This is a genomic window from Clostridium sp. D46t1_190503_E9, assembly GCF_015555225.1.
In the GTDB taxonomy this organism is placed as follows: domain Bacteria; phylum Bacillota; class Clostridia; order Clostridiales; family Clostridiaceae; genus Clostridium.
In genome coordinates, this window is the sequence record NZ_JADNKB010000018.1 from 1 (window position 1) to 53,100 (window position 53,100).

Below are 53,100 nucleotides of genomic sequence, written 5' to 3' on the forward strand. Positions count from 1 at the left end.
TGATAGGTCAGAGGTGTAAGTGTGGTAACATATTTAGCTGACTGATACTAATAGGTCGAGGGCTTGACCAATAAAAATAAGAAGGAAACTCAGCAATGCTGAGTGAATTCGAGAAACAAAATCAAAGATTTTGGCTCTCATTCATGTGCAATTTTCAGAGAACACTCTGAATTATTCCGTGGTAGCTCAATGGTGGAGCACTCGGCTGTTAACCGATAGGTTGGAGGTTCGAATCCTCTCCACGGAGCCATTTAAACTCTAAGAGTTTTATAAGAGTAGATTTAAATCTATTGTTATAAGACTCTTTTTTTATTTCTATTAATAGAAATAAATGTAACTTTTTCGTAACTTTTGGTTAACAAATTGTAATGATTTGTAGAAAAAACTTCTATATAATTGAATTATAGGACAAGCAATTTTTTATAAAAATAGAAAGTGTGGTTTAATAATGAGTAGAAGTGCGATAAAAAATAAAAAAAGATTAATAACATTTATATTTGTCTTAATGGTATCAACATTTTTGATTTCATTTACAGTTAATGATTTTAGAAAAAATAATGTTATACAAGCAGAAACTGTAACTAGTAATACTACTACTAACGATAGCAATTCTAATCAAGAAAAATTAGACACTTCTAGTTCTAACCAAGATAATATAGGTAATGAGAGTGAATCTACTAAAGAAAATCAAAATAATGTAGATATCAATGTATTTGATAACTCTGAATATCTTTCATTAGAGAAAGATCCTAATGCTGATGATGCATCAAAGGTGCTTCCAGAAACTATGTATAAATGGAATTTTTATAGAGAAGATAATAAAAAAATCGCATATCTTACATTTGATGATGGACCATCTCAGCATTCTACTGAAAAGATTTTGGATATATTAAAGGTAAATGATATAAAGGCAACATTTTTTACATTAGGTAGCTCTATTGAGAAGAATAGTGAATCAGAAAAGTTATTGAAGAGAATGGCAAAAGAAGGACATTCTATAGGGAGTCATGGATACTCACATGATTATCATTTACTTTATCCAAATAGAACAGTAGATATTAATGCATTTATGAAGGATTTTGAGAAAAATGATAAAATATTAAAAGAAATATTGGGAAAAGATTTTTCGACTAGATTAATACGAATGCCTGGGGGACATGCTAGTTGGAATGGAACAAAACATCTAGATGAAGTATTAGAAAGTAAGGGAATTTTCCAAATGGATTGGAATGCGTTAAATGGGGATGCAGAAGGCAAAGATTTCTCTAAGGAATATTTATTAGAGAAGTTAAAAGAAACAGTTGGAAGCCAGGATGTTGTGATTGTGTTGATGCATGATACAGATGCTAAAAAAGGTACAGTAGAATATTTACAAAGTGCAATAGATTATTTAAAGTTAGAAGGATTTGAGTTTAGAACATTGAAATAGTAAAGGGACGGTAAAACGTCTCTTATTTCTATTTATAAGATTATAAGAGATTAAAAGAGTTAATAATATTATTATGTTTAGAGGTGATAAAATGAACAAAATATTACTAGTAGAAGATGAAGAAAGTATAAGAGCTTTTCTAAAGATAAATTTACAAAGAAATAATTTACAGGTTATCGAAGCAGCAACAGGAGAAGAAGGGTTAAGACTTGCAAGTATAGAAAATCCTAAAATAGCGGTATTAGATGTTATGTTACCAGGGTTAGATGGTTTTAAAGTTTGTAACAAACTGAGAAGTCAATTTCCAGATATGGGGATAATAATGCTTACAGCCAAAGGGCAAGATATGGATAAGATTATGGGGCTAGAGTATGGGGCAGATGACTATATAGTAAAGCCATTTAATCCATTAGAGGTTGTATTAAGGATAAAAGCATTACTTAGGAGGCTTGGAGATGAAGATAAAGATAAATTAGAATTAGGACCATTTCTCATAGATTTATATTCACAGAAGGTTTTAAAAGATAATATTGAAATAGATGTAACTCCAAAAGAGTATTTACTTATGAAAATATTTCTAGAGAATCCTAATAAAGCTTTTACAAGAGATGAATTGTTGGACTTAGTTTGGGGAGAAAATTATTTTGGAGATGCAAAAATAATAGATGTTAATATAAGAAGATTAAGAGCAAAAATTGAAGACAATGCATCAGAGCCTAAGTATATAGAAACAATATGGGGGATAGGATATAGGTGGAAATCGAAAGAATGAGAAGTATAAAGAATCAATTACTTAAGGGAATATTTATTATTATTTTCTCAACAGTAATGTTTTTAAATATTTTACTTATGATATTTGTTAGAAAATATTATTATGATAATACGGAGGATTTATTAGAAAATAGAATACAAGTTTCAATAAATTTTTATACAAAGTATTTTTCTTCAAAATCATTAGTTGAAACTATTTATGATAATATTGATACATTCTGGAATGAAAATAATGCACAAGTTGAAATTTTTGATGCTAATGGAAATTTGTTAATGGATTCTATTGGAGTTAAAGATGTAAAATTGATAAATGCACCAGATGTATCAAAAGCACTTAAAGGAGAATCAGCAAGATGGATAGGAAAGGTTGATTATTATGAAAATAAGGTCATGGCTGTTTCTTATCCGTTGATCATAGATGGAGATATAATAGGTGTTATTAGATTCATAACGTCTTTAGAGGCAATAGATGGGGTAATAACTAATATAATGATAATTTTTTCAGGAATATCAATAGCTGTTTTAATAGTAGGAGTAGTTTTAAGTATAATACTAGCCAATAGTATAATAAATCCAATAAAGTACCTGAATGAAGTTGCAGAAAAAATGGGAAGTGGAAATTTAAGTGTTAGAAGTAATATTGATAGTAAAAATGAAATAGGGCAACTATCAAACACTTTGAATTTTATGGCAAATGAAATATCAAAAAGGGAGCAGTTAAAAAATGAATTTATATCATCTGTCTCTCATGAATTAAGAACTCCTCTAACAGCTATAAAAGGATGGACTATAACTTTAAATAATGATGAGACTGATAAAGAAACATTAAAACTTGGATTTCAAATAATAGAAAAAGAAGCAGATCGATTATCTTTAATGGTGGAAGAACTATTAGATTTTTCTAGATTTATAAATGAAAAAGTAACATTGGAACTACAAAGCATTAGTATAAATGAATTTATAAATCATATAGAATCTTTTATGTGTCCTAGAGCAAATAAGGAGAATATAAACCTTAAATTTATAACAGAAGCTGATGGTAATATGTACGTAGATAGTAATAGATTAAAGCAAGTATTTATTAATTTACTAGACAATTCATTCAAGTTTACGGGTGTAGAAGGAAGTATAATTTTTACTACTACGAAATTTAACAATAAAATTAAATTTGTAATAGAAGACAATGGTTGTGGGATATCAGAAGAGGATTTGCCACATGTAAAGCAAAAGTTTTTTAAAGGTAAAAATTCTAAATCTCAAAATGGAATAGGTTTATCTATTTGTGATGAAATAATAAAATTACACGATGGAGTATTTAATATATATAGTAAGTTAGGAATAGGTACAAAAGTTGAGATTATTATTCCAATAAATAAGGAGGAATAATGTGAAGAGTATAAAAAGATTTTTATTTATAATTCTTATATTTATATTTACATTAAATATTGGTTGTAGTAAAGTAAATGGAAAAGATACACAAGCTATAAAAGCTCCTAATAATAATAACCTTAAGATAAAAGGCGTGTGGGGAATCGAGTATATTAATATATTAGGTAATGAATCTGAAAATAGGGAGGATATATTATCTTTAAAAGATTCTTTAATTAGTATTTCTGATAGTAATTTCTCGGTGTTCAATATTTCATATTCAAATGCTAAATATAAATTAAAAGTTGTAGATAAGACATATGTTTTATCATATGAATTAAATTTAAAGCTTGAAGATATAATAGAAGGAGATTCAAAGTGGGATGTGATATCAATAATTGATTCTAATACTATTATTGGGGAATTTATTTATATAGATAATGAAAATGGTTATCTATTTTATGATGGAGCACTGTTAAAGCTTAAAAAACTAGATGATAATCCAAAAGATTTAGCCTATCAGAAGAATGTTATTAAATCAGAAGAAGGATTAGAAGATTATAATAGCGATGTAGGTATAATGTTAGGATTAAAAACTCCAAGAAAACAATCAGAAGATGGTAGTTATAGTGCCGAAACATACAAAACATTGTGGATATCATTTAAAGATAACAAATTACAACCTATATTAGAAAAGGATAATATAATTTTTCCAAGAATGAATGGGGTATGGAGTATTAAAAGTGAAGTTGTAGACAATGGGGAAAGGATTTTAGAGTACTTTACAGCACACCCACTAGATGGAAGAATAGAAATAGATTCATTAGAAGATAGTAATGAAAATATATATAAAAATATAAACTTTATATCTAACGATTATATTTTAATTGAAAAGTATGAAGGGAAGAACTTTAATAATGAATTTCCAATATATCAAACTATTCCTGTTGATAATATAAATAATGAGAATGGAATAAGTATTGAGGAAATATATTCTAATGAAGCTAAAGAAAAATATGAAAAAGACTTTAATGATACATTAGAGACTTTATCACAAGAAGAAAGAAGTTATTTAAATACAAATGTAGATTATAGTAATTTTACTATCAAAAGAATTGAAGGGAAATGGAATATAGTTGGGAAGATTCCAACTATAGATAATACTAAAGATGGAATAGATTATAGAATATCATTAAATCTAAACAAAAGGATATTAAATTATGATACTCTATTAATTTCATGGAAGGATTTAAAGGGAAAATTTCCATTTATAAAGGATGCATATACATCGCCTACTGGAAGAATGGCAATAATATTATTTAATGATAAGTTATTAGTTTATGAAATGGAAGATAGGGATATTAAAGGCAGTCCGTTAATTACTATTGACTTAAATAATAATGAAGAAGTAATAATGGCAGAGTGGGCAAGTGGTAGCTATGTAGACTTATGGGCAAAGGCCTTTAAGGGTGGAAAAGAAATAAGTATGGAGGATGAGTAGTATGTTATCAAAAAATATATTATCTAGTGTATTAGCTAGATGTCTAATAACAGGCGGAGATTTTGCTGAAATATTTGAAGAGGATACAATAGATACGTCTATAGGTATCTTGAATGGAAAGGTAGAAAATTCCATTTCAGGAAGAACTCATGGGATAGGTATAAGAATTTTTAAGGGATTAAAAAGTGTTTATGCTTATACTAATAATACTAGTTTAAATGCTTTATTAGATACCGCTCAAAAGGCAGCATTGGCACTTGGAGAATTAAAAGAGGATATAAGTATAGTTCTTAATGAAAAAGCTATATATAATAATAATCCAATTATATATATTCCATCTTCAATAAGTGCTCAAAAAAAGATAGAAGTAATGAAACGAGGATATAAAGCAGCAAAGGAATACAGTGATGAAATAACTCAAGTTTCTGTTGGGTATTTAGATAAAGAACAAAATATATTAATAGCTAATACTGAAGGATTACTTACAGAAGATAGAAGAGTAAGAACAAGATTATCAATAAGCTCTGTAGCATCTGCAAATGGAGAAAATCAAACCGGTTTTGAAGGGCCAGGAGCGCATAAAGGATTTGAATTATTTAAAGATATAGATCCAGAATATTATGGAAAAGAAGCATCTAGAGTTGCACATACTATGTTGCATGCTAAGAATTGTCCAGCTGGTAAAATGACTGTAGCAATAGATAATGGATTTGGTGGAGTAATATTCCATGAGGCTTGTGGACATTCATTAGAAGCAACTGCAGTAGCTAAAGGTAATTCAGTATTTACCAATATGCTTGGAAAACAAATAGCATCAACAAAGGTTACTGCAATTGATGACGGAACTATACCAAATGCATGGGGATCATTAAATATTGATGATGAAGGTAATAAAACAAGAAAAAATGTATTAATAGAAAATGGTATATTAAAAGGATATTTAATTGATAAATTAAATGGAAGAAGAATGGGTATGGAGGCAACTGGAAGTTCAAGAAGACAAAATTATAAATTTGCGCCTACTTCAAGAATGACAAACACATATATTGCAGCAGGAAATGATGATGAAGATGAAATTATAAAATCAATATCAGATGGATTATATGCAAAGAAAATGGGTGGCGGATCAGTTAATCCAGTAACAGGAGAATTCAATTTCGCTGTATCAGAAGGATATATAGTGAAAAATGGAGAGATACAAGAGGCGGTTAGAGGTGCGAGTCTTATTGGTAAAGGTAGCGAAGTATTAATGAATATAGATATGGTTGGAAAGAATTTAGCACAAGGACAAGGAATGTGTGGTTCTGTTTCAGGAAGTATTCCAACTAATGTAGGTCAACCTATGATTAGAGTCAAGGAAATAACAGTAGGTGGAAGATAAGGGGGGAATATAAAAGTGGAATTAAATATATTTATAAATAAATTATTTCATGAAGCTAAAAATAATGGTTTTAATGAATATGAAGTTTACTATGTAGATAGAGAAAGTTTAAGTATAAATGTATATAATGAGGAAGTTGAAAAATATAATTTAACTACTTCCTATGGGCTATCATTTCGAGGAAAAATAAATGATAAAATAGGATATTCATATACAGAAATATTAGATGATGCTGCTATAAGAATGCTTATTAAAAATGCTAAGGAAAGTGCATTAGTTATAGAAAATGATGATGTTCAATTTATATATGAAGGTGATAAGGAATATGAAGAAGTAAGTACTTATTACAAAGCATTAGAAAATCTTCCAGCAGATAAGCTAATAAACTTGGCTTTAAGTATGGAAAAAGAGGCAAAAATTTTAGATAATAGAGTTACTAGCTTTGGAGGCTGTGGAATAGGATATAGTAAAGCTAAGTATGGGATAATTAATTCAAAAGGGCTAAATTTAGAAAATAAATCTAATTTACTAAGTGCATACGTAGTTCCAATAATAAAAAACGGAGAAGATATGCATGATGGTATGGGATATGTAACAGCTAACTCTATAGATGAGGTAGATCCGAAGAAATTAGCACAAGATGGAATTAATGAAGCTATTTCAAGAATAGGTGGCAAATCAGTTGTATCTGGTAAATATAAAACTGTAATAAATAATGAAGCTATGGTTTCAATACTTTCTACATTTGCTGGAGTATTTAGTGGTGACGCAGCTCAAAAGGGGCTAAGTTTATTAAAGGGAAAGGAAGGAGAAATAATAGCAAGTAAAAAAGTAACGCTATTAGATGATCCTCATTTAGTAAATGGGCTAGCATCAGTTCCTTTTGACGATGAAGGAGTTGCTACGAAGAAAAAGGATATAATTCATGAAGGTAAGCTTATGACTTTACTTCACAATCTAAAAACTGCTAATAAAGGAAATACAAAATCAACAGGAAATGGATTTAAAAATTCTTATGCATCACCAGTAGGAGTTTCACCAACAAATTTATATATTCAAAAGGGAGAAAAGAGTTTTGAAGATTTATTAGAAGAAGTTGGAGATGGTTTATTAATAACAGAATTTGCTGGATTACATTCAGGTGCAAATTCAATAACTGGAGATTTTTCACTAGCAGCAAAAGGGTTTTATATAAAAGATGGGAAAAAGGATTACCCAGTTGAACAAATAACTGTAGCAGGAAACTTCTTTAATTTATTAAAAGATATAGAAGAGGTGGGGAATGACTTAAAATTCCCAATGAGCAGTATAGGAAGCCCATCTGTTAAGATTAATGGATTATCAATAGCTGGAAAATAAAAGTGATTTAGATGCGTAAAAACAAATGAAATATAATTTAAAATGATGTAGTTATTATATAATAAAGCGATAACCTCCATAGAGTAAGTAAATCTATGGAGGTTATTTGTTTATATAAAAATATAAAATTAAGAATTTCGAAGATATAATAATATGACCTTTAGTACTTAAATATAACAAATTAAATTATTTTATTATAATAGAAAAACTCCCATAAGGGAGTTTTATCCATAATTATCAATTGTCAATTATCAATTGTCCAAATAGTTGCTTCTTATCATTTTATCTGAAAGTTCAACTATATTCTTATATAGTTCTTTTTCTTCATCTGTTAAACCTTCACCGACTACGTCTAGGTTTGTAAGTACTGCAAATGATTTATTTGTATTTAGTAAGTTTCTACCTAATGCTGTATCTATATATTTATCATTTGGTACACCCATAAGATATAGTAATGTTGGCATTATATCAACTTGTCCACCTATAGTATCAAAAGTTTTTGGCTCATTCATATCTTTTGACCAAATTATAAATGGTATAGTATGGTGGCCATTATCTAAATACCAATCTTCCTTGTTAGAAAGTTTTTCTATTGAGCTATTATAGTATTTATGGACGCCTGTATGGTCTCCTTCAATAACTACAACAGTATTATCAAGAATACCTTCCTTATCTAATAACTCAAGGAATTTTCCAATTTGTGTGTCTGTATATTTAACACTTTCGAAGTATCCACCAAGTTCATTTTTAGCTAATTCTGGATCTAAGTTTAATACTCTCTTTTCTTCAGGTAAATCAAATGGTCCGTGATTAGTTAAAGTAACTGTAAATGCATAAAATGGATCTTTTAACTCTTTAAGCATTGGCACAACTTGCCTAAAGTAACTTTCATCTGATAGGCCAAGACCTATTTCTTCGTCTATGTTAAATGAATAGTAATCAACAAATTTGTCAAATCCTATTCCTGTTAAGCCATTTACATAGTTCCAGAAAGAACCTTTATCAGGATGAATTGCTATTGTATCATAGTTCTTTTCTTCTAGTAGAAGAGGTAAGGAATTATATTTAGTGGAAGGATATCTAAAGAACGTACTTCCTCTTCTTAATGGAAACATTGATGTATTAATCATTAAGTCAGAATCGGAGCTTGTACCTTCGTTTACTTGTTCATATATATTAGGGAAATATAGTCCTGTTTTTATTAATTCATCCATTACAGGAGTAACTTTTTGACCATTTACTTCCTTGCCAAGTATAAAGCTTTCTAATGATTCAACTTGTATAACTAATAAGTTTTTTCCCTCAAGAATTCCAGCATATTGATTGTTAGGTAAATCTTCTTTTTTACTAAAGAATTCATCAATTTGTGATTTTTCTTCAGTAGTTAGTTCATATGGCATTGAATCCTTATAAACATTATATAAATCAAAAATATGATAACCTAGAGGAGAAAAATATCTAGCTGTATTTGTTGGATCATAATTTGAGAATATATATCCATTTTTCACATCTTCATTTTTTAATACATATAAATTAAAGGGAACATATCCTATATATAGAATGCTAGATAATAGTATAACTATAAATGTAATAGGGGCTCTCCTTTTAATTCTTGTGTATGATTTTCTAGTAAAGAAAACAAATATTCCAAGTATTATAAAATCTATAAATAGTAAGAAATCTTTATTACTAAACATTGAAGATATAGTACCACCCATATTATCTAAATTAGCAGTTTGAGTTAGTAATAATGCTGACGGCATTGTTAGGAATCCTCTAAAGTATCCTAAGTCTAATAATATTAATAGGGTAACTAGTATATCTATAATAAATAGATATATAACTCGTCCTTTACCTTTAAATAATAAAGAAAAGCTAATAAAAATTAGAATAAAGGCATAATAATAATTAATAAATGGTTTTGCAGAGTTATATCCAAGATTTAAATTTAGAGAATAAGGATTTTGATTAACTACGAAACCTTGAAATATTATACTTTTAAATGTAATAGCTATAAGTGGAATTAAGAATAATATTATTCTCATAGCACCATCAAAGTTAAGGACCTGTGTAAATTTGTTTTTTAATTTTTCAATAAGTTTGTCCAATATATCACCTCAAATATATAAAGTATTATAACACTTATGGGAATAATACTTAAATTTCTGTACTATTATGTTAACAATACTTAAATTATAGTATAGTAGTTTTTATAAAGCAATTTAGATTTTCTTAATTTTTATAACCAACCAAAAAATAAATTTCAATATTAGAGATAATTTTACAATGAATAGTGTAAGATAAATACAATATGTTATAATATCTATATGTTTTATTTAACATTTATGGAGGTTATATATGCTTCAATATGATTTAATTATAATTGGAGGGGGAGCATCTGGACTTTCAGCTGGGGTTTCTGCTCTGAAAAATGGAATTAAAAAAGTATTAATTTTAGAAAGAAATAATGATTTAGGTGGAAATTTAAACTTATTCATACATAATGGGTTTGGAAGATATTATTTAGGCAAGGATGTAACAGGACCGGAGCTTGGAAGTCAACTTATTAAAGATTTTAAAGCACTAGGTGGTATGTATAAATTAAATACTGAAGTTTTAGAAGTAACTAAGAATAAGGTAGTTTCATATGTGAATCCTCAAGATGGGATTCAGGAGCTTGAAGCAAGGGCTGTAATATTAGCTTCTGGATGTAGAGAAAAGTTTACAGGGAACATAAATATACCAGTTCATAAATATACAGGTATATTTACTTTAGTTTCAGCACACAGGTTAGTTAATCTTCAAGGGTTTCTTCCGGGGAAAGAGGTTATAATTATTGGAAATAATAATTGGTCCTTAGTTCTTGCAAGAAGGCTATTAGTAGAAGGGGCCAGAGTAAAATCCATTATAGATAGTTCTAAGAATGGATTTTTAGATGAAAATAGTAGTGAATTTATAGATGGATTTGATATAAATATAATAAGAAATCATCGTGTAGTTGAATTATATGGTAATGAGAGAATAGAAAGTATAGATATTAAAAGTATAGAGGATGAAACTGTGAGAAATATAGGTTGCGATTCTTTAATATTAACGGTTGGATATTGTCCAGAAATATCTTTTATAAGAAAAACAAATATATTGTTAAAGGATTATAGTACTTTGATAGTAAATAATTATGAAACTTCGGTTAATGGAATATTTGCTTGTGGAACTATATTGAGTGGAGATAAAGATATTTTTAATAGCGGAGAAAATGGTGCTCATGTTGGAAAAATAGTAGCAGATTATATAAAGAAATATATGTATTAAAAAATATGGATAGTATGCATTAAAGTGTACTATCCATATTTTTTAATAATTGTTTGAACTCATTAAGCAATAAATTCTGACCATTATTATTTAAATGAATACCATCGATAAAAATATTATTGGATGAAAATTTAAATGTTAAGCTATAAAAATCAACATAGGTAACTGTATATTTATTACAAAGTTCAATTATAGACTTTCCTAATAATTGTAGTTGCTTTTCACAATAATCATATGTAGAAGATTGCATAAAAAGCCTATAAGCATCTTCTTTTATTATTATTGGTGGAATGCCTATAATAACATCTTTAGTTATAGTTAAGGCTTCTTTTAACATTAATTCTAAATTATCTAAAACAGAATCTAGAGATCTATTAGAAAGAAAGTCATTGGTTCCTCCCATTATAAAGATTTTCTTTGGGGAATATGAAATAACATCTTCCGTAAATCTATTTAGCATATCTGTTGTTGTATTTCCATTTATGCCTTTATTTATTATATCTAAAGGTATAAATGGGTTTAAGCTTTCTACCCAGTTATTATTTTTGTTTACACCATATCCATAGGTTAGGCTATCTCCAATAAATACAAAAGAATTTTTTTGCAATTTCAATCTCCTTTCTAAAATAGTTTATTAAAGCAAGACCTACAGATTAATGTTTTACCACCATTTGCTTTAATTAAATCCGTATCGTTAATTTTTTTATTACAAAACTCACAAATCATTGTAATATTATCATTATTGGTTGGTTTATTTTCTGTTTTATTTTTCTTTAATTGTTTATTACTAGTATTTCTAATAGGTGAGTAGAGTTTTTTTATGGAATGCTCTTTTTTAGGTAAAATAGAATAAGAAACTTCATATTGACTTTCTCCATAGAATTCTAGTTCAAATCTAGGATTTTCTTTATCATAAAATTCTTCTGTAATAATTCTAGTTATTTGGGCATCATTAACAATAAGGCCGCTTTTTTCGATTCCATCAAAAATACTTTTAGTTATGTTTGCAGTATCAGGATGCCTTTTTTCGCTTTTATAATAAACCTTAAGAACCGCAATAAGTGATTCCTCTAGGATTACATTGGGATTTTGAATTCTAGCATAGTAGGCAATTTCTTCTTCATAAAGTGCATACCTATCGTGTGATTTTCCAGTATTATATGGAAGGATTGCTCTACCATCCTTATTATGTAGTTTAAAATTAGATTTAGATATGGGGGATCCTGGTACAATTACTTTTGCATAAGAATTCATTATGTAAACTCCTTTAAATAATATTAATATATCCTTAAAAATCCATTAATTCTAATAAAAAATAATGAATAATTTTGTCATTCATTATATAATAAACAATGATAATAATAAGCTATAAGCTTTATTTTAATATACAATAATAAGATAGTTTTAACAAGAATAAGATAGTTTTAGCAAGAAAATGAAAAAAGAATTATAATTTTAGAATATTTTAATATAAATATAATTAGATTAAGAGGTAGTAGCAATGGAAAGCAAATTAATATTGTCAATAGAATCAAGTTGTGATGAAACATCAGCAGCTGTAGTTAAAGATGGAAGAGAAGTATTATCAAATATAATAGCTTCACAAATAGAAACCCACAAAAAATATGGAGGGGTAGTACCTGAGGTTGCATCAAGGATGCATATCGAAGTAGTTAATGGAGTTGTAATGGAGGCATTAGAAGAAGCAGGGGTAAAATTAGAAGATATAGATGCTATTGGTGTTACTTATGGTCCTGGACTAGTAGGAGCATTATTAGTTGGACTACAGTATGCAAAAGGTCTTTCATATTCTTCTAAGAAGCCATTAATAGGTGTAAATCATATTGAAGGCCATATTTGTGCAAATTATATAGAACATAAAGATTTAAAACCACCATTCGTATCTTTAGTAGTTTCAGGAGGACATACTTTCATAGTTCATGTTAAAAATTATGGTGAGTATGATGTTATAGGACAGACAAGGGATGATGCAGCAGGAGAAGCATATGATAAGGTTGCAAGAGCATTAGGATTAGGATATCCTGGTGGACCTAAAATAGATAAATTAGCTAAGGAAGGAAATGAAAATGCTATAGAGTTTCCTAAAGCTAACTTTCATGATGATACATTAGACTTTTCTTTTAGTGGGGTTAAATCAGCTGTATTAAATTATATAAATAAATGTAAAATGCAAGGCATAGAAATAAATAGAGCAGATGTAGCAGCATCTTTTCAGAAGGCAGTTATAGATGTATTAAAGCAAAATGTTTTAAAAACTTGTAAAAAAACTCAGGTTAATAAAATTGCAATAGCTGGTGGTGTAGCATCAAATTCAGCTCTGAGGGAATCTCTTATTAATGCAGCATCTAAAGAAGGAATAGATGTATTATTTCCTTCACCAATACTATGTACAGATAATGCTGCAATGATAGGAAGCGCTGCATACTTTAACTTTATAAAGGGATTAGAAGCACCATTAAATATAAATGCGAAACCCAATTTGAAGCTATGATATATAAGGGGGAAGGGTTAACGTGAAGCTTTTACCACATTCAAATGGAGTCTACAAAGTAAATATGAAAAATAAAATGAAACCAAAGGATATAATAAAAAATACATTATTAGCAATGTTAATAGTAATTATTATAGGTTTTATATATCAAAGAGTAAGTAATTTTATAGCAAAAGAAACTTTGAAGCAAAGAGTAGATTATGCTAGAGTAGATGATAAAAGACTAGATTATAGAACTGATGGAGAAGGTAAATACACTGTTGTATTCGATGGAAATGTTGGAACCAACTTAAATCAGTGGAATTCAATAACAGATAAATTGACATCAGAATATGATGATATAACAACGTTTGTATATAATAGAAGAGGATATGGGTATAGTGATAGTGGAGCATTAAGGACTCCAAAGGAACAAGCAGAAGATTTAAGAATATTACTTAGAAAGGCTGCTGTACCATCTCCTTATATATTGGTTGGTGAAGAATACGGAAGCTTAGTTTTAACTGAATTCGCTAAAGAGTATCCAGATTTAGTAGCAGGAATAGTATTAGTAAATCCATTAGTTGAAGATACAATAAATAGTAGCGAATTCAAAAGAAGCCTTATAATAGAAAAAATAAGAAGAAAGGTAGAGGTACTTGGATCGTCTGTAGGCTTTACAACATTGTTAGATAAGTTTGGAATATCATGTGGAATAAATGAATTTGAAAATAAACTAGATGAAAATAATTTACATGAATTTAAAGTACATAGAACAAAAAGTAGTTATACTAGTGCAGTATATAATGAAATAAAGAACATAACCAGTGGTGAAAATAGTAGTCAAACAGATGGTGTATTTGGTGGAAAACCATATTATTTAATAGCAAAAAGTGGACAAGAGCAATTAGCATTACTTGGAGATTCAAATTTGACAAAAGTTTATAATACTAGTTCGGAAAGTAATATTATATCAATGTATGATCCTGATACCGTTATAACAGGAATAAGACAAGTAGTTAAACAAGCTAATGAAATTGAAAGACTAGCCAAAAAGGCACATAAGAATTAAATTACATCAATGTGTCATATAGTTGTCATAGATGTGTCATATAATTGTCACAAAAAAAGGGTATATTAATATCTGTAAAAGGATTTATTAATATAATATCTAGGAGGCGTTTTATGATGAGTGATGATAATATATATGATGTAGAAAATTATGAGGATGTTAATAATACTGGAGGAGATAGTTTAAATTCTACTGTTCAAAATAGTATGAAGGAAGATTTTATCGATGAAGATAAAATACTAGAAAGAAATAATGGGGTTGATTCAAATCAAGGTTATATGAAAAGCTATAATAAAAAGAAGAAAAAGAGTGGTGGATTTAAAATTATAGCAATAGCCCTTATAGCAGGACTTCTAGGGGGAGCACTAGGCGGTGGAAGTATATATTATGCAATGAGAGGTACTGACACTAAACAGCAATCTTCTATAATAACTCCAAATCCTCAGGAATTTGAGACTACTGAAGGTGCACTAACTGCTAGTGAAGCTTTTGAAAAGGTTGCTCCAGCAGTAGTTATAGTATCAGCAAATGGAGTAACTGATTATAGTGGAATAATACCTCAACAAGTAGATGGAATGGGTTCTGGATTTATAATAAATGAAGAAGGTTATATATTAACAAACTATCATGTTATAGAAGGTGCAAAGGAAGTAGTTGTTACTTTATCAGATGGTAGGGATGTAAAGGCGAAGGTTGTGAATTATGACCAAAATCAAGATATAGCAATGCTAAAATTAAGTGATGATAGCGTTAAGGTTCCAGCAGTAGTACAGCTTGGAGATTCGGATGCATTAAGACCAGGAGAAGAAGTTTTAGCAATAGGAACACCACTTTCTAAAGATTTTAATCAAACTATAACAGGAGGACTTGTAAGTGCTGTTAATAGAACTGTAGAAACAAGTACAGGTGTTAAGTTAAACTTAATTCAAACAGATGCTGCAATTAATCCAGGGAATAGTGGAGGGCCTCTAATAAATACTAGGGGAGAAGTTGTTGGTATAAATACATTAAAAATGTCAGGTGGAGCAGAGGGAATAGGATTTTCAATTCCAATAAATGAAGTTAAAGATAGAATAGATGCATTATCTAAGCCTATATTAAATTTAGGAGTATCAATAAGAGAAGTAGATGAAAAGTTAGCAAAGCAATATGATATGCAAGAAGGACTATATATAGTTGAGGTATCAGAATTCTCACCGGCGGAAAAAGCAGGATTAAAGGGTGGAGATATAATAGTAAAATTTGATGGAGAAAGAATTAAAACCTTTGATGAGTTAAGAGCAATTAGAGATACTAAAAAAGAAGGAGATATAGTTAAAGTAGAAGTAGTTAGAAATGGAGAAAATAAAACTTTTGATGTTCAATTAGAAGCAAAGGAATAATGCATTTAAAATAACTATAATAAAATTTAAATATAGAAGACTAGTTATAGATAAGAGATACGGATGTGAACAAAGTATGACTTATTAAAACTAGTCTTTTTTTATTAAAACGACATAACTTAAAGAACATTTTATAAATAATGGAATAGATTGTATTATATAAAATTTAAATTTAAATTCAAACTTAGGAGGCAAAGTTATGAGCGGAAGAATAACATCATGTGAATTAAAGACAGGATGTAATGAACAAATAGAGGCAATAGTTAGATTACCAGAGGAAAAGAGATCAGTTATATTTGGAACAGTTTTGGACTGTAATAGAATGCCTGTAGTAGATGCGGTTGTTAAGTTATTACAAATTGTTGATGGATGTAGATATCCTTATCCACTAACTCATACTTTTACAGATTGTCACGGACAATTTTTATTAGGACCTTTATGTCCAAATACAAAGTATATGTTAAAGATTTATAAAGATAATATAGTAATAAAATATTCTGAATTAGAAACCTCATCTTATAACGGAAAATGTATAGGTAAACCTGAAAATACAGGAAATCAACCTCCAAAACCATTTCCAGATAAGACATCATGTGGATGCGATTTTTAATTTGACTGAATAATTAAAAGCAAAAAAGAGTTAAGAAAAATATCTTAACTCTTTTTTACTAGTTTGATAATTTGAAATCTGTATTTGTTAATTTAAATATATCTCTAATTCCATCTGTTATGTAAATTTGATTATCTTTAGTAACAAAAATAGCATCTATACCTTCTTGAGTATTAACAAATTTCATACCTTCTTCAACACCCATAGCAAAAACAGAAGTTGATAAGGCATCTCCATCTGAAGACTTATCACTTATTATTGTTATTCCAACAATTTCATTTTCATAAGGATATCCAGTTTTGGGACTTAATATATGATGATATTTGATTCCATCTTTTTCGATATATCTCTCATATATTCCAGAAGTTACTATTGATTTATTCTTTACAGTGATTGTACCAATTATATCTCCACGATCAGAAAATGGATTTTGTATTCCTATTCTCCAAGTGCTGCCATCAACTTTTGTTCCGTGAGCGAATATATTGCCACCTAAATCTATTATAGCGCTTTTAACGCCTTCTTCAGTAAGCATATCTGAAATAACATCCGCAGTATATCCTTTTGCTACGCCACCAAGGTCTATCATCATTCCGTGTTTTTTTAGAAATACAGTACTTTCTTCTTCATTAAGTTCAACATCGGAATACCCTACCAATGGAATTTTGGAATCTATTTCTTCTTGAGTTGGCACTTTTGCTTCAGGTAGACCAATATTCCAAAGTTTAACTATTGGACCAACTGAAATGTCAAATAGACCATTTGAAAGTTTAGCATATTCTAATCCTTTTTTTATGACTGTATATGTATCATAATCTACTTTTACTGGTTCAATTCCTGCAGATTCATTTATTTTATCAACTAATGTACCATTTTCATTAATACTTAAAGTAGATTCTAGTTCCTTGACTTTTTTAAATACATTATCTAATATGCTTTCATCATTGCTATCGTAAAGGGTTACGGTAACTACTGTTCCCATTAGAAGTTCAGTTCTAGTGAGGGGTTTAGCAACTTTGTTATCTTTTGAACAACCGGATAAAATTGTAAGAGAAAAAATTAACAAGATGGATATGGTGAAATAATTTAAATATTTTTTCTTCATAGATATTCCTCCTAAATAATATGTCATTATCTATTATAATTAAAAATCTCAAAAATAACAAAAGACTTTAGGTAAAAAACCTAAAGTCTAATATTAAAAATATTATTTAGCATCTGATAAAGCTTTTTCTGCTAAAGTTTTGAAAGAATCTGTAGTTTTAGTAGCTCCAGTAACTACATCTATAGAAGCAACATCTTGCTTTTCAACTAAAGCATCTTGTAATTTTGGGAAAGCTTCTTCAGGGTTAGTACCGCTTTTTGCTTTCATGTTTGTGTTGTATTCAGCATCGTCTAACTTACTACCTTTTTCGCCAACTTCATCATATTTAACTGTAGCGATTTTTCCATCTTTAACTTCTATTTCGATAGATGCTTGATATCCTCTTTCATCTTTTTCGCCTTTAGCTGAATAATTTCCGTCTTTTAATCCAGATTCCTTAGCTTCTTCTTTATTTCCGCATCCTACAAATACAGTAGTAGCTAATGCAGCAACTGCTAATAAGCTTATAACTCTTCTTGATTTCATAAAAAAATCCCCCTCAAACTTATTTAATTTTTCCATTGAATCTCTTCAATTACTAGATAATTATACACAAAAATATATTGTTTTGGTATTCGATTTGCTTATGATGTATAAGTATAAGTGATGGTGTTAAAAAAATAACAATTAGGTAAAAGCCTTGTATTTAAAGGGGATATATAAAAAAATACCTAAATTCAGGGTAAAAAAATTGTTAAAAAAACAACAAAAAATAATTATGGATATATAGACATATTATAAAATAGTGTATAGAATTAAATATGCTATTTTATAATTATTTAAATGAAGGGATGGGTGCAACATGTCAAAAAATAAGATACTTGTTCTTGGCGCTGGATATGGTGGTGTACATACTGCTAAGAAGCTAGCGAAGAAATATAAGAAAAATAATGATGTGGAAATTACATTAATAGATAGAAATCCATATCATACTTTAATGACAGAATTACATGAAGTTGCAGGGGGAAGAGTTCACCCTGAATCAGTTCAAGTGGAATTATGCAAGATTTTTGGTAAATCAAAGGTTAATGTAGTTACAGATTTTATAGAAAAAGTTGATACTGATAATAAAGTTGTAAAGACTACATACGGAGAATACTCATATGATTACTTAGTAATCGGTACAGGTAGTGAACCTGCATTCTTTGGAGTTCCAGGAGTAAAAGAAAATGGATTTACTTTATGGTCATTTGAAGATGCGTTAAAGATAAGAAAGCATATACAAGACATGTTTGCTAAAGCAAGTCTAGAAAGAAATGCTGCTAAGAGAAAAGAAATGCTTACATTTATAGTAGCTGGATCTGGATTTACAGGAATAGAAATGGCTGGAGAACTTTTAGAGTGGAAGACTAGATTAGCAAGAGAGTATAATGTTGATGAAAGTGAAGTTACTTTAAAAGTAGTTGAAGCTATGGGAACTATCTTAAATATGTTAGATAGAAAACAAGCTGATAAAGCAGAAAAATACATGGTTAAGCATGGAATGGAAATATTAAAGAATTCACCAATAGTTGAAGTTACTGAGAATAAGATAGTGCTTAAGAGTGGTGAAGAAATCAATACAAGAACTTTAATATGGACTTGTGGAATACAAGCAAATCAAGATGCTAAAGAATATGGATTAGATACAGCTAGAGCTGGAAGATTACAAACAAATGAATTCATGCAAGCTGTTGGAAAGAAAGACGTATTTGTAGTTGGAGATATGGCTTATTTTGAAGAAGAAGCTGGAAAGGGAACTCCTCAAATAGTTGAAGCTGCAGTTCAAACAGCAGACACAGTTGTTAAAAATATAGTTGCTTCAATTGAAAATAAAGAAATGCAAAAGTTCCAAGGAAAATATCATGGATTTATGGTTTCAATTGGTGGTAGATATTGTGTTGCAAACTTAATGGGACTTAAGTTATCAGGATTTTTTGCTATGATAATGAAACATTTAGTTAATATCCATTATTTATTTGGTGTAAATGATGTCCATGCAATATATAGCTATTTACAACATGAATTCTTTGCTATGGAAGATAGAAGATCAATAATGAGAGGTCATTTATCATCTAAGGCAAATAGATTATGGTTAGTTCCTCTAAGATTATATATAGGATGTTTATGGTTAATTGAAGGATTAAAGAAATTATTAGGTGAAAGCACATGGGAATCTATGTGGAAAGCTGATAGTATAGGTGATTTCTTTAAGAATATAACTATAGGTTCTGATAGTTGGACTAAAGCTGGAAATATTAAAATGCCATTCGAATGGTTACAACAAGCTACTTCAGGTGCATCAGCAAGTACAGAAACAGCAACAGAATTTGCAACACCAATTCTTAAGGAAGTTCCAGGGTGGTACTCAGCAATAATGCAAATAATGATGCCAAACCCAGAAGTTGCTGTATGGTTCCAAAGAATAGTTGTATTAATAGAAATAGGAATGGGATTATGTTTAATAGCAGGATTGTTTACATTCATATTTAGTGCAGTTTCAGCAGGTATGGTATTAAACTTTATTTTATGTGCTATGGCTGGTTGGGATATTTTATGGTACTTCTTTGGTTCAATTGCATTAATGGGTGGTGCAGGTAGAACATTTGGCTTAGATTACTATATAATGCCGTGGATTACAAGGATTGCAGATAATTTCTGGCATGGTAAGAAAAAACCAATGTACAAAAATGTATAGAAATCAATAGAGTAAAGTATTATAATATTTAATAATAATTTTATAAGGTAGAGTTTTTACTCTACCTTATAACATATAGAACTATATTACAAATTCATCCAATTGTATTATAATGGAGATGATCAGGTTATGTTTAAGAAGTTAGATTTTGTTATAATAGCAGTACTAATGCTATTATCCTTTCTTCCAGAAATTATTTTAGGTGCATCGGTAGGTAAGGGTTACAATAATACATATGCAGAAATAACAGTTTCAGGAAGAATATACAAGACAATACCTTTATCTGAACATAAGGGTGAAGAAACAATTGAAGTAAAAACTAAAGATGGGATTAATGTTATAAAGATAAGGGATAATAAAATAGGTATAATTGAGGCAGACTGTCCTGATAAAGTTTGTATGAATCCTGAATATATAGAAAAACCAGGACAAAGTTTAGTATGTCTTCCGCATAAGGTTATGGTAGAAATAAAAGGGAAGATAGATGATGATATTATACTATCACATTAAGGAGGAGCTATGAAAAAAACTAATAGAATTGTATATATAGGATTATTAGTAGCTCAGGCCTTAGTTTTACATATTATTGAGCGAATGATCCCTGTACCTTTTGTAACACCAGGTGCTAAATTAGGATTGGCCAACTTAATTACTGTTATTGCTTTATATACCTTAGATAGTAAAAAAGATGCTTTTTTAGTATTATTTTTGAGACTTACCTTAGGAACTATGTTTGGAGGAAACTTATCATCATTTATGTATAGTGCGGCTGGAGGAATCTTAAGCTTTGGTGCAATGAGTATCGTAAAGGACTTATTTAAGGATAAAGTTAGTATTATAGGTGTAAGTTCGTCAGGAGCAATATTTCATAATGTTGGGCAATTAATAATTGCGTCTCTAATAGTTAAAAATATAGGAGTTATGCTATATTTGCCTATATTATCTACTGTGGGTATAGTTACAGGTATTTTTATTGGAATAGCTGCAAATTATATTGTGGCACACTTAAAGAAGTTACCAATGTTTAGATAGTAGTAAATGAAATTATATAAGGTGAATTTAAAAATATATTTTAAATTTAAGTTTAAAAATAAAAAATATAGAAGATATAAATAATATTTTTTATAAAAAAATCTATAGGAAATTGATGATATTTAAGTAAGACTAGAATTTAGAAATTTATATAAGAAATTAAGCACTATAGAACTTAGATTTGATGTTTTGTTTAAATAGGTTAATTAGTTAGCAATAATATTATTAGCTATATAGATTATATGTAAAACTATATTGACAAGGTGAAAATACTAAGTCTATGATTTAGACTATCACTAAGAAGGTGGATTTTAATGGACAATATTTGGAATAATTATCCTCAAATAAAACAAGAGCTTGTTGGTGTATTAGACTTAATGAAAAAGAATGTTAGATGCAAGGACAAGAGAATTGAAAACTCTATAATAGAATTGATAGAATCAGGTGGTAAGTTATTAAGGCCTGCTTTTGTTTTAATAGGATCAAAATTTGGTGACAATGATATAGAGAAATCTATTCCAACTGCAGCGGTGATTGAAATGTTACATATGGCGACATTGGTACATGATGATGTAATAGATGATTCAAAACTTAGAAGAGGGCAAGAAACTATCCAATCTAAATATGGAAAGGATTATGCTGTATATATAGGTGATTATCTTTTCTGCGTATGCTTTAAAATTTTAGCTACCAATAATTCGCTACAAGCTATAAAAGTAGATTCAAGAGCAATGTCAAAAATTTGTATGGGGGAAGTAAATCAACTGAATTCTAGATTTTCTATGAATTTATCTGTAAAAGATTATTTAAGTAGAATTTCAGGAAAAACTGCAGAATTATTTTCAATTTCATTATATTTAGGAGCAGCAGAATGTAATGCTGATGATAAGATAAGTAAGGAACTTGGAAAAATAGGACATAATTTAGGTATGGCTTTTCAGATAATAGATGATATCTTAGATTATGAAGGAAATGATAAGAGTATTAAAAAGTCTGCAGCAAATGATTTAAAGCAAGGAATATATACTATTCCGTTAATTTATGCATATAAAAATAATAAAGCAGCATTTAATGATATTTTAGGAAAAGACTTTTATACTGAAGATGAAATAAGTAATATAGTGAACTTAGTAAAAGAAAACGATGGAATAAAAATGGCTAAAGAGTTGGCTGAAAAATACATGAAAAAATGTTTTAAAGGAATTGATAAGCTTCCTAATAATGAATATAAAAATATATTGAAGGAAATAGCAGAATGGCTATTACTTAGAACATATTAAAGGGTTACTAAATTAAGTAGCCCTTTAACATATTTTTTAGTGATTTTATAAATTCAGAATTTATTTTATAAAATGAATTTAAATAATTTATGTATAAAGGAAGTGAAATAGAAAAATTCTCAATTTGTATTCTTTTTATGTTAGTTGTTGAGCAGTAATTATTATATATGCTCATTGGAACAAAAGTAACGGCTTTACTAGATAAGACTCCGTTTAATGCTGAAAAATATGAATTAGTACTATATAGTATATTTAAATTATCTAGATTTTTTTCAGTGCAATTTAAAGCTGAAGATAATGATTGTTTTAAGCAAGTTTTATCTGAAGTAAATATTATAGGCAAATCAAATAGCTGATCTTTTGTTATAGTGTTTATTGGAAAATTAGCGTCAGATATCAAAACGATTTCATCGGATCCTATTTGTTTTGTAACAATTCCTTCATGCTCTTCAGGTTTTTTATAGCATATATAGATATCACATATATTATTTAGTAAGTTCGTATTTGTACAACATTCTATAGTATTAAGATTTATTGTATAGGAACTATATACCTTTTTTAATTTTGATATGATAACAGGTAAAATAGTTAGGCTAATTGATTCTACAGCTTCAATTGATATGTACTTCTTTTTATTGATAGAATTCAATAGTTCCTCTTGCATTTTATTATAAGCACTAAGTATAGATTCACAATACTTGAATAAAATTTCTCCTTCAGGAGTCAGGCTAACACCTTTATTACTTCTATTTAATAATTTTACATTTAGATTGTTTTCTAATTTTAATATTTGTTGGCTTAGTGCAGATTGTGATATATGTGCATTTTTGGCTACAGTAGAAATACTTTTTGAGTTAGCAACTTGAAAAAAATAATTTAAACTATCTATATGCATAACAATCTCCTATCTAATATTTTATATATTTAATTATTATAGTATAATAATTATTAAAAAGCAAAGTTATTTGAGACTATTGAAGCTAGAGTTATGCTGTATTATTAATTATATATTAGGATGTGATTAGGATGAAAATTAAAAGAAGGCTGTTGATATATCTAATAATAATTATATTTACTGTATTGATGGTAAATAAGCTAGTAATTAACACAAATGATCATACAATAAAAGGAAATATAAGCATATGGGTTGAAGATAAATATTATTCATATTTTACTTCTATTGCAAAAGAGTTTGAGGAAAATAATAAAAAGGTTAGCATCAAAATCGTAAGTGTAAAAAAAGAAGATTATCTATATAAAATAATAAATACCTCTCCAAATGAATCACCTAATATAGTTCATTTAGATTTTAATGAGTTAAATATAATAAGAGATAGAATAAATTTCACCAATGAGAATAAAGAAATAATTGATACATATAATAAAAATTTTAATAATACTAGACTAGAAGAAGTAAAAATAAATGATAATTATTATGCAATCCCTTTTACATCTAATCCAATAGCTTTATATCTAAGAAGTGATATTCTAAAAAAGTTTGGATATAAGGTTGAGGACATTAATACCTGGGGAAATTTAATCGATATTGGTAAAGATATTTATACTAAGAGTAATGGAGATATAAATATATTTTCTAGCCAAGATAAAGAAAATATAAGACTTTTGTTATCTGCACAATTGGTTGATTATGAAGAGAAAAACTATGAAAATAATGAGATTAACGATATCATAAATTCAATATATAATGAATCTTTTATAAATGACAATAATTATCTTTGTAGAATTTCATCTATAGATTTTTATTCAGAATTAATTAACCAAGCTATAGATGGAGTTTGGGAGTGTAAAAATCCACCAAGTTTTAATATAGGTGAAAATAAATTTTATGATATAGGTGGTGAAAACTTAGTAGCTTTAAATATTGAAGATAATAAGGAAGTAATAAAGAGTTTCATTTCATATGCGTCAACTAACAAGGAGTTATTATCAAAGGAAATGTTTGAGTGTAATTTTGTACCTAGTTCTTTATACTCTTTAAGAACGAAGTACATAAGTAAAGAATGTGAGAAATTAGAAGGAAGCAGCCCTTTCCTAATATTAAGTAATATAGTTGAAAGGGCTCCAGAAATAAAAAATTATGATAAATTTAATGAAATAATATACAACTTATATAATTAGAGCTTAGCGATTTCCCTATAAGCTTCCAATGTTTTAATAGCAGTTTGTCTCCAAGAAAATTGGAGGCTTCTTTTATACCCTTTTTTTGATAATTCCTCTTTTAAATTATTATCATTTAATAAATTTAATAGAGATTCTTCTAGCTCTGTTCTGCTAGAAGGGTCTATTAATATACATGAATCACCAGTAACCTCAGGAATTGATGTTATATTAGAGGTTATAACTGGAGTCATACAACTCATTGCTTCTAAAGGAGGAAGACCAAACCCTTCATAGAAAGAAGGGTAAACAAAAGCTTCAGCTCCATTATATAAAGTTGGAAGAAGACAATCGTCAATAAATCCTGTAAATATTATATTTTCATTAGATGGTAGTGAATTTGCAAGTTCAACAAGCTTCTTTCCTTCATCTTTAAGTGAACCAGCTAAAAGTAATATGTGGGGCTCATTCAAATCTTTATATATCTTATCAAAAGCTAAAATAAGTTCTCTAGCATTTTTACGTAAACTGAATCCACCTATGTATAGTATATAGGGCTTGTTGAAGTTAAATTTTTCCTTAATGTAGTTTTTACAATAAGCTTTATCAAGTGGTTTGAAATTTGAATTTGCTGCTAAAGGCGTAACGAATACCTTTTCTTCAGGAATATGATTGAAGAATTTTAAAATATCCTTTTTAGAATATTCAGAGACTGTAAGTATTCCTTTAGAGTTATCAATTATAGAAGGCATATTTTTTAAAAATCTTTCTAAATATCCTCGACCAGTAGTTTCAGGTAAAATGTATGGAATTAGGTCATGTATTGTGACTATACAATTATTTTCATAATTTTCGCAAAGACCAATTCCGTTTTGAGGAATATGATGAAGATCTATTTTATTATTTTTAATAAAGTTTGGAAAATAATAATTTTCATAAAATCCACCATGCCTTCTTGATGTGAAGATGATTTGGCTATTTTTTCTTTTATAGCTATCATAATTTTTTCCTGTCCAAAATAATGAATACTCATTTTCTTTATCTATATTAAGCAATTCTCTAACAAGATTTTCAGTATAAGTACCAATACCACTACCATTGTATAAGGTAATTCCTCTAGCATCTATAGATATTTTCATACTAATCCTCCTAAATTATCTTATATATTTATAGATATTATTAATTTTTTTTTATATAACAGAATATTAATAATAATTTAATTATGTGATAGTAAACACAATAAAATATAGACTTTCATATAATGGCATTGAGTAATTATTAAGGAGAATTTTATGGATATTTCATATATAAAAAAAGAAATTGAATCTAATTATCCATTAAAAATAATAAGTATAGAAAAAGTTAAAAATAGCTATAGAATTAAAACAGATGATGAGGAGTATGGTATTAAAGTAATTAAATATCAATTTCCTCATTTTTATTTTATTTTTTCAGCAATAAATCATTTAAAAAAACGTGGATTTAATAATATACCGGAAATAATAAATACCAATGAAAATTTGGGTTATGTAAAGCTTGGAAGTAGTTATGCATATCTAAATAGATGGATCGATTGTAAAAAATGTGATTATAGGAATTCGGAGGAATTGAAGCTAGCAGCACAGAAGCTAGGGGAGCTACATAAATGTAGTGAGGGATTTACAACAAGTAATATTATGAGACCGAGGATAGGTTGGTTTTCTTGGATAAAGGTATTTGAAACTAGATGTGATGAAATATTAGATTTTAAGAAAAGAATTTATCAAAAGGCATATAAATCTGAATTTGATGAAGTATATTTAAGAGCTATAGATGAAGAATTAGAAAGAGGTAAGAGAGCTATAGAAGAATTAAAGATGAATAGATATACAGAAATTATGGAAAAAGAGGTATTTAAGCGTGGCTTTTGTCATCATGACTATGCAAATCATAACGTATTAATAGATACGAATGGTGAATTAAATATTATAGACTTTGATTATTGTTTATTAGACACTCATATACATGATTTAGCATCATTGTTAATTAGGTGTATGAAAGATGGTAATTGGAGTAATGATAAAGCTCAGCTTGTATTAAATAGTTATTCAAAAACACACTCTTTATATGAAGAAGAGTTAAAAATTATAAAAGGGTTCATTAGATTTCCACAAGGGTTTTGGCAAATAGGATTACAATATTATTGGGAACAGCAGCCTTGGGGAGAAGAGTTTTTATTAAATAAGATAAATAAATATTTAAAAGATAGAAATGAAAGAGAAAAGTTTGTAGATAACTTTATTTGATAGAGGTGATGAGATGCAAAAGTTAGAGCTAAAATCATATTTAGAAGAAAGAGATATTTATATATTAAATGGAAAGATAAATAGAACAAAAGAACAAAAGATAAAAAATATATTTAATCAAATTGAGAATATAGTTTTATTCCATAATAGAATGGGTGAATATAAGGAAAATTTATTACCTAGGATTGGAGCAGCAATAGGCAGAGAAATTGATAATTATAACTCTCAAATAATTTTAATAGGTAAGTATATAAAATCAATTGAGAATAAAAGTAACTTAAATTCAATTGATTTCTATTTAATAAGAAATGGAGAAATGTTATTAAATAGGGGAAGAAAAGCATTAAGCCATGTATACTCTAACAATTACAGAAAATTAATATATAGGAGTATGAAAAATTATGAAGTTTGCTTAAGTAGGGTTGATGAAAATAATTTAGTTGTAGAAGATAATAATAAAATATTTATAGGGACAATAAAATATTTAACATACAATCTTAAGGAACATGATATATATTCATATATAAAGAAAATTAAAAGGAAGGATATGGAGTTTAGCATAGAGGAAGTGATAGATTATTATATTGAAATTGCTAATTTGGAAAGCGATAGTAAGCAATATTTAAGGGCTTTATGTTCATATCCAAACGAAGAATTTAAAGTGTTAGAGAGGTATATCCTGAAAAAGATAGATACAAATGAAGATGGAATCTTAGAGTTGTTATATAAAGCTAAAAATATGGATAGTAAATGCTTAATAATTTAATGGGGGATTTTCGAGTATGAATAAATTTAGATATGTAGATAGAGATATATTATGCCAATATGATTTGAATGAGGAGTTTTTTGAAAAATTAAATCTAGAAATTGAGGATATAATACCTCTGAGAAAAGTATTTGTTTTATTAACAAATGAAGGCAAGAAGATTTTAAAGCTTACTGACTCAAGCGAAGAAAGAATAAGATTTATCAGTGAAGCTTTAAATTATATATCAAAGGAATATGATAGTGTACTTAGTTATTATGAAAGTAAAGAGGGGGAAATAACTTATAAATTTGCTTCTAATAATTATGTTTTATTAAACATGATAGAAGGAAGAGAAGCAACATTTACTAACCCTGTTGAAGTTGAAATGTGTGCTAAAAGTATAGCTAATATGCATAATGCATCAAAAGGAATATTTAATAAATTAAGTACAGAAATAGTTAAAGGGAATTTAGGAGAATATTTACCGTACCAATTTAGTAAGGCAAAAGAAGATTTAATTAATATTAAGGAGTATGTTTTAAGGTTTAGGTATAAAAATGAATTTGATAAAGTATTCTTAGAACATGTTGATAGTAATATTAATCAAATACAAAAATCTATAGAACTTCTGGCTATGTGTGAATATAATTCAATGCTAGAGGATTTTAATAAAAGGGTTCTATGTCATAATGATTTAGCACACCATAATTTTATTATTGATGGAGATAATGTTAAAATAATAGATTTTGATTACTGTAAGATAGATACTAGAGCAGTAGATATAGCAAATTACTCAATAAAAGTAATAAAAAATAGTTGCTATGATTTAAATAAGTTCAAATTAATTTTAGATTCGTATAATTCCATAGAAAAATTAAGTAAACAAGAAATTAAACTTATATATGCAATTATTAGTTTCCCAAAAGATTTTATAACAATATCAAGAGATTATTACTATAAACAAAAGAAATGGGATTATGAAGTTTTCTTTAATAGATTAAAAGATAAAATTGGTAATGAAAATCATAGACAAGATTTTATTGAAAATTTTATAACTGAAATGAGTGAATATTTTTATTAATAAATAAAAGGACATCATATTTTTGTGGTTTGATGTCCTTTTAATTTGGATATATTAAGAGTTAGTGATTCTTTCATAAGCCTTAAGTGTTGATTTGGCAGTTATATTCCATGAATACTTGGAACTGTTTATTAGTCCTTGATTAATCATCCTTGTCTTAAGATCAGTATCGTATAAAACTTTTTCTATCCCAGATTTTAGAGCATCTATATCGTAAGGATTAATTAGCAAAGCTGAGTCATAACAGATTTCTGGAAGAGAAGTCACGTTAGATGCTATAACTGGGGTGCCACAAGCCATTGCTTCTAATGGAGGTAAACCAAATCCCTCATAGAATGAAGGATAGGCTAATAATTCAGATGCATTATAAAAAATGGGTAATTTTTCAAGAGGGATAAAATCGGTAAAAATAACATCATCTTCTATATTAAGATCTACAGTTCTCTTTTTATATATGTCATATGAAATTCCTTTTTTACCTGTTATAACTAGCTTAAGATTTTTTTTTCTAGTTCTAGAAAGAAGAGAAAATGCTTCTATTAAGCCCACTATATTTTTTCTAGGACTAAAACCACCTACATAAAGAATAAAATCATCTTTTATATCATATTCTTCTTCAATAATTTTTTTGCATTGACACTTATTCAAAGGTCTATATATATCCTCAGCAGCAAGATGTGTAACAAAAATTTTATCCTCAGGAAAATTAAATTCTTTTGATATATCTTGCTTTGAAAATTCAGAAACGGTTAATATACCATCACAATCATTTATGATTTTAGGAAGTTCATTATTAAATATATATAAATAACGATCACTAACTGTTTCTGGCATTCTCAATGGGATTATATCATGCAAAGTAATAGTTTTATGACAATTTATGTTTTGAGAAAGACCAACACCATTTTGAGGGACGTGGTAGATATCTATATTAGTATCATTTAAAATGTTAGGAACTCTAACTTCATCCCAAAAATTAGAATTCGAAGTGGCCTTTACTGATTCAACTTTGAAATTGTCACTTAAATCTAGAGCTGAATTTTCAGGTAGAAAAACTAAGTAGTCATTAAGTTTATCAACCTTATTTATACTATTTATAAGTTGATAAGTATATGTGCCAATTCCAGTCCCTCTATACCATTTTGCAGCTCTGCCATCTATGCCTATCTTCATGATTTAATCCTTTCACATTGTTTTTAATTTATTATATTAAATATAGGAATAAAATGTTAATAAAAGAATACATATAGTCATATAAATATAAAGGGGGTGAGCGTTATGATGAGAGAATTTGAAATAGAAAGACAATTTGACGTGAAAATTGAGGTTTTAAAAGCAAATAAAGGAGTATATTATTTAAAGACTAATAAGGGTGAAAGATGTTTAAAGAAGATTAATTATGGTCCTCAAAAGCTATTATTTGTTTACGGCGCTAAGGAACATTTAATAAATAATGGTTTTAAGGGTGTTGATAGATATTTTTTAAACATAGATGGGGAACCATATGCCCTAGTTAATGAAGATCTTTATACACTATCTGAATGGATAGAGGGTAGAGAATGCGATTTTCATAACATAGACGAGGTGAAATTAGCAGCAAAAACTCTTGCTAGCTTGCATGAGGCATCAAAAGGATATGATCCTCCAGAAAATTCTAAGCTAAAGAGTGACTTGGGTAGATGGACTCACCTTATGAATAAAAGAATAAAGTCCTTTGATAAAATGAGAGATATGGTAAGAAAGAAAAATAATAAAAATAATTTTGATTTACTATATTTAAAATCAATGGAATTCTATAAAGAGATAGGTAAAAAAGCTTTAAAAACATTAGAGGAATCAGAATATATGAAGTTATGTGAAATAGCAGAAAATGATAAAAGTTTTTGCCATCATGACTTCACATATCATAATATAATTTTAGATGAAAACAATAATTGTAATGTAATTGATTTTGATTACTGTAAAAGAGAAATAAGGACTTTTGATATTTCTAATTTTATGATAAAAGTTCTAAAAAGAGTTGATTGGGATATAAATTTTGCAAATGCAATTATAGAATCATATAATGAAGTTTCACCACTTTTAGATAGTGAATACAAGGTATTATATGCGTATTTACAATTTCCACAAAGATATTGGAGACTAGCTAATAGATATTATTATAATGAAGTTAACTGGGGGCAAAATACTTTTGGAAACAAAATTGAATCTATAATAAATGAACAAGAAGCTATGCTTAAGTTTTTAGAAGAATTTAAAAAAGAGTACAAGTTAGATTAAAAAAAGTGCCATGTGCACTTTTTTTATGTACAAATAAATAAAATTCGACATAGGATAATATAAAGTAATAAACTAAGAGGGAAAAATGGAGATAGGTGATTTAGTAGTTAGGAAATCATATGATAAGGATATTACATTCAAAATAATAGATATTAAAGAAGATGAAGATGGTAATCCTGTTTATGTATTAAAAGGTATTAGTATAAGAATTATAGCTGATTCCAAAAAAGAAGATTTAGAAGAAGTGGATGGACAATATGTAGGAGCAAAAGAAAAGATATTAAATACCAGGGTAGATGAAGCTATAAAGAAGGCTGTATCAATGAGAGGTGATACAGAAGCTATTAATATGATTAATAACTTAACAAGGGGGAGTAAGTCCTCTAAAGCACAGCAAAATAAAGAGTTGATATTTGGTAGGCCGGGAAAAATACTTCACATAGATGGTGATAGTGAGTATCTTGAAATGTGCCTTAAGGTTTATAAGCAGTTGTCTTTAGAGGCTGTAGGTAGAGCAATTCCTGAAAGGAAACAACCAGAGTTAATTGTTGACTTAGTTAAAGAAATTAAACCAGATATAGTTGTTTTAACTGGACATGATAGTGTTCTAAGAGTAACAGACGATTATTTGAATCTAGATAATTATAGAAATTCAAGATATTATATAGAGGCAGTAAAAGCTTTAAGAAATTATAATTCTAGCTATGATGAATTAGTAATTTTTGCAGGAGCATGTCAAAGCTGTTATGAATGTATGTTAGATGCAGGGGCTAATTTTGCAAGTTCGCCTAATAGGGTATTAATCCATTGCCTAGATCCTGTATTTGTATGTGAAAAAATAGCATATACAAGAATTGATAAGGTTGTATCGATAACAGATGTTATAGATAATACAATTACAGGAACAAAAGGAATTGGGGGTTTACAAACAAGAGGTAAATATAGAGAAGGATACCCAAGATCACCATATATATAAATATTTATTTATTAAAAATCTACTGAAAACGCAGTGGGTTTTTATTTTTAGACTAAAATATGACTTATTTATTAATTATACAAATAAAATGTATAAAAAAACAAAAGATAGATATACTAATAAATGTATAAAAGATCACTAAAAAGGTAAAAGTTTACATTGACAACTTGCATCAAAGGTGATAAAATATAAATTTTGCTTGACAAAAAGTGGGTTTGGGTGTATAATATTATTTAGAAAGAAGGTGTTTATGTGGAAAAAGTAAAGACTATCGCCGCTATAAAGAGGGATATAGAAGACCATATAGGAGATAAAGTAACTCTGAAGGCAAACGGTGGGAGAAAAAAAATCCTAGTAAACAACGGAGTAATAGAAAGTGCTCACCCAAGCATTTTTGTAGTAAGACTAGAAAATGATATTCAAAGAACAGTAACATACAGCTATTCAGATGTATTAACTAAGACAGTACAATTATATTTTGCTTTATAGAGAATAGAGCTTCTTTTAATGGAAGCTCTATATTTTTTTTATTTTTATAAAAAAAAGAAAGATGGTGGGTTTCCATCTTTCAACTATGGTATAAAAGGGTATTGAGAATTTATGAGAGGTTATATGGTCAATAACCTCTTTTATAATACGACATATTTTATTATATGTCAACATATTATTTAAAAAAACAGAAAAAAATCTTAGGCAATTATTATAATTCGACATATATTTAGATAAACAATCCTATAATGTAAATAAGAGTAATTAAAATGTTGAAATTTGATTTTTTTATTTTAGCAATATTTTAGTTAAGCATGAATAAATATATATAGTCATAAATATATATAATACTAGGTATTGTATGGGAGGGATTATATGTCACAAATAGATGTAATAAAAGAAGTCGTTCACTATGAACAATTACTTAGAGAAAATTTAACTAATCATGTACTAAAGGGAGAATATCTAATAAGAGATTCACAATATCCTGATATGAAAGAAGTATTGGGAGTAGATGCAAAAGCTACCATAACTAATAAGGAAATTCTTGGAGACAAGATTATGGTAGAAGGGCAATTAAATTATATAGTATTTTATTTACCAAAGGATGAAACTATAACAGATTCACCATCAAATAAAATACATTCAGTTGTTTTTACTGATAAATTTGCCAACTATCTTGATCTTAATAGTGATGAACATAATATATTATGCGACGTTGAGTGCGAGATAGAACATATTGAAGCTGATTGGATGAATGAAAGAAAGGTAGGTATTGATGGTATATTGACCCTAAGATGGGAAGTATATAAAAATGGTGAATTTGAATACGTAAAGGATATTGAAGGTAAAGAAGATATACAAATTAAGAAAAAGGATGAAGTTATTAACGGTGTAAAGGGAGAAAAAGAAGTTGATTTAATAGGTAAATCTATGCTTAAAGTAACTATGGATAAACCTGAAATTGAAGAAGTTTTAAAATGTGCTATGAATGTTCATAAAAAAGAAATTAAGATTGTAGAAGACAAGGTATATGTTGGTTGCTATTGTAGAATTGAGGTATTATATAAAGGTAAAGAAAATAAAGAACTTATAACTTTACAAGATGATGTTTATCTATCAAAAGAAGAAGAAATGCCTGGTATATCAAGTGATATGATTAGTTCATTAAACTTAAATATTAAAGATCAACAATGTGCAATTAATTTAGATGACTTAGGAGAAAATAGAGTAGTAGACATAGAGTTCTTGGTTAAAGGAAGAGTTAAAGTTTATTCAAAAGATAAGATTGAAATGTTAAAGGATGCATACTGTCCAACTATGAATATTGATCTTGAAAAAGATGATAAAGAGTTCGGAGCTATACATTCAATAACAAACACAGAGGCTATGGCTAAAGATAATATAGAGTTAAAAAATGAAGAAGATAGATTAGAACAGATAATATGTGTAACTGGTCATCCTATTGTTACAGACAAAATGGTTGAAGATGACAAAGTTAAAGTTGAAGGGGTAGTTAAAGTATCTGTTATTTATAGACTTGTAGGTGAAGAATTAAATTATGGTATGGTAACAGGAGAAGTTCCATTTATTACTGCTGCAGATATAAAAGGTAGTAAAAAAGGAATGAATGCATTAATAAAGATATCTCTAGAAACTTTGGATGCTAGCATAGAAGGAAACTCGATTTCTATAAGAGCTAATGTTGGACTTACTATAAAGGTTTGTCATAAAGTAAATAAAGAATGTGTAATAGATGTTGTTGAAGGACCAGCTGAAATTAAAGAAAAAAAATCATCAATAACTATATATGTTGTTGGTGAAGGTGATACTTTATGGGACTTAGCAAAGAAATATAATACAACTATGGATGAATTAAATAAATTAAATGAATTAGATGGAAATGAAAACATAAAACAAGGCGATAAATTAATAATACCGGGAAGAGCTATATTTTAATTCTTAATAATTAAAGTATTTAATAATGATTATAGAATAGATTTCTATTTATTCTATAATCATTATTTTTTTAGTGGAATTGGTAATTGCATCTTATAGTGAATAATATTTTGCTAGGGTGGATAAAATAAGGAATGCATAAGATAAGAGGTGAGAAAATGGCAGAAAAAATTAAAGGCGATTTAATAATAATCGGAGGAGCAGAAGATAAAGAAGGCGATAAAGAAATATTGAAAAAAGTATGTAACTCCATAGATAAAGAAAAAGACAATATTTTAATTGCTACAATAGCAACAGAATATCCAACAGAGGCATTGGAAAAATACACAAAAGTATTTAAGCAGTTAGGCGTTATCAACATAAAAGGTTTAAATATAAAAGAGAGAGCCGATTCTTTAAATGAAGAAAATATAAATCTTGTAAAAGAAGCACAACTTATATTCTTTACGGGTGGAGATCAATTACGTATAACAAGTTTAGTAGGGGGAACACCTATTTATGATTCATTAAAAGAGGCAAGTTCCAGAGGTTGTATAATAGTAGGCACATCTGCAGGAGCTTCTGTTATGAGTGATACTATGGTGGTTAAAGGAGATGATGATGAATCTCCAAGAAAATGTACTTTAAAAATGGCTCCTGGGCTTGGGTTCGTAAAGGGAATAATGATAGATCAACATTTTGCGCAAAGAGGTAGAATTGGAAGATTACTAACAGGTATAGCGCAAAATCCAGAGGTTCTAGGGATTGGTATAGATGAGGATACAGCTATAGTAGTGAGAGATAGTGGAATAGCACAAGTTATTGGAACTGGCGCTGTATATTTTTTGGATGCTAGAAATATAACACATAGCAATGTATCCGAACAATTTTATGATGAAGTATTAAGTATGTTTAACGTAAATTTACATGTGTTAAAAGAAGGAGATAGATTTAATCTACTAACGAAGTTACCTTTTGAGGAGGAAAATAATAAAGATGAAGATAATAGAGACTAAGGTCTTTAAGGGAAAAAACATCTATTCCTATAAAAAATGTATGAAAGTAGATGTTGATTTAGAAGGGTATTCTGAAATACCGAGTAAAGACATAGAAGATTTCAATGATAATATTATTAATATGATTCCAGAATTAAATACACATAGATGTGGAATTGATGAAGAAAGAGGATTTGTAAAAAGGTTAATAGAAGGAACATACTTAGCTCATATATGTGAGCATATGGCTATAGCGATACAAAATAAAATAGGAATTGATGTACACTATGGTAAAGCAAGAGAGGTAGAAGGCGATCATTACTATATAATTTGTCAATATATATATGAAGAGGTAGGTATAGAAAGTATAAAGTTAGCAGTTGATATAATAAATGCGTTAATAAATAAAATACCTATAAATTATGATGAAAGAATAGAGCTATTAAAATGTATTTTGAGAGATGAATCAATGGGACCTAGTACAAAATCGATATGTGATTATGCTCAAAAAATAGGATTACCAGTTATCAGTCTTGGGAGCGGAAATTTTCATCAAATAGGATATGGGAAACAAGGAAGAATAATTGAAGCTTCTATAGGAGCTAATACAAATTGTGTATCTGTTGATATTTCTTGTGATAAACTGTTAACAAAAGAATTGTTAAGTAACCAGGGGATTCCTGTTGCGAAAGGTTTAAGAGTTAAAAATATAATAGATTTATTAAGGGCTGCAGAAGAAATAGGATATCCTGTAGTGTTAAAACCTCAATATGGTAATCAGGGAAAGGGTGTAGTTCTTAATATTAAAAATGAAAAAGAATTATTAAATGTATATAAAACACTTAAAGATAAATTTAAAAATTTAATGATAGAAAAATATTATAAAGGAAATGATTTTAGAGTTTGTGTAGTTAATTATAAAGTTGTAGCTGCATCACGCAGAATGCCTCCTTATGTAGAAGGAAATGGAATCAATACGGTAATTGAACTTATAGATAAATTGAATCAAAACCCTGAAAGAGGGGAAGATCATGAAAAGTATTTAACAAAAATAAAGATTGATGAAGAAGTAATTAAATGTATAAATGAACAAGGAAAAGAATTAGATGATATTTTAACTTCTGGAGAAACTATATTTTTAAGGAAAAATGCTAATTTATCAACTGGTGGAGAAGCTATAGATTATACAGATGAAATATGTGAAGAAAATATAAATCTATGTATAAGAGCTGCTAAAACTTTAAATTTAGATATATGTGGAATAGATATATGTGCAGAAGATATATCCAAACCTATATATAACAGCGGAATAATAATGGAGGTAAATGCTGCCCCAGGGCTTAGAATGCATTTAAATCCAAGTAAGGGTATTTCGAGAGATATAGGTAAAGAAATAGTTAATATGCTATATAATGATAAGCCACACAATATACCTGTTGTATCAATTACAGGTACCAATGGAAAAACAACAACAACAAGGGTAATAAGCCATACTTTAAGCAAAATGGGGTACTGTGTGGGAATGACAAGTACTAGCGGAATATATATAAATGATGAATGTATTGATAGTGGTGATGATACAGGGTTTGAAAGTGCCAAATCTGTTTTACTAAATCGTGATGTTGATGTAGCTGTTTTAGAAACTGCAAGAGGTGGGATAATTAAAAAAGGCTTAGCTTATGATTTAGCTGATGTAGCAGTAATTACTAATATTAGAGAAGATCACCTAGGCATTGATGGAATAAATAGCATGGAAGAACTATGCTATGTAAAATCATTAGTTGGAGAAGTAGTTAAAGAGGATGGATATGTTGTATTAAATGCAGATGATTATTGGAGTAAATCTATATTAGATAGAATAAAAGCTAATATAATATTCTTTAGTAAGGATTCAAATAATCCACTATTAAAACAAAGCAAAATAAGTAATATATCTGTTTATTTAGAAAATGATGATATTGTAGTTTCTAACAATGGAAAGAAATATGTGATATGTGGCATAAAAGAAGTACCAATAACTTTAGATGGAAAATTATCCTTTAACATTGAAAATACTTTGGCAATATGTGGAGCTTTAGTGGGAATGGGAATAGACTACTGTATGATAAAAAATGGAATTACAACTTACCTATTAAACTCACATAAAAATTCAGGTAGATTTAATTGTTATGATGTAAATGGTATAAATGTCATATTGGACTATGGGCATAATGTGGATGGATATAATTCAGTTCTATCTGCTGTGAAAGAAATCAATAATGGGATGTTGTACGGAGTAATAGGCATTCCAGGAGATAGAAGCAATGAGACAGCTAAAGAAATAGGAAGAATAGCATCTAAATATTTAGATTATAGTATAGTAAAAGAAGATAAAGATTTGAGAGGAAGAAAGCAAGGGGAAATCGCCCAATTAATAGTTGATGGTATGCGAAGCAGTAGTGATAGAAAGAAATATGAGGTTATATTAAGGGAAGAAGATGCATTTGAAAAAGCACTTAATATGGCTAATAGTGGGGATACGGTAATAGTATTTTTTGAAGATATGAAACCATTAGTAAATATTATAAATAAATTTTCTAGTTACAGAGAAGAAAGAAATATATCTAATATCTAAGCTTCAAATTAGAGTTAGAGTTTAAGTATTCCTAGTTTACTATATTACTAAAAAAATATATAATTAAAATAAACTTCAGAGTTATCTCTGAAGTTTATTTTAAAATATTTATATTATAGTTGAAAGGAAACAAAAGTATGAGAATGAAAGCTTATGCTAAGGTAAATATATCTTTAGATATAGTAGGAAAGAGAGAAGATGGGTATCATTTGTTAGAAATGATTATGCAATCTATAGATTTGTATGATGAAATAGTTATAGAAAAGCAAAAAAAAGAAATAACTATAAAATGTAATAAACCATATGTTCCAACAGATGAGAGAAACTTAGCTTATAAGGCTGCACAATTATTTATTGAAAAATATAATATAGATAGTGGAGTAAATATAAATATAAAAAAGAATATACCAGTATGTGCAGGATTGGCAGGTGGAAGTACTGATGCAGCTGCTGTTTTGAAGATAATGAATTTTCTTTTTAACATTAATGTATCTGATGAGGAACTAATGGTTCTTGGATTGAAATTAGGTGCAGACGTTCCTTATTGTATAAAGGGTGGAACTGCTTTGTGTAAAGGAATAGGTGAAGAAGTTACAGAATTAAAGGGGTTTAAAGATAAGATAATAGTCTTAGTCAAGCCGCCTTTTGGGGTATCTACGAATAGTGTATATCAAGAATTTAATATGGAAAAGGCTAGAAACCATCCTAATACAAATTTAATAATAGATGCCATTAATAATGATAATCTGAAAATAGTTTGCGATAATATGAAGAATCTACTTGAAAATGTTACTTTGAGAAAGCATAAAATTCTTATAAGTATTAAAGAGGAGATGAGGCATAATGGGGCTATGGGAACTATGATGAGTGGTAGTGGCCCTACTGTTTTTGCGTTCTTTGATGATATGCTTAAGGCTCAAAGGTGTTTTGAAAAAATGAAGGAAAAGTATTCTGATGTATTTATAACAAGAACAATTTAATTTGTAAGTATAAACCTCCGAAATGTGGCAATAATTTAGCTATAAGGGGGTTTTGAATTATGAAGAAAAGAGTTTTTATTATTTGTTTAATATTTATTATATTTAGTATGACAGGATGTTCTGGTGTTGTAATTGGACAAGGTGTTGAAGAAAATCATGAATTGATTTATGATGATATTGTAAATGAGATAATAAGATTTCATGTTATAGCTAATAGTGATAGTGAAGAGGATCAAAATTTAAAATTAAAAGTAAGAGATAAAGTTATAGAGTATGTTTCAGATAAATTAAAGGATTGTAAAGATCTAAGTGAAGCAAGAGAATTTATAGTTAGTAACAAATCAGAAATAGAATTAATTGCAAAAAATACTGTTATTGAAAATGGATATTCATACGATGTAACAAGTATGCTTTCAAGAGAAAATTTCCCTGATAAGGTTTATGGTGATTTGATTTTCCCTCAAGGAGAATATGAGGCTTATAGGATTTTAATAGGAGAAGCAAAGGGGCAAAATTGGTGGTGTGTAATGTTTCCTCCTTTATGTTTTGTAGATGGAACAAAAGATGCAGTTGACTCTAAAGAAATTGAAGAAAAGCTTTCTGAAGAAAAAGCTAAAGATGAAAATAATATAAGGTCTGAAAATGAAAATAAGAATAAAAAAGCTAATATTAAATTTAAATCTAAAATATTTGAGGTTTTATTTAAAGATAAGGATAAATAATCTATAAAAGTTAAAATATAAATATTGATAATTTATTATAATAAATCTAAACTATATTTTATAAATAAACTATAGTGCAAAAAATAAAATAGTAGATGAAATACATTGCTTAATAAAAATATTTTATTAAGTTTGAAATCTTGATATACGTTTTGGACAAGTTGATTTTAGTTTTTATTATAAAAGATAAATAGTTATAAAAGTATTGAAAGTAAATAAAATTAAGTGGAGGGGATTAGATGAAAAAGAAAGCAGTTATATCATTAAGGAGTTTTAATGATTTAGACAAAGAAGATGTTATAGAAGTTGTTACTCCAGGGGAATTTTTTGTAACAGAAGATGGATTTAAAGCTGTATATGAAGAAACAGAAATATCAGGAATGAATGGAACGACAACTACGTTAACTATGCTTAATGATGCATTAGTGCTTGAGAGAGAAGGTAGTACAAGTGCGAAAATGGATTTTAAGAAGGGAGAAACGTCTATATCATTATATAATACTCCATATGGAGTTTTAGATTTACAAATACATACTGAATATTTAGAAGTAGATATAGATGAGAATGGTGGAGACATAGTGGCTAAATATTCAATGGAACTTGCAGGTCAACCTCCGATAACAACTAAATTAGCAGTAAATGTTAAGACAAATTAATATTGTATAATTAATCTTAGTAACTAAGTGTATATTTAAAACTTTTTTACTAAGGTTTTTATTTTTTTTAGATAGAAATGAATATGTAGAGTAAATAATGGAAATAATATAGAGAATAGAGGTGATATTGTGAATTGTGCAAATAACTTAGACAAAACAACTATAGTTATAAATGTTTTATGTGCACACTTAGGAATCGACGCAAGAGAAATCAATAAGAAATTAAAAAAGAAAGAAAATAAATATATATTTCTTTTATTATTAAAAAATTACAAGTGTCTTGATAAAGAAAAAGTAAAAGAAATGCTTGATATTATTAGTGACAAAAGTATTAATTATAACATCAATAAAGCTCAAGAAAAATTATTAATAAATAAAGAGTTCAGAGAAATGTATTTTAAAATTGAAGAGGGATTAAATAAAATAATATAAATAAATAAAAAAGTACTAGAATTTTTTATTCTTCTATGATATCATACTATTTATTGAATTTAGGCATTATAAACCCATCATAAATAGTGAGGTAATTATGATTATATCAAGTAGGGGATTTAGTGTCAAGAAAATAAATTAAAAAATTTTATTTTTTTGGAGGAAAAGTATGAAAACTAAGTACGTGTTTGTAACGGGAGGAGTAGTATCTTCTTTAGGAAAAGGAATAACAGCAGCATCATTAGGGAGATTATTAAAAAATAGAGGGCTTAAAGTTTCTATACAAAAATTCGATCCATATTTGAATGTAGATCCAGGTACAATGAGTCCATATCAGCATGGGGAAGTATTTGTAACTGATGATGGAGCAGAAACAGACCTAGACTTAGGGCATTATGAAAGGTTTATAGATGAAAATTTAAGCCAAAATAATAATGTTACAACAGGTAGAATATATTGGTCTGTAATATCCAAAGAAAGAAGAGGAGAATACTTAGGTGGTACAGTTCAAGTAATACCACATATTACAAATGCTATAAAAGATAGAGTTTATAGAGTAGCTAAAGAAAAAGAAGTAGATGTAGTAATTACAGAAATTGGTGGAACAGTTGGAGATATAGAGTCTCAACCATTTCTTGAGGCGATAAGACAAATTAAATATGAGGTTGGTAGAGAAAATGTATGTTTTATACATGTAACGTTAGTTCCTTACCTAGGAAAAGCTGGAGAATTAAAAACAAAACCAACTCAACATTCAGTTAAGGAGTTAAGGAGTATAGGGATACAGCCAGATATTATTGTTTGCAGATCTCAGAAGGAATTATCAGACGATATAAAAGCTAAGATAGGATTGTTCTGTAATTTAGAAGCTAAATGTGTTATACAAAACTTAGATGCAGAGCACTTATATGAAGTTCCACTTATGTTACATAAAGAAGGTTTAGATAGATTAGTTTGTGAAAAATTAGAATTAGGTTGCAGAGATATAGATAATACTGAATGGATTCAAATGGTTCAAAAGGTAAAGAATCTAAAGGAAAATGTAAAGATAGCTTTAGTGGGGAAATACGTAGAATTACATGATGCATATATTTCAATAGTTGAGGCTTTAAATCATGGTGGTTTAGCTAATGATTGTAATGTAGAAATTAAATGGGTTAATGCTGAAGATGTTAATAAAGATAATAGTAGTGAAATTTTAGGAGACTGTAATGGTATTTTAGTTCCAGGAGGTTTTGGAGACAGAGGGATTGAAGGAAAGATAGAATCGATAAAGTTTGCAAGAGAAAATAATGTGCCGTTTCTTGGAATATGTTTAGGAATGCAATGTTCAGTAATTGAATTTGCAAGAAATGTATTAGGATACGAAGGAGCAAATAGTGCTGAAATTGATCCTGAGACTAAATATCCTGTAATTGATATAATGCCTGATCAAAAAGATATAGAAGATTTAGGTGGAACTATGAGATTAGGATTATATCCATGTAAGTTAGATAAGGACAGTAGAGCTTATGAAGTTTATAATGATGAATTAATATATGAAAGACATAGACATAGGTATGAATTTAATAATGAATTCAGAAAAGCTGTAGAAGAAGCGGGTATGGCTATTACTGGAACTAGCCCTGATGGAAGACTAGTAGAAATTGTTGAAGTTAAAAATCATCTATGGTATGTTTCAGTACAATTCCATCCGGAATTAAAATCAAGACCAAATAGACCACATCCATTATTTAGTGGATTGATTAATGCTGCATTAAATAAAAAGTAATTAATAAAAGCTGAGAGGCTACACTCTCAGCTTTTATTATTAATATAAAATATAAATATGCTATTATTCAGTGAGAAAGCTGATAAATTAAATAATATAAATTATATGATTAATTCAATAATAATTTATTTATTCCAAAATACATGCTTTAATTAATAATCCTCATAATAACTTATATATCTAAATACTTTTAGTAGAATAAAGATGGACATATATGAGATAAATTTAGTAAAATAACTTGTATAAAAGATGCAAATATATTACAAGAGGTTTAAGCTTATGAAAACAAAGAGTATAACTTTAAAGTTATGTTTACTTTTAAATTTATTTATAATAGCAGTTTCTGTAGTTATAGGAACGTGGTCAATAAAGGATACAAATAAGATAGTTCAAGTTGAAATGGGGAAAATGAATAGTGAAATTTTAGAAGAAGTTTCAGATAATATTTCTATATTAGTATCAAATATTGAGGAGATTGGAAATAACATCGTTGAGGATAATAAATTAGTAAGTGCTCTATCTGTTAAAGCAGAGGAAGTAATAGAAAATACAGATGATGTTATGGATTCTAGTAAATATGTAGAAGGCTTATTAAACGAACAAGTATGGAAATACGGAAAGTATAATATGAAGCCTGAGCTTTATGTAATTTCTGAAAACGGTTTAAATTTTAGCACGTATTCTAAAAATAAATATACGATGGATTCGATAAAAAATGAGCTTTGGTATAATAAAATAATTGAAGCTGATGGGAGTACGGTTCTTATCAGTACATTTGAAGATGAAGATGGGATAGGGCCTTATAAGTGTATATTTAGAATGGGCAGAGTAATAAAGGACTTGATTTCAGATGAAACATTAGGAGTTCTTATCATGGATGTAAGTGAGAAAATGCTTTATGATAGGTATAATAAGATTATTAAGGATGGTAGAAATATATATATTATAGATATAAAAGGAAATATAATATCAAGCAAAGATAAAAGGCTAATAGGAGAAAATTATTATAAAAAATTAGATTATGGAAATTACATAGAAACAGAGGAATGGTACTCAATATTTGAAAGAGATAATGTAGAGTTTATGAAGATGGTATCTACATTAGATAGGTATGGATGGTCAATAATTGAAGAAATACCACTACATATAGTTAGACAACCGATAAAGCAAATAACACAAAAGTTTTTGTTAACTTTAATTTTAGTAACCATTGTCTCATTTATAGTTATTTATAAAATTTCTATTTGGGTTACTAAACCAGTTATAAATATAAAAAATACAATAGAAAAAGTAATGAGAGGAAATTTAAAAGTTAAAGTTGAGGTTGATAGAGATGATGAAATTGGCATGTTAGAAGAATCATTTAACAATATGGTTAAATGGTTGGATGATTCTATAGAGGAAATAAAGGAAAAGGAAAAACAAAAGCGTATAGCAGAGTTAAGCTTCTTGCAAGCCCAAATTAATCCTCATTTTCTGTATAATACTTTGAGTGGAGTCAGATTTTTAGTTTCTATGAATAAAAATGATGATGCAGAAGAAATGTTATATAAATTTTCGAAGTTATTAAGAAATATATTGCCTAGGGCTAGTGAACTTATTTCATTAGAAGATGAGATAGAAGTAGTTAAAACTTATGTAGAACTTCAACAAATTAGGTATCCTGGTGGATTTAAAGTAGATATAAGTATAGATGAAAATATAAAAAGCATAATGGTTCCGGCATTAATATTGCAGCCAATTGTTGAAAATGCTATTTTTTATAGTATGGAGAACGAAGATAATAAGGGTGAGATAAAAATAAAGGGTTATGTAAACGATAAATATATAATTATAGAAATAAGTGACAATGGTAAAGGAATGAGTAGCATTCAAATAAATAATGTTTTTAAGAATAAAGAATCTATAAATAGAGTGGGATTGATTAACGTTCATGAAAGAATACAATTGAATTATGGAAAGGATTATGGGATCGAGATAAAAAGTCAAGAAGGGAATGGGACAAGGATTATATTTAAATTACCTAAATAAGGAGGATGGACTATGTTAAATATATTAGTTGTAGAGGATGAGGGACCAATAAGAGATTGGATTGGATACACTATAAAAAATATTTCAGAGGATTTCAATATAGTTGGAAGTGTAAGCAATGGAAAGGAAGCTTATGATATTGTCTTAAAGAGTACACCAGATGTCATTATAACAGATATAAAGATGCCAGTTATGGATGGGATAGAGCTTTCTAAAAGAATAAAAGAAGTGGCACCAGAAGTGTATATAATAATACTAACAAATTTTGCAGAGTTTTCATATGCTAAAGAAGCTATAAGTTGTGGAGTTTACGAGTATTTAATAAAATCAGATATTAGGCCTAAGGAACTTAGTGAAATACTCCACAAGATAAATGAAATAATAAAATCTAAGGTGAGAATTACAACTGAAGAAAAATTAGATAAGCAGAATATTATTAAGTCTAAAGTATATTCGAGATCGATAGAAAAGGCTCTAAAGTATATAGAAGATAACTATAAAAAACATATTTCTCTTATGGATGTATCTAAGCACATATATTTATCGCATGAATATTTTTCAAGGCTTTTTAAAGAAGAAGTAGGAGAAAATTTTAGTACGTATTTAACTATTTATAGAATAAACAAAGCTAAAGAGTTAATAAAAAATACAGATATGAAAATATCTCAAGTTGCCTTAGAAGTAGGTTATTCTAATGCGGGATATTTCTCAAAAAATTATAAAAAGTATACAGGAATTTCACCAGAAGAAGATAGGTATTGATAATGTTATAACAAAATGTCAAATAAATTATAGAAAATCAATATTTTACAAATATAAGATAAGTAATAATGAATTGATAATAAAATTATATCCAAATAATTATATTTAATATCAATATTCTTTATATAAAGTAAGAGTTTATTAATGTATAATTAGATTGAATAAAAGATATTATAGGTTATTATCCACTATAAAGGAGATTAAATGATTAAAAAGTTAAATAAAATATTGATGGGAACATTAATATTAATTATAACAATAGTTTTTGTAGCATCCTTAGGTGTTAATATGAATAATAGCTTAAAGGCAAAGGAAGAAAAAAACTTAAAAATAGCAGTTATCTTTACTGGAAGCGGATTAGGAGATAAGTCATTTAATGATTTAATATATGATGGTTTACTAAAAGCGCAGAAGGAGTTAGGTATAGAATTTGATTATGCAGAACCAATACATCCTGAAGAGTATGAAAAAAGCATAATGGAATTTGCAGAAACAGAAGAATATCAATTAATAATTGCTATTGGTCCTGAACAAGAAAGTGATGTGAAAGCGGTTTCAAAAAAATACCCTAATCAAAAGTTTACTTTAATAGATTCAAAGCTTGAAGCAAAAAATATAAGTTCTATCTATACAAGATGGGAAGAACAGGCATTTTTGAATGGAGTTATTTCCGGAATATTAAGTAAAGAAGAGTATGAGAAGACGGGATATATGAGTAAAGCAGGAATAATATTAGGAATGGACGTGCCATATTTAAGAGAGGGATCAATAGGATTTGAAGCTGGATTTAAATATATTAATCCAGAGGGGGAAGTTATGACAGCTATAGTAAACGATTTTAAAAATCCTCTTAAGGCTAAGGAAACTTCGTTATTGATGTATAGCAAAGGGGTTAAATATATACAACACTTAGCAGGAGCATCAGGACTTGGTGTCTTTTCAGCAGCTAAAGAAAGTGGCGGATATGCTTTTGGAGTAGATGAAAATCAAAATTATTTTGATCCGAGTGTTATAGTTTCTACATCTATAAGATATATGAATCAAATTATTTTTAATGAAATTAAATATATTAATGATAACACTTGGAATGATGGGGTACATTTATCAGGATTAAAAGAAGGTATTATAGATATTACTAGGGAAGGGTCAGAAGTAGAATTAGATCCAATGGTTATGAAAACTGTTAATAAGATAAAATCAAAAATAGTGAATGATGAGTTAAATATACCTAAGAATAAAGATGAACTTGAAACTTGGGTTAAATTAAATAAATACGAGGAGTAAATGGAGGTTTTAATATGAGAGCTTTTGATATTATTGCTAAGAAGAGAGATAAAAAAGAGTTGAGTAAAGAGGAAATAGAATTTTTTATAGAAGGTTATACGAAAGGTGAAGTTACAGATTATCAAACATCAGCACTATTAATGGCAATTTATTTAAATGGATTTAGTAAAGAAGAAACAGTAAATTTAACAATGGCAATGATTAAATCAGGAGACGTTGTTGATTTAAGCGAAATAAATGGAATAAAGGTTGATAAGCATAGTACAGGTGGTGTAGGAGATAAAACGTCTTTAATATTGGTACCTATGGTTGCAGCAGCTGGAGGAAAGGTTGCTAAATTATCAGGGAGAGGATTAGGACATACAGGAGGAACGCTTGATAAGCTTGAAGCAATTCCAGGCTTTGATATAAATGTATCAAAAGACAACTTTATAGATTTTGTTAATAAATCAGGACTTGTAATAGCTGGACAAACACAGAACATAGTACCTGCTGATAAGAAAATATATGCGCTTAGAGATGTTACGGCTACTATAGATAGTATTCCTTTGATAGCTGCTAGTATAATGAGCAAAAAAATTGCATCAGGTTCAGATGCGATATTATTAGATGTTAAATATGGTGATGGAGCATTTATGAAAACTAAAGAAGATGCTGAAAAACTTGCAGAAGCTATGGTTTCTATAGGAAAGGGATTAAATAGAAATACATCAGCAGCTATAACCTTAAATGGAGAACCTTTAGGATATGCAATAGGAAATGCGTTGGAAATTCAAGAAGTAATAGAAGTTTTAAGTGATAGAGGTCCAGCAGATTTAAGAGAGTTATGTTTAAGACTTGGTGCTCAAATGCTTAAATTATCTAATATAGAGGCTGATGTAAATAAGGGAAGAGCTATTTTAGAGGAAGTTCTTAAGAATGGAAAAGCTCTTGAAAAATTAAAAGAGCTTGTAGCTAACCAAGGTGGAGATACAAGAGTAATAGAAGATAAGAATCTATTTACTATTGCAGAGATAGCACATGAAGTAAAGGCTCAAGAAGAAGGATATGTATATGAATTAAATGCAGAAAAAGTAGGAATATCTTCATTGTTAGCAGGAGCAGGAAGAGAAACTAAGGATGATGTAATAGATTATGGTGCTGGAATAATATTAGCCAAAAAGATGGGAAGCTATGTAAATAAGGGCGATATATTAGCTACTATATATACAAGTGACATGACTAGAGTTGAAAAAGCTGAAGAGATGCTTTTATCAGCTTATACAATGTCTGATGAAAAGCCAGCTAAATCAGATATAATACACAAAATAATTGAGTAAATAAATGAGTTAGGAGATAGAAATGGACATAAAAGATATATTAAAAACAGTTGATCATACATTACTTTTACAAACATCTACATGGGACGAAATAAAAGTCATATGTGATGATGGTATGAAATATGGAGTTGCATCAGTATGTATTCCACCTTCTTTCGTGAAAAGAGCAAAAAATTATGTTGGAGAATCATTAAAGATATGTACTGTAATAGGATTCCCTAATGGATATAATACAACAGAGGTAAAAGTTTTTGAAACAAGGGATGCTATACAAAAGGGCGCTGATGAAATTGATATGGTAATAAATATAGGAATGGTAAAGGAAAAAAACTACAACTATATAACTAACGAAATAAAACAAATAAAAGAAGCGTGTGGAGATAAAATATTAAAAGTAATAATAGAAACTTGTCTCTTAACTGAAGAAGAAAAGATTACATTATGTGAGTGTGTTGCAAAATCTGGAGCAGAATTTATAAAAACGTCTACTGGTTTTAGTACAGGTGGAGCAACTATTGAAGATATAGAATTATTTAAAAAGTATGTTGGAAAAGATATAAAAATTAAGGCCTCAGGTGGAGTTAAGAGTATTGAAAAAGCGGAAGAATTCATAGAAAAAGGAGCTTCAAGACTCGGTACAAGCTCCATAATCAAAATAATGAATAATGAAGAAGTTAAGGGATATTAAATATTCTTTAACTAAATAATAGCGCTTAACAATATTTTACCAGCGATAGTTAAATTTTAATTATATTTAAATAGTTAATCGACAATATCATCTGATATTATAGAAAATTTAATTAAAAGGCAAAAAAATCCATTATTATACTTCTTATTTTAGAAATAAATATCAAAATTTATATTTATTAGAATTTAGGACTAGTACAAATCAATATATTAGATATATAATATGCATATAGGAGAAATTTATTAAGTTTGATCAGAGATGCATAAGGAGAAATGAAATGGCAGTAACTATAGATGATATAGCAAAAAGAGCAGGCGTATCTTCTGCAACGATTTCTAGGGTATTAAATAATTCATCTTATGTAAAAGAAGAGACAAAAGAGAAGGTGCTAAAAGTTATTGAAGAAATGAATTATGTTCCCAGTGCAATAGCAAGAAGTCTTTCTAAAAGAGAGACAAACACTATAGGAATAATAGTTCCAGATATAACAAATTCATATTTTGGTGAGATAATAAAAGGTATAAGTAAAGTCGCAGAAGATGTAGGCTTAAACATAATATTGTTTAACACAAATAATGATGTGAAAAGTGAGATTAAAGCGCTAGATGAAGTTAAGAAACACAGATTAAAAGGAGTTATAATGACTCCTGGATTTGGAGATACTGAGTTTCAAGATATATTTACTGATATGATAAATAGCATAAATATACCCATTGTATTGGTTTCTGCAGACCTGAATTATATGGACTTAAATGGAGTATTTGTTGATGATATAAAAGGCGGATATGATGCTACAAATTTATTAATACATAAGGGCCATAATAAGATAGGAATAATAACGGGGATAATAAGCTCAAGCTCAGCAGCAAATAGGCTTAATGGATATAAAAAGGCATTAATCGAAAATAATATTTCAATTATGGACAATTATATAAAAGATGGAAAATTTAATTTAGACAAGTCCTATGAATTAACTAAAGAATTTTTAGATATGCCGAATCCACCTACTGCAATAATTTCATGTAGTAATAGGATGACTTTAGGTGTCATTAAAGCTTTATTTGAGAGAGGCAAGAGGATTCCTAATGATATAGCATTAGTTGGATTTAATAAAATTGATCTTATAGATATATTAGGTATTAACTTAACTTATATAGAAGACTCTCCGACGGAATTAGGACAATCATCTATAAAGTTGCTTTTAGAAATATTTGAGTCTAATGAAAAAAATAAAATTAAAAGAATAAAGATACCACCTAAATTAATTTCAAATGGCTCAGAAGATAGGTTTAATCAATAAAAATTTAAGCAAATTTGTAAGCGGTATCAATAGTTAATATTATTTAATGACGCACTTCTTTGTATATCAAAGATTGCTATATATTATTTTATGGAGGGATTATTATGAAAAAAAAGCTAATAGCACTAACACTTGCTGCCCTTATGGTTACTGGACTTGTAGGTTGTGGTAGTAATGGGAATGAAGGAAAAGGCGAAGGCCAAACAAAGAAAGATTTAAAAGTAGGTATGGTTACTGATGCAGGTACTATTGATGACAAATCATTTAATCAAGGTACTTGGGAAGGTATAGAAAAAGCAAAAGCAGATTTTAAAATTGAAGATAATTACTTAAAACCATCTGGAACTACAGAAGCAGAGTATATGAAGGAAATAGGAAACCTATTTGATACAGATTATAAGTTTATAGTTACTCCTGGATTCAAATTTGAAACAGCTATATTCCAAGCTCAAGATAAGTATCCAGATGCTAAATTTGTAATCATTGATGGGTCTCCTAACAATGGAAAACAAGGAAATGATAATGTAGCAAAGGTTGGAGAAAATGCAGTTGCTATATTCTTTGCTGAACATGAAGCTGGTTTCTTAGCAGGGGTAGCTGCTTCTCTTGAGTTAAAAGAAGGTGAATTAGGATTCATAGGCGGAATGGAAATACCATCAGTTCAAAAATTTAACTGGGGATTCCAACAAGGTGTTAAATATGCAAATGAGAACTTGAATACAAAAATGAATATCAAAGCAGAAAACGTTGTTTATCAAGGTTCATTTGATAACGTAGCAGCAGGACAACAATTAGCAGCAACTATGTTCGATAATGGAGTTAAAGCAATATTTACAGCAGCTGGTGGAGTTGGTGTTGGAGCTATAAATGAAGCTAAAACAAGAGCAACAGCTGGTAAAGAAGCATGGATAGTTGGTGTTGACGTTGACCAATATGCTGATGGTGTATACAAGGATAATAAATCAATCATTTTAACTTCTGCTATGAAAAAAGTAGATTCAGCTTCATATGAAATGGTTAAAGCTGAATTAGAAGGCAAGTTCCCTGGTGGACAAACTTTAACTTTTGATGCAAAAAATGATGGAATTGGACTTCCAAAAGAAAATCCAAATTTAAGTAAAGAAACTACAGGTAAAGCTGATGAAATATTCAATCAAATAAAAGAAGGTAAAATTAAAGTAGCTGGTGAAAAAGGCGATTTAATTAAGTAATTTATATAAGGAAGCTTAAAGGCTTATCCTTTAAGCTTCCTTATAAATATAAAAAGAGGAAAGCGGTGAATTATATGGAGTATGTAGTAGAAATGCTTAACATTCGAAAAGAGTTTCCAGGGATTGTAGCAAATGATAATGTAACATTACAACTAAAAAAGGGAGAAATTCATGCTCTTTTAGGTGAAAATGGTGCAGGAAAATCTACATTGATGGGAATGCTTTTTGGGATGTATCAACCAGAAGCTGGAGCAATAAAAGTAAAAGGGAAAGAAGTTAAAATTTCTAGTCCAAATGTGGCAAATGATTTAGGAATAGGAATGGTTCATCAACATTTTAAATTAGTTGAAAATTTTACTGTAACAGAAAATATAATTTTAGGTTGTGAACCAAAAAACTTTTTAACAGTAGATATAAAAAGTGCTGCTAAAAGGATTGATGAACTATCAAAAACTTACGGCTTAAATGTTGATCCATACTCAAAAATTGAAGATATATCTGTTGGGATGCAACAACGTGTTGAGATTTTAAAAATGTTATACAGAAATGCTGAGGTTCTTATATTTGACGAACCAACAGCCGTTTTAACTCCTCAAGAAATTGATGATTTAATTAAAATAATGCAAAATCTTATAAAAGAAGGAAAATCAATAATTTTAATTACACATAAGCTAAAAGAAATTAAGGCAGCTGCAGATAGATGCACAGTTATAAGAAGAGGAAAGTGTATAGGAACAGTTGATGTTAAAACAACTACTGAAGCTGATATGGCTAAGATGATGGTTGGAAGGCAAGTTTCATTTAAAGTTGATAAAGTAGAAGCAAAGCCAGGAGATGAAGTATTAAGGCTTGAGAATTTATCAGTTAAAAATAATAAGAAGGTTTTAGGGTTAAAAGACTTTTCTTTAAATGTAAGAAAAGGTGAAATAGTTGGTATAGCTGGGGTTGAAGGAAATGGACAAACAGAATTAGTAGAAGCTATAACTGGCATGAGAGGTATAGAAAGTGGAAGTATATTCTTTAATGGAAAAGATATTACTAAAACTTCAATAAGAAATAGAATTGATGAGGGGATAGCGCACATCCCAGAAGATAGACATAAAAGAGGACTTATTCTTGATTATACTATGGAAGATAATATGGTTCTTAAAGTTTATAAAAATGAACCGTTTTCTAAAAATGGACTTATAAATAGAAGTAAGATAACTGAATATGCAAATAATATTATTGAAACATTTGATGTTAGAGCTGGCGAAGGTGGAAAATCAATAGCTAGATCTTTATCAGGTGGTAATCAACAAAAGGGGATTATTGGACGTGAAGTTCAGTCAAATCCTGATTTATTAATAGCTGTTCAACCAACTAGAGGATTAGATGTAGGATCTATAGAATACATACACAAAAGACTTGTTGAACAAAGAGATAATGGGAAAGCTGTACTTTTAGTATCTCTAGAATTAGATGAGATACTAAATGTTTCAGATAGAATTGCTATTGTTAATAATGGCGAACTTATAGGAATAGTAAATGCCTTAGAAACAGATGAAAATGAAGTTGGACTAATGATGGCAGGAATAAAGAGAGGTGAAAGCTAATGGAAAAAAATCAAGG

Annotated in this window: 46 protein-coding genes and 1 tRNA gene; 39 read left to right on the forward strand and 8 right to left on the reverse strand. The window is 28.5% G+C overall.

The genetic code is table 11. The annotated features are described in order from the left end of the window. Positions 1-175: 175 nt before the first annotated feature. The 7 genes from I2E83_RS16610 to I2E83_RS16640 all read left to right on the forward strand — a co-directional run bounded on the left by I2E83_RS16610 (position 176) and on the right by I2E83_RS16640 (position 7,809). A tRNA-Asn gene (locus I2E83_RS16610) sits at positions 176-250 on the forward strand. A gap of 198 nt (positions 251-448) precedes the next feature. Further along, complete coding sequence (locus tag I2E83_RS16615; RefSeq protein ID WP_195431147.1) at positions 449-1,429, forward strand: polysaccharide deacetylase family protein; 981 nt, start codon at positions 449-451, stop codon at positions 1,427-1,429. Between the two features lie 91 nt (positions 1,430-1,520). Next, complete coding sequence (locus I2E83_RS16620) at positions 1,521-2,201, forward strand: response regulator transcription factor (RefSeq protein WP_195265787.1); 681 nt, start codon at positions 1,521-1,523, stop codon at positions 2,199-2,201. Continuing rightward, on the forward strand, positions 2,198-3,586 hold the full coding sequence (locus I2E83_RS16625) for a HAMP domain-containing sensor histidine kinase (protein WP_195431191.1): 1,389 nt from the start codon (positions 2,198-2,200) through the stop codon (positions 3,584-3,586). Before I2E83_RS16620 ends, I2E83_RS16625 begins: the two co-directional genes overlap by 4 nt. A 1-nt stretch (position 3,587) precedes the next feature. After that, the gene (locus tag I2E83_RS16630) at positions 3,588-5,069 is read left to right on the forward strand and encodes a hypothetical protein (RefSeq protein WP_195431150.1); all 1,482 of its coding nucleotides are present in this window, start codon (positions 3,588-3,590) and stop codon (positions 5,067-5,069) included. 1 nt (position 5,070) lies between these two features. After that, positions 5,071-6,450, forward strand: a complete 1,380-nt coding sequence (locus I2E83_RS16635) for a TldD/PmbA family protein (protein ID WP_195265793.1) — start codon at positions 5,071-5,073, stop codon at positions 6,448-6,450. Between the two features lie 15 nt (positions 6,451-6,465). After that, positions 6,466-7,809, forward strand: a complete 1,344-nt coding sequence (locus I2E83_RS16640) for a TldD/PmbA family protein (protein WP_195431152.1) — start codon at positions 6,466-6,468, stop codon at positions 7,807-7,809. Between the two features lie 251 nt (positions 7,810-8,060). Here the strand turns inward: I2E83_RS16640 and I2E83_RS16645 are convergent, their stop codons facing one another. Continuing rightward, complete coding sequence (locus I2E83_RS16645; protein WP_243249651.1) at positions 8,061-9,854, reverse strand: LTA synthase family protein; 1,794 nt, start codon at positions 9,852-9,854, stop codon at positions 8,061-8,063. A gap of 313 nt (positions 9,855-10,167) precedes the next feature. Here I2E83_RS16645 and I2E83_RS16650 point away from each other — a divergent pair, with 313 nt between their 5' ends. Beyond that, positions 10,168-11,121, forward strand: coding sequence for an NAD(P)-binding domain-containing protein (locus I2E83_RS16650; RefSeq protein WP_195431158.1), 954 nt, complete (start codon positions 10,168-10,170; stop codon positions 11,119-11,121). 19 nt (positions 11,122-11,140) lie between these two features. Here I2E83_RS16650 and I2E83_RS16655 read toward each other — a convergent pair whose 3' ends face one another. Together I2E83_RS16655 and I2E83_RS16660 are read right to left on the reverse strand one after the other, a co-directional pair. Then, positions 11,141-11,728 (reverse strand): GDSL-type esterase/lipase family protein, encoded by a 588-nt coding sequence (locus I2E83_RS16655; protein WP_195265799.1) that lies wholly within the window; start codon positions 11,726-11,728, stop codon positions 11,141-11,143. Positions 11,729-11,742: 14 nt separating this feature from the next. After that, the gene (locus tag I2E83_RS16660; protein WP_195431161.1) at positions 11,743-12,375 is read right to left on the reverse strand and encodes a RusA family crossover junction endodeoxyribonuclease; all 633 of its coding nucleotides are present in this window, start codon (positions 12,373-12,375) and stop codon (positions 11,743-11,745) included. Between the two features lie 247 nt (positions 12,376-12,622). Here I2E83_RS16660 and tsaD point away from each other — a divergent pair, with 247 nt between their 5' ends. The 4 genes from tsaD to I2E83_RS16680 all read left to right on the forward strand — a co-directional run bounded on the left by tsaD (position 12,623) and on the right by I2E83_RS16680 (position 16,676). Next, positions 12,623-13,633 carry a tRNA (adenosine(37)-N6)-threonylcarbamoyltransferase complex transferase subunit TsaD gene (gene tsaD, locus I2E83_RS16665; RefSeq protein WP_195431164.1) on the forward strand — a complete coding sequence of 337 codons (1,011 nt, stop codon included), beginning with the start codon at positions 12,623-12,625 and terminating at the stop codon, positions 13,631-13,633. Positions 13,634-13,655: 22 nt separating this feature from the next. Continuing rightward, entirely contained in the window at positions 13,656-14,684 is a 1,029-nt protein-coding gene (locus I2E83_RS16670; protein ID WP_195431167.1) for an alpha/beta hydrolase, read from the forward strand. A gap of 113 nt (positions 14,685-14,797) precedes the next feature. Next, complete coding sequence (locus I2E83_RS16675) at positions 14,798-16,066, forward strand: trypsin-like peptidase domain-containing protein (RefSeq protein ID WP_243242182.1); 1,269 nt, start codon at positions 14,798-14,800, stop codon at positions 16,064-16,066. A 199-nt stretch (positions 16,067-16,265) separates the two neighbouring features. Continuing rightward, positions 16,266-16,676: a carboxypeptidase regulatory-like domain-containing protein gene (locus I2E83_RS16680; RefSeq protein WP_195265808.1), complete on the forward strand. Its 411-nt coding sequence runs from the start codon at positions 16,266-16,268 to the stop codon at positions 16,674-16,676. Between the two features lie 58 nt (positions 16,677-16,734). Here the strand turns inward: I2E83_RS16680 and I2E83_RS16685 are convergent, their stop codons facing one another. Together I2E83_RS16685 and I2E83_RS16690 are read right to left on the reverse strand one after the other, a co-directional pair. Continuing rightward, positions 16,735-17,781 (reverse strand): FAD:protein FMN transferase, encoded by a 1,047-nt coding sequence (locus tag I2E83_RS16685; protein WP_195431170.1) that lies wholly within the window; start codon positions 17,779-17,781, stop codon positions 16,735-16,737. Between the two features lie 102 nt (positions 17,782-17,883). Beyond that, on the reverse strand, positions 17,884-18,306 hold the full coding sequence (locus I2E83_RS16690; RefSeq protein WP_195265812.1) for an FMN-binding protein: 423 nt from the start codon (positions 18,304-18,306) through the stop codon (positions 17,884-17,886). 316 nt (positions 18,307-18,622) lie between these two features. Between I2E83_RS16690 and I2E83_RS16695 the strand changes: the two genes are divergently transcribed. The 4 genes from I2E83_RS16695 to I2E83_RS16710 all read left to right on the forward strand — a co-directional run bounded on the left by I2E83_RS16695 (position 18,623) and on the right by I2E83_RS16710 (position 22,809). Then, positions 18,623-20,497, forward strand: a complete 1,875-nt coding sequence (locus I2E83_RS16695) for an FAD-dependent oxidoreductase (RefSeq protein ID WP_195265814.1) — start codon at positions 18,623-18,625, stop codon at positions 20,495-20,497. 129 nt (positions 20,498-20,626) lie between these two features. Next, positions 20,627-21,007 (forward strand): NusG domain II-containing protein, encoded by a 381-nt coding sequence (locus I2E83_RS16700; RefSeq protein ID WP_195265816.1) that lies wholly within the window; start codon positions 20,627-20,629, stop codon positions 21,005-21,007. A 9-nt stretch (positions 21,008-21,016) separates the two neighbouring features. Further along, positions 21,017-21,529 carry a Gx transporter family protein gene (locus I2E83_RS16705; RefSeq protein ID WP_195431173.1) on the forward strand — a complete coding sequence of 171 codons (513 nt, stop codon included), beginning with the start codon at positions 21,017-21,019 and terminating at the stop codon, positions 21,527-21,529. A 314-nt stretch (positions 21,530-21,843) separates the two neighbouring features. Beyond that, a complete protein-coding gene (locus tag I2E83_RS16710; RefSeq protein ID WP_195265820.1) occupies positions 21,844-22,809 on the forward strand; it encodes a polyprenyl synthetase family protein in 966 nt (321 codons plus the stop codon). A gap of 7 nt (positions 22,810-22,816) precedes the next feature. On the opposite strand, the gene I2E83_RS16715 is transcribed toward I2E83_RS16710, so the two are convergent. Further along, positions 22,817-23,704 (reverse strand): LysR family transcriptional regulator, encoded by an 888-nt coding sequence (locus I2E83_RS16715; RefSeq protein ID WP_195265822.1) that lies wholly within the window; start codon positions 23,702-23,704, stop codon positions 22,817-22,819. A gap of 131 nt (positions 23,705-23,835) precedes the next feature. Here I2E83_RS16715 and I2E83_RS16720 point away from each other — a divergent pair, with 131 nt between their 5' ends. Then, the gene (locus I2E83_RS16720; protein ID WP_195265824.1) at positions 23,836-24,948 is read left to right on the forward strand and encodes an ABC transporter substrate-binding protein; all 1,113 of its coding nucleotides are present in this window, start codon (positions 23,836-23,838) and stop codon (positions 24,946-24,948) included. On the opposite strand, the gene I2E83_RS16725 is transcribed toward I2E83_RS16720, so the two are convergent. Next, entirely contained in the window at positions 24,945-26,066 is a 1,122-nt protein-coding gene (locus I2E83_RS16725) for a glycosyltransferase family 1 protein (RefSeq protein ID WP_195265826.1), read from the reverse strand. The genes I2E83_RS16720 and I2E83_RS16725 overlap by 4 nt on opposite strands. A gap of 153 nt (positions 26,067-26,219) precedes the next feature. Here I2E83_RS16725 and I2E83_RS16730 point away from each other — a divergent pair, with 153 nt between their 5' ends. The 3 genes from I2E83_RS16730 to I2E83_RS16740 are packed head-to-tail and all read left to right on the forward strand — an operon-like array spanning position 26,220 to position 29,041. Further along, a complete protein-coding gene (locus I2E83_RS16730) occupies positions 26,220-27,212 on the forward strand; it encodes a CotS family spore coat protein (RefSeq protein WP_195265828.1) in 993 nt (330 codons plus the stop codon). 13 nt (positions 27,213-27,225) lie between these two features. Continuing rightward, positions 27,226-27,978 (forward strand): hypothetical protein, encoded by a 753-nt coding sequence (locus I2E83_RS16735; protein WP_195265830.1) that lies wholly within the window; start codon positions 27,226-27,228, stop codon positions 27,976-27,978. 16 nt (positions 27,979-27,994) lie between these two features. Continuing rightward, positions 27,995-29,041, forward strand: a complete 1,047-nt coding sequence (locus I2E83_RS16740; protein WP_195265832.1) for a CotS family spore coat protein — start codon at positions 27,995-27,997, stop codon at positions 29,039-29,041. 54 nt (positions 29,042-29,095) lie between these two features. Here I2E83_RS16740 and I2E83_RS16745 read toward each other — a convergent pair whose 3' ends face one another. After that, on the reverse strand, positions 29,096-30,214 hold the full coding sequence (locus I2E83_RS16745) for a glycosyltransferase family 1 protein (RefSeq protein WP_195265842.1): 1,119 nt from the start codon (positions 30,212-30,214) through the stop codon (positions 29,096-29,098). A 105-nt stretch (positions 30,215-30,319) separates the two neighbouring features. On the opposite strand from I2E83_RS16745, the gene I2E83_RS16750 reads away from it, so the two are divergent. The 19 genes from I2E83_RS16750 (at position 30,320) to I2E83_RS16840 (ending at position 53,084) form a co-directional block, all read left to right on the forward strand. Continuing rightward, on the forward strand, positions 30,320-31,321 hold the full coding sequence (locus I2E83_RS16750) for a CotS family spore coat protein (RefSeq protein ID WP_195265845.1): 1,002 nt from the start codon (positions 30,320-30,322) through the stop codon (positions 31,319-31,321). A gap of 85 nt (positions 31,322-31,406) precedes the next feature. Beyond that, positions 31,407-32,297 (forward strand): sporulation peptidase YabG, encoded by an 891-nt coding sequence (gene yabG / locus I2E83_RS16755; protein WP_195265847.1) that lies wholly within the window; start codon positions 31,407-31,409, stop codon positions 32,295-32,297. A 252-nt stretch (positions 32,298-32,549) separates the two neighbouring features. After that, entirely contained in the window at positions 32,550-32,786 is a 237-nt protein-coding gene (locus I2E83_RS16760) for a Veg family protein (protein WP_008676552.1), read from the forward strand. Between the two features lie 375 nt (positions 32,787-33,161). After that, the gene (locus tag I2E83_RS16765; protein WP_195265849.1) at positions 33,162-34,745 is read left to right on the forward strand and encodes an SPOCS domain-containing protein; all 1,584 of its coding nucleotides are present in this window, start codon (positions 33,162-33,164) and stop codon (positions 34,743-34,745) included. A 158-nt stretch (positions 34,746-34,903) separates the two neighbouring features. After that, positions 34,904-35,740: a cyanophycinase gene (locus I2E83_RS16770; protein WP_195265895.1), complete on the forward strand. Its 837-nt coding sequence runs from the start codon at positions 34,904-34,906 to the stop codon at positions 35,738-35,740. Beyond that, on the forward strand, positions 35,721-38,333 hold the full coding sequence (cphA, locus tag I2E83_RS16775; protein WP_195265851.1) for a cyanophycin synthetase: 2,613 nt from the start codon (positions 35,721-35,723) through the stop codon (positions 38,331-38,333). Before I2E83_RS16770 ends, cphA begins: the two co-directional genes overlap by 20 nt. Before the next feature lie 137 nt (positions 38,334-38,470). Next, the gene (ispE, locus tag I2E83_RS16780; protein ID WP_195265854.1) at positions 38,471-39,313 is read left to right on the forward strand and encodes a 4-(cytidine 5'-diphospho)-2-C-methyl-D-erythritol kinase; all 843 of its coding nucleotides are present in this window, start codon (positions 38,471-38,473) and stop codon (positions 39,311-39,313) included. Between the two features lie 59 nt (positions 39,314-39,372). Beyond that, positions 39,373-40,035, forward strand: coding sequence for a stage II sporulation protein R (spoIIR, locus tag I2E83_RS16785; RefSeq protein ID WP_195265856.1), 663 nt, complete (start codon positions 39,373-39,375; stop codon positions 40,033-40,035). A 239-nt stretch (positions 40,036-40,274) separates the two neighbouring features. Next, positions 40,275-40,691 carry a DUF1934 domain-containing protein gene (locus I2E83_RS16790; protein WP_195265858.1) on the forward strand — a complete coding sequence of 139 codons (417 nt, stop codon included), beginning with the start codon at positions 40,275-40,277 and terminating at the stop codon, positions 40,689-40,691. Between the two features lie 129 nt (positions 40,692-40,820). After that, positions 40,821-41,123, forward strand: a complete 303-nt coding sequence (locus I2E83_RS16795) for a hypothetical protein (protein WP_195265860.1) — start codon at positions 40,821-40,823, stop codon at positions 41,121-41,123. A 169-nt stretch (positions 41,124-41,292) separates the two neighbouring features. Beyond that, the gene (locus I2E83_RS16800) at positions 41,293-42,894 is read left to right on the forward strand and encodes a CTP synthase (protein ID WP_195431176.1); all 1,602 of its coding nucleotides are present in this window, start codon (positions 41,293-41,295) and stop codon (positions 42,892-42,894) included. 279 nt (positions 42,895-43,173) lie between these two features. Then, entirely contained in the window at positions 43,174-44,925 is a 1,752-nt protein-coding gene (locus tag I2E83_RS16805) for a histidine kinase (RefSeq protein WP_195265866.1), read from the forward strand. 12 nt (positions 44,926-44,937) lie between these two features. Beyond that, complete coding sequence (locus tag I2E83_RS16810; RefSeq protein WP_195265868.1) at positions 44,938-45,687, forward strand: response regulator; 750 nt, start codon at positions 44,938-44,940, stop codon at positions 45,685-45,687. A gap of 204 nt (positions 45,688-45,891) precedes the next feature. Next, positions 45,892-46,971 carry a BMP family ABC transporter substrate-binding protein gene (locus tag I2E83_RS16815; RefSeq protein ID WP_195265877.1) on the forward strand — a complete coding sequence of 360 codons (1,080 nt, stop codon included), beginning with the start codon at positions 45,892-45,894 and terminating at the stop codon, positions 46,969-46,971. 14 nt (positions 46,972-46,985) lie between these two features. Continuing rightward, positions 46,986-48,290 carry a pyrimidine-nucleoside phosphorylase gene (locus I2E83_RS16820; protein ID WP_195431179.1) on the forward strand — a complete coding sequence of 435 codons (1,305 nt, stop codon included), beginning with the start codon at positions 46,986-46,988 and terminating at the stop codon, positions 48,288-48,290. A 22-nt stretch (positions 48,291-48,312) separates the two neighbouring features. Continuing rightward, complete coding sequence (deoC, locus tag I2E83_RS16825) at positions 48,313-48,978, forward strand: deoxyribose-phosphate aldolase (RefSeq protein ID WP_195431182.1); 666 nt, start codon at positions 48,313-48,315, stop codon at positions 48,976-48,978. A gap of 277 nt (positions 48,979-49,255) precedes the next feature. Beyond that, positions 49,256-50,278 carry a LacI family DNA-binding transcriptional regulator gene (locus I2E83_RS16830; protein ID WP_195431185.1) on the forward strand — a complete coding sequence of 341 codons (1,023 nt, stop codon included), beginning with the start codon at positions 49,256-49,258 and terminating at the stop codon, positions 50,276-50,278. Positions 50,279-50,382: 104 nt separating this feature from the next. Further along, positions 50,383-51,489 carry a BMP family ABC transporter substrate-binding protein gene (locus I2E83_RS16835; RefSeq protein WP_195431188.1) on the forward strand — a complete coding sequence of 369 codons (1,107 nt, stop codon included), beginning with the start codon at positions 50,383-50,385 and terminating at the stop codon, positions 51,487-51,489. 74 nt (positions 51,490-51,563) lie between these two features. Further along, complete coding sequence (locus I2E83_RS16840) at positions 51,564-53,084, forward strand: ABC transporter ATP-binding protein (RefSeq protein WP_195431194.1); 1,521 nt, start codon at positions 51,564-51,566, stop codon at positions 53,082-53,084. Positions 53,085-53,100: the final 16 nt, after the last annotated feature.

Bases quoted from the DNA above. Each gene is read 5' to 3' on its own strand.
- I2E83_RS16810 (WP_195265868.1), top strand. From the start codon at position 44,938: ATGTTAAATATATTAGTTGTAGAGGATGAGGGACCAATAAGAGATTGG.
- I2E83_RS16745 (WP_195265842.1), bottom strand. From the start codon at position 30,214: ATGAAGATAGGCATAGATGGCAGAGCTGCAAAATGGTATAGAGGGACT.
- cphA (WP_195265851.1), top strand. From the start codon at position 35,721: ATGAAGATAATAGAGACTAAGGTCTTTAAGGGAAAAAACATCTATTCC.
- I2E83_RS16705 (WP_195431173.1), top strand. From the start codon at position 21,017: ATGAAAAAAACTAATAGAATTGTATATATAGGATTATTAGTAGCTCAG.
- I2E83_RS16690 (WP_195265812.1), bottom strand. From the start codon at position 18,306: ATGAAATCAAGAAGAGTTATAAGCTTATTAGCAGTTGCTGCATTAGCT.
- I2E83_RS16715 (WP_195265822.1), bottom strand. From the start codon at position 23,704: ATGCATATAGATAGTTTAAATTATTTTTTTCAAGTTGCTAACTCAAAA.
- I2E83_RS16695 (WP_195265814.1), top strand. From the start codon at position 18,623: ATGTCAAAAAATAAGATACTTGTTCTTGGCGCTGGATATGGTGGTGTA.
- I2E83_RS16650 (WP_195431158.1), top strand. From the start codon at position 10,168: ATGCTTCAATATGATTTAATTATAATTGGAGGGGGAGCATCTGGACTT.
- spoIIR (WP_195265856.1), top strand. From the start codon at position 39,373: ATGAAGAAAAGAGTTTTTATTATTTGTTTAATATTTATTATATTTAGT.
- I2E83_RS16680 (WP_195265808.1), top strand. From the start codon at position 16,266: ATGAGCGGAAGAATAACATCATGTGAATTAAAGACAGGATGTAATGAA.
- I2E83_RS16720 (WP_195265824.1), top strand. From the start codon at position 23,836: ATGAAAATTAAAAGAAGGCTGTTGATATATCTAATAATAATTATATTT.
- I2E83_RS16625 (WP_195431191.1), top strand. From the start codon at position 2,198: ATGAGAAGTATAAAGAATCAATTACTTAAGGGAATATTTATTATTATT.
- I2E83_RS16800 (WP_195431176.1), top strand. From the start codon at position 41,293: ATGAAAACTAAGTACGTGTTTGTAACGGGAGGAGTAGTATCTTCTTTA.
- I2E83_RS16815 (WP_195265877.1), top strand. From the start codon at position 45,892: ATGATTAAAAAGTTAAATAAAATATTGATGGGAACATTAATATTAATT.
- I2E83_RS16700 (WP_195265816.1), top strand. From the start codon at position 20,627: ATGTTTAAGAAGTTAGATTTTGTTATAATAGCAGTACTAATGCTATTA.
- I2E83_RS16660 (WP_195431161.1), bottom strand. From the start codon at position 12,375: ATGAATTCTTATGCAAAAGTAATTGTACCAGGATCCCCCATATCTAAA.
- I2E83_RS16635 (WP_195265793.1), top strand. From the start codon at position 5,071: ATGTTATCAAAAAATATATTATCTAGTGTATTAGCTAGATGTCTAATA.
- yabG (WP_195265847.1), top strand. From the start codon at position 31,407: ATGGAGATAGGTGATTTAGTAGTTAGGAAATCATATGATAAGGATATT.
- I2E83_RS16685 (WP_195431170.1), bottom strand. From the start codon at position 17,781: ATGAAGAAAAAATATTTAAATTATTTCACCATATCCATCTTGTTAATT.
- I2E83_RS16770 (WP_195265895.1), top strand. From the start codon at position 34,904: ATGGCAGAAAAAATTAAAGGCGATTTAATAATAATCGGAGGAGCAGAA.
- I2E83_RS16740 (WP_195265832.1), top strand. From the start codon at position 27,995: ATGAATAAATTTAGATATGTAGATAGAGATATATTATGCCAATATGAT.
- I2E83_RS16840 (WP_195431194.1), top strand. From the start codon at position 51,564: ATGGAGTATGTAGTAGAAATGCTTAACATTCGAAAAGAGTTTCCAGGG.
- I2E83_RS16765 (WP_195265849.1), top strand. From the start codon at position 33,162: ATGTCACAAATAGATGTAATAAAAGAAGTCGTTCACTATGAACAATTA.
- I2E83_RS16615 (WP_195431147.1), top strand. From the start codon at position 449: ATGAGTAGAAGTGCGATAAAAAATAAAAAAAGATTAATAACATTTATA.
- I2E83_RS16675 (WP_243242182.1), top strand. From the start codon at position 14,798: ATGATGAGTGATGATAATATATATGATGTAGAAAATTATGAGGATGTT.
- I2E83_RS16790 (WP_195265858.1), top strand. From the start codon at position 40,275: ATGAAAAAGAAAGCAGTTATATCATTAAGGAGTTTTAATGATTTAGAC.
- I2E83_RS16835 (WP_195431188.1), top strand. From the start codon at position 50,383: ATGAAAAAAAAGCTAATAGCACTAACACTTGCTGCCCTTATGGTTACT.
- I2E83_RS16735 (WP_195265830.1), top strand. From the start codon at position 27,226: ATGCAAAAGTTAGAGCTAAAATCATATTTAGAAGAAAGAGATATTTAT.
- I2E83_RS16805 (WP_195265866.1), top strand. From the start codon at position 43,174: ATGAAAACAAAGAGTATAACTTTAAAGTTATGTTTACTTTTAAATTTA.
- I2E83_RS16730 (WP_195265828.1), top strand. From the start codon at position 26,220: ATGGATATTTCATATATAAAAAAAGAAATTGAATCTAATTATCCATTA.
- I2E83_RS16710 (WP_195265820.1), top strand. From the start codon at position 21,844: ATGGACAATATTTGGAATAATTATCCTCAAATAAAACAAGAGCTTGTT.
- I2E83_RS16620 (WP_195265787.1), top strand. From the start codon at position 1,521: ATGAACAAAATATTACTAGTAGAAGATGAAGAAAGTATAAGAGCTTTT.
- I2E83_RS16725 (WP_195265826.1), bottom strand. From the start codon at position 26,066: ATGAAAATATCTATAGATGCTAGAGGAATTACCTTATACAATGGTAGT.
- I2E83_RS16820 (WP_195431179.1), top strand. From the start codon at position 46,986: ATGAGAGCTTTTGATATTATTGCTAAGAAGAGAGATAAAAAAGAGTTG.
- I2E83_RS16830 (WP_195431185.1), top strand. From the start codon at position 49,256: ATGGCAGTAACTATAGATGATATAGCAAAAAGAGCAGGCGTATCTTCT.
- tsaD (WP_195431164.1), top strand. From the start codon at position 12,623: ATGGAAAGCAAATTAATATTGTCAATAGAATCAAGTTGTGATGAAACA.
- ispE (WP_195265854.1), top strand. From the start codon at position 38,471: ATGAGAATGAAAGCTTATGCTAAGGTAAATATATCTTTAGATATAGTA.
- I2E83_RS16645 (WP_243249651.1), bottom strand. From the start codon at position 9,854: ATGAGAATAATATTATTCTTAATTCCACTTATAGCTATTACATTTAAA.
- I2E83_RS16750 (WP_195265845.1), top strand. From the start codon at position 30,320: ATGATGAGAGAATTTGAAATAGAAAGACAATTTGACGTGAAAATTGAG.
- deoC (WP_195431182.1), top strand. From the start codon at position 48,313: ATGGACATAAAAGATATATTAAAAACAGTTGATCATACATTACTTTTA.